Source organism: Parachlamydia sp. (assembly GCF_050255895.1).
Classification (GTDB): domain Bacteria; phylum Chlamydiota; class Chlamydiia; order Chlamydiales; family Parachlamydiaceae; genus Parachlamydia; species Parachlamydia acanthamoebae.
This window is the reverse complement of sequence record NZ_JBFWIR010000024.1, coordinates 1-41,992: the sequence shown is the minus strand read 5'-3', so window position 1 is coordinate 41,992 and position 41,992 is coordinate 1. Positions and strand designations below refer to the sequence as shown.

General features: G+C 39.0%; 38 protein-coding genes. 26 read left to right on the top strand and 12 right to left on the bottom strand.

From position 1 onward, the window contains the following. Positions 1-141: 141 nt before the first annotated feature. The 3 genes from AB7E63_RS05835 to AB7E63_RS05825 form a co-directional block, all read right to left on the bottom strand. Positions 142-408, bottom strand: coding sequence for an FIST N-terminal domain-containing protein (locus tag AB7E63_RS05835; RefSeq protein ID WP_036746648.1), 267 nt, complete (start codon positions 406-408; stop codon positions 142-144). 758 nt (positions 409-1,166) lie between these two features. Beyond that, positions 1,167-2,360, bottom strand: coding sequence for an FIST signal transduction protein (locus tag AB7E63_RS05830; RefSeq protein ID WP_013924139.1), 1,194 nt, complete (start codon positions 2,358-2,360; stop codon positions 1,167-1,169). 395 nt (positions 2,361-2,755) lie between these two features. Continuing rightward, positions 2,756-4,009 carry a CinA family nicotinamide mononucleotide deamidase-related protein gene (locus AB7E63_RS05825; protein ID WP_006341534.1) on the bottom strand — a complete coding sequence of 418 codons (1,254 nt, stop codon included), beginning with the start codon at positions 4,007-4,009 and terminating at the stop codon, positions 2,756-2,758. 423 nt (positions 4,010-4,432) lie between these two features. On the opposite strand from AB7E63_RS05825, the gene AB7E63_RS05820 reads away from it, so the two are divergent. The 3 genes from AB7E63_RS05820 to murI are packed head-to-tail and all read left to right on the top strand — an operon-like array spanning position 4,433 to position 6,673. Next, positions 4,433-5,149: an OmpA family protein gene (locus AB7E63_RS05820; protein WP_006341532.1), complete on the top strand. Its 717-nt coding sequence runs from the start codon at positions 4,433-4,435 to the stop codon at positions 5,147-5,149. Between the two features lie 8 nt (positions 5,150-5,157). After that, entirely contained in the window at positions 5,158-5,826 is a 669-nt protein-coding gene (locus AB7E63_RS05815) for a LysM peptidoglycan-binding domain-containing protein (protein ID WP_006341531.1), read from the top strand. 4 nt (positions 5,827-5,830) lie between these two features. After that, positions 5,831-6,673 (top strand): glutamate racemase, encoded by an 843-nt coding sequence (gene murI / locus AB7E63_RS05810; protein ID WP_006341530.1) that lies wholly within the window; start codon positions 5,831-5,833, stop codon positions 6,671-6,673. Here murI and AB7E63_RS05805 read toward each other — a convergent pair. Both AB7E63_RS05805 and AB7E63_RS05800 read right to left on the bottom strand, forming a co-directional pair. Next, positions 6,649-7,839: a RhoGAP domain-containing protein gene (locus tag AB7E63_RS05805; RefSeq protein ID WP_100067518.1), complete on the bottom strand. Its 1,191-nt coding sequence runs from the start codon at positions 7,837-7,839 to the stop codon at positions 6,649-6,651. The genes murI and AB7E63_RS05805 overlap by 25 nt on opposite strands. A 157-nt stretch (positions 7,840-7,996) precedes the next feature. Beyond that, complete coding sequence (locus tag AB7E63_RS05800; protein ID WP_013924143.1) at positions 7,997-9,451, bottom strand: NADP-dependent isocitrate dehydrogenase; 1,455 nt, start codon at positions 9,449-9,451, stop codon at positions 7,997-7,999. A 171-nt stretch (positions 9,452-9,622) separates the two neighbouring features. Between AB7E63_RS05800 and AB7E63_RS05795 the strand changes: the two genes are divergently transcribed. The 7 genes from AB7E63_RS05795 (at position 9,623) to AB7E63_RS05765 (ending at position 18,954) form a co-directional block, all read left to right on the top strand. Next, the gene (locus AB7E63_RS05795) at positions 9,623-10,582 is read left to right on the top strand and encodes a KpsF/GutQ family sugar-phosphate isomerase (protein ID WP_006341527.1); all 960 of its coding nucleotides are present in this window, start codon (positions 9,623-9,625) and stop codon (positions 10,580-10,582) included. 135 nt (positions 10,583-10,717) lie between these two features. Next, positions 10,718-13,789 carry a preprotein translocase subunit SecA gene (secA, locus tag AB7E63_RS05790; protein WP_036746274.1) on the top strand — a complete coding sequence of 1,024 codons (3,072 nt, stop codon included), beginning with the start codon at positions 10,718-10,720 and terminating at the stop codon, positions 13,787-13,789. 2 nt (positions 13,790-13,791) lie between these two features. Then, positions 13,792-14,985, top strand: coding sequence for an aromatic amino acid transaminase (locus AB7E63_RS05785; RefSeq protein ID WP_006341525.1), 1,194 nt, complete (start codon positions 13,792-13,794; stop codon positions 14,983-14,985). A gap of 65 nt (positions 14,986-15,050) precedes the next feature. Next, positions 15,051-16,121: a rod shape-determining protein MreC gene (locus tag AB7E63_RS05780; protein WP_162181359.1), complete on the top strand. Its 1,071-nt coding sequence runs from the start codon at positions 15,051-15,053 to the stop codon at positions 16,119-16,121. Positions 16,122-16,135: 14 nt separating this feature from the next. Next, positions 16,136-16,540 (top strand): ester cyclase, encoded by a 405-nt coding sequence (locus tag AB7E63_RS05775; protein ID WP_006341523.1) that lies wholly within the window; start codon positions 16,136-16,138, stop codon positions 16,538-16,540. A 1-nt stretch (position 16,541) separates the two neighbouring features. Next, the gene (locus AB7E63_RS05770; protein ID WP_006341522.1) at positions 16,542-17,339 is read left to right on the top strand and encodes an aminoglycoside 6-adenylyltransferase; all 798 of its coding nucleotides are present in this window, start codon (positions 16,542-16,544) and stop codon (positions 17,337-17,339) included. A gap of 67 nt (positions 17,340-17,406) precedes the next feature. Beyond that, entirely contained in the window at positions 17,407-18,954 is a 1,548-nt protein-coding gene (locus AB7E63_RS05765) for a putative Na+/H+ antiporter (RefSeq protein WP_006341521.1), read from the top strand. On the opposite strand, the gene AB7E63_RS05760 is transcribed toward AB7E63_RS05765, so the two are convergent. The 5 genes from AB7E63_RS05760 to AB7E63_RS05740 form a co-directional block, all read right to left on the bottom strand. Then, on the bottom strand, positions 18,951-20,204 hold the full coding sequence (locus AB7E63_RS05760) for an RsmB/NOP family class I SAM-dependent RNA methyltransferase (protein ID WP_006341520.1): 1,254 nt from the start codon (positions 20,202-20,204) through the stop codon (positions 18,951-18,953). The two genes, AB7E63_RS05765 and AB7E63_RS05760, sit on opposite strands and share 4 nt — an antisense overlap. A 30-nt stretch (positions 20,205-20,234) precedes the next feature. Further along, positions 20,235-21,125 carry an HvfC/BufC family peptide modification chaperone gene (locus tag AB7E63_RS05755; protein WP_006341519.1) on the bottom strand — a complete coding sequence of 297 codons (891 nt, stop codon included), beginning with the start codon at positions 21,123-21,125 and terminating at the stop codon, positions 20,235-20,237. Continuing rightward, entirely contained in the window at positions 21,122-21,970 is an 849-nt protein-coding gene (locus AB7E63_RS05750; RefSeq protein WP_006341518.1) for an MNIO family bufferin maturase, read from the bottom strand. The genes AB7E63_RS05755 and AB7E63_RS05750 overlap by 4 nt, the downstream gene beginning before the upstream one ends. A gap of 50 nt (positions 21,971-22,020) precedes the next feature. Then, positions 22,021-22,485, bottom strand: coding sequence for a hypothetical protein (locus AB7E63_RS05745; RefSeq protein WP_006341517.1), 465 nt, complete (start codon positions 22,483-22,485; stop codon positions 22,021-22,023). A gap of 99 nt (positions 22,486-22,584) precedes the next feature. Further along, positions 22,585-23,349, bottom strand: coding sequence for a hypothetical protein (locus AB7E63_RS05740; protein WP_006341516.1), 765 nt, complete (start codon positions 23,347-23,349; stop codon positions 22,585-22,587). A gap of 438 nt (positions 23,350-23,787) precedes the next feature. Here AB7E63_RS05740 and AB7E63_RS05735 point away from each other — a divergent pair, with 438 nt between their 5' ends. The 11 genes from AB7E63_RS05735 to dusB all read left to right on the top strand — a co-directional run bounded on the left by AB7E63_RS05735 (position 23,788) and on the right by dusB (position 36,147). Then, the gene (locus tag AB7E63_RS05735) at positions 23,788-24,348 is read left to right on the top strand and encodes a hypothetical protein (protein WP_006341515.1); all 561 of its coding nucleotides are present in this window, start codon (positions 23,788-23,790) and stop codon (positions 24,346-24,348) included. A gap of 206 nt (positions 24,349-24,554) precedes the next feature. Continuing rightward, positions 24,555-25,019, top strand: coding sequence for a Panacea domain-containing protein (locus AB7E63_RS05730; protein ID WP_006341514.1), 465 nt, complete (start codon positions 24,555-24,557; stop codon positions 25,017-25,019). A gap of 392 nt (positions 25,020-25,411) precedes the next feature. Beyond that, a complete protein-coding gene (gene prfB, locus AB7E63_RS05725) occupies positions 25,412-26,479 on the top strand; it encodes a peptide chain release factor 2 (RefSeq protein ID WP_100067517.1) in 1,068 nt (355 codons plus the stop codon). Continuing rightward, positions 26,476-26,982, top strand: coding sequence for a GNAT family N-acetyltransferase (locus tag AB7E63_RS05720; protein ID WP_006341511.1), 507 nt, complete (start codon positions 26,476-26,478; stop codon positions 26,980-26,982). Before prfB ends, AB7E63_RS05720 begins: the two co-directional genes overlap by 4 nt. Before the next feature lie 24 nt (positions 26,983-27,006). Next, entirely contained in the window at positions 27,007-27,675 is a 669-nt protein-coding gene (locus AB7E63_RS05715; protein WP_013924152.1) for a hypothetical protein, read from the top strand. 15 nt (positions 27,676-27,690) lie between these two features. Further along, on the top strand, positions 27,691-28,428 hold the full coding sequence (locus AB7E63_RS05710; protein ID WP_006341509.1) for a YebC/PmpR family DNA-binding transcriptional regulator: 738 nt from the start codon (positions 27,691-27,693) through the stop codon (positions 28,426-28,428). Continuing rightward, complete coding sequence (locus AB7E63_RS05705) at positions 28,421-29,842, top strand: anthranilate synthase component I family protein (protein WP_006341508.1); 1,422 nt, start codon at positions 28,421-28,423, stop codon at positions 29,840-29,842. Before AB7E63_RS05710 ends, AB7E63_RS05705 begins: the two co-directional genes overlap by 8 nt. A 143-nt stretch (positions 29,843-29,985) precedes the next feature. Beyond that, positions 29,986-33,813, top strand: coding sequence for a hypothetical protein (locus tag AB7E63_RS05700; RefSeq protein WP_428418935.1), 3,828 nt, complete (start codon positions 29,986-29,988; stop codon positions 33,811-33,813). After that, positions 33,810-34,778 carry an NAD-dependent epimerase/dehydratase family protein gene (locus tag AB7E63_RS05695; RefSeq protein ID WP_006341506.1) on the top strand — a complete coding sequence of 323 codons (969 nt, stop codon included), beginning with the start codon at positions 33,810-33,812 and terminating at the stop codon, positions 34,776-34,778. Before AB7E63_RS05700 ends, AB7E63_RS05695 begins: the two co-directional genes overlap by 4 nt. Before the next feature lie 77 nt (positions 34,779-34,855). Continuing rightward, a complete protein-coding gene (locus tag AB7E63_RS05690; protein ID WP_006341505.1) occupies positions 34,856-35,113 on the top strand; it encodes a YggT family protein in 258 nt (85 codons plus the stop codon). A 5-nt stretch (positions 35,114-35,118) separates the two neighbouring features. Beyond that, positions 35,119-36,147 (top strand): tRNA dihydrouridine synthase DusB, encoded by a 1,029-nt coding sequence (gene dusB / locus AB7E63_RS05685; protein ID WP_006341504.1) that lies wholly within the window; start codon positions 35,119-35,121, stop codon positions 36,145-36,147. 1 nt (position 36,148) lies between these two features. Here dusB and AB7E63_RS05680 read toward each other — a convergent pair whose 3' ends face one another. Both AB7E63_RS05680 and AB7E63_RS05675 read right to left on the bottom strand, forming a co-directional pair. Continuing rightward, the gene (locus AB7E63_RS05680) at positions 36,149-36,394 is read right to left on the bottom strand and encodes a hypothetical protein (protein ID WP_006341503.1); all 246 of its coding nucleotides are present in this window, start codon (positions 36,392-36,394) and stop codon (positions 36,149-36,151) included. A 25-nt stretch (positions 36,395-36,419) separates the two neighbouring features. Beyond that, positions 36,420-37,970 (bottom strand): hypothetical protein, encoded by a 1,551-nt coding sequence (locus AB7E63_RS05675; protein WP_006341502.1) that lies wholly within the window; start codon positions 37,968-37,970, stop codon positions 36,420-36,422. A gap of 255 nt (positions 37,971-38,225) precedes the next feature. Here AB7E63_RS05675 and sctJ point away from each other — a divergent pair, with 255 nt between their 5' ends. The 5 genes from sctJ to sctS form a co-directional block, all read left to right on the top strand. Beyond that, entirely contained in the window at positions 38,226-39,191 is a 966-nt protein-coding gene (gene sctJ / locus AB7E63_RS05670) for a type III secretion system inner membrane ring lipoprotein SctJ (RefSeq protein WP_428418932.1), read from the top strand. A gap of 24 nt (positions 39,192-39,215) precedes the next feature. After that, the gene (locus tag AB7E63_RS05665; protein WP_013924157.1) at positions 39,216-40,088 is read left to right on the top strand and encodes a hypothetical protein; all 873 of its coding nucleotides are present in this window, start codon (positions 39,216-39,218) and stop codon (positions 40,086-40,088) included. Further along, positions 40,078-40,758 (top strand): HrpE/YscL family type III secretion apparatus protein, encoded by a 681-nt coding sequence (locus AB7E63_RS05660; protein ID WP_006341499.1) that lies wholly within the window; start codon positions 40,078-40,080, stop codon positions 40,756-40,758. Before AB7E63_RS05665 ends, AB7E63_RS05660 begins: the two co-directional genes overlap by 11 nt. Before the next feature lie 40 nt (positions 40,759-40,798). After that, on the top strand, positions 40,799-41,749 hold the full coding sequence (sctR, locus tag AB7E63_RS05655) for a type III secretion system export apparatus subunit SctR (protein ID WP_226987523.1): 951 nt from the start codon (positions 40,799-40,801) through the stop codon (positions 41,747-41,749). Between the two features lie 20 nt (positions 41,750-41,769). Continuing rightward, the coding region (sctS, locus tag AB7E63_RS05650; RefSeq protein ID WP_428418929.1) for a type III secretion system export apparatus subunit SctS at positions 41,770-41,992 on the top strand (223 nt) is incomplete at its 3' end.

Genomic DNA, 41,992 nt, shown 5'->3' with positions numbered 1-41,992 from the left:
CGCAAAAGCGATGGCGAAAATTAAAAGGTCATGAGTTGATTAACAAACTGATTTTGGGTGTGCAGTTTAAAGATGGGGAAGAAGTCTTTAACATGAAATACACAGCTTAATTTTTAAAAAATTGGATGCGCTATTAGATGCTCAAAACACAACATTTGACAATATCTCTTGTGACATTTCTTTCTCGGTAAATTCTCCCGCTGAAGTGCATCCAATGATTTGAATTTCACCGATGATTTTAAAAAACGACTCAAAAACTTTTTTATAATCGTAATCGGGTGAGCCAAAAATGATTGCGAGATCTGGTTTTTGCGTAGGCATTTTTTTGAGTGCCTCTAGACCAAGAGTTTCACCGGCGGCATGGCTATCTTTTTCTTTAACAATACTTGTTGTGAATATTGTGCTCATGATTTCTCCTGTAATCTCCTCAACATAAGTTGCCCTTATTTTGCGAGAACTCCATATCGTTTTTTTGAAAGATTGGGTTTGAATTTTAACCGTATATTCCAATTCTGAACAGTCTATTTGCAAACCACATAAATACCTAACTTTGAGATATAATATTCTATAAATAAAAGCGATTCATACGAATTTTAATATCAGGGATAATTCTTTGATTATGCAACATTATTTTTAGAATTCGATATTAATTTATCTATATTAAGGATAAGAAAACCTAGATGATATCACCATCTAATTGTTGAGGACAAATCATCAAAGAGTGAAAAAAATGCCTTAAAAATGTATTTTGCTTGTTTTGATTAACGTATCTAACGGAAAAAGGGTGGGATTTTTCTGTTACGATGTGACTTATCAATATTAAATGACGCAAATTTTAGACGATCAAAGATATCAAATTCGGTATACGTGGCACATGGGAATTTCGATCAATAAGGTTGCTACCCATAGTGGCAATGCCTCGAAGATTGTGACCATTTTTCGTTTAACATTTCAGAAGATGGGGATTTTGCTTGGAGAGATGCTTTACGTGTTCTTGGAGACAAGTTTAATTCAGACTTTCAAGATTTCATGATTTCTACACCAATCAATTTTTTGAATAAACATAATTTTTATTCAAAAATACGCCGAATGCTTGGCATGGTGTGAAGGTATTGAAATCTTCTCCGGGTAAGTATCGGTATCTTTTTAATTCGAGTAAGCTTCTTTTATTCGGGGATGAGCATGATTACGATTGAGGCATTGTGAAATCCCCCTGCAGGTTCATCCGGATCTAACAAAATTTCTCCATAGGTTTCTACCCCAATCATGGGAGTATCAGGAAAGATATCTTTGATCATTTCTACAGCAACGGAAAAACGTTCTTTTAATATCATGCCTCGACAAGCACAGTCAAAAACCACTATGCCAGCGATCTTTTCATTTTTGGCTCGTGTCAGGGCTTCTTTAGCAGCTTCTAGTGCTGATGTAATTTGATCAGAGGGGCGAGCACTCATGATTTTGATTAAGGAATTTTTTTCAATGGTACAAATAAAGTTTAAAGAACCATCCGGATTACATGAAATCGGAAAGCGGATTTTGTAAGAATCGCCTGTAATCACTCCTGCCTCGTGTTTCAGTAATAGTTTAGATAAAAACTCTGAATCGTGATTAATGAGATGTTGCCAATCCTGCTCTTGAACTTCATCCTGTAAGTATTCTTTCCATACATCTAATGCGATCTTTCCTTCGATTTCATAAAGAATATTGTCTTTAGCTTTCGTCACGCAAAGAGCGGGAGAAATCGGGTGGTGACCATGCTTTACGCTACAAATAATTGGTTTTTTGGAAGCAATGAGACATGTGCTCACGGCATCGGAGAGGGCTAACCCTGAACCAAACACACGTGTTTTTTTAAAGCGGAGATTGTCTCCGGCGGCTCCTCCAAATAATTTGACCTGACCACCTAACATTTGAGAAGTCGCTTGCACGGCTTCTTCGCCTTTTCCTGTTAATCCATCGACGAATAGCATAGCAGATTGTAATGGGAAGTTGGGAACAGATTTTGGGAAGTTTGTTAGAGCAACATCGATGGCCTCATTTTGCTTGTTTTGCAGTCCAATACCGATCCCAGTATAAAAGTGATGCGTGTCCGACGTGATAAATGCACACGCAATCCCTCCTTGAGAGACTTCTTTCTCGGTAAATTCTCCTGCTGAAGTGCATCCAATGATTTGAATTTCACCGATGACCTTAAAAAGTGATTCAAAAACTTTTTTATAGTCGTAATCGGGTGAACCAAAAATGATTGCGAGATCTGGTTTTTGCGAAGGCATTTTTTTGAGAGCCTCTAGACCGAGAGCTTCACCGGCGGCATGGCTATCTTTTTCTTTAACAATGCTTGTTGTGAATACTGTGCTCATGATTTCTCCTGTAATCGTCTCAACATAAGTTGCCCTTATTTTGTGAGAACGCTATACCAATTTTTTTGAAAGATTGCGTTTAAAATTTAACTGCATACTCCAATTCTGAACATCCTATTTGCAAGCCCCATAAATCCAGCGAAGAGATTAAATTTAGTAAAGCTTATATCAAACGTAGAGATATAATATTCTATAAATAAGGCGTTTCATACGAATTTTAGCCTTTGTTTTTAATATCTGGCGGTAATTCCTTGAGTTTGCAACATTATTTTTAGGATTCGACATTAATTTATCCATATTAAAAGGATAAGGAAGAAAACCCATATGATAGATTAAGTGGTGAGCGTTAATGCAAGTGGATTGGAGGAAGGGGTTTTCATTATTTTTTAAAGATTTTATTTTTCTCCTAGTCGTTGATGGCAAATCTTCAAGAGTTGCCCTAAAATGGTGTTTATGGTCTTTTTTATGATGAGTTGTCGATTGCCTTTAGCTAAAAACTCCCATACAAAAGGGGGACGTCCGCGCTGAGCAATAGCCGCCCAAATTGTACCAACGGGTTTTTCGGTTGTTCCCCCATCCGGTCCTGCAATACCGGAAACAGCAAGGCTATAATCGCTATTTGCCAGTGTGAGCATATTTTCAGCCATTTGTGAAACGACGCGGGCGCTGACAGCCCCATCTTCCTCAATACTCTTTGGTGTGACCCCTAAAATGTGGATTTTTTGAGTGTTTGAATAGGGGACAATACCTCCTAGAAAATATTCTGAGGATCCTGGAAAATAGGTTAAAGCGCTAGCCAATTGGCCACCTGTGCACGATTCCGCACAGCTCAAAGTCCAGTTATGTTGGCAGAATAAATTATGTATGGCTTCTTCAATTGTATTAGAGGGGGTGTCAAAAAAATGCCCGGAAAATGTATTTTTGATTGTTTGGATTAATGTATCTAATAGAAGAAGGGTTGGATCTTTCTGTTCTGATTTTTTAGTCACTTGTACGGTCAGCACACCTTGACTCGAATAAATGCCAAATTCTACTTCAGGGTAATTAGATTGTAATTGTTTTAAAAACACGTCGACAGTAGATTCTGTGAGTCCAAAAAAGTTACATTTGCGTGTGAATGTTTTGACACCATCTAAAAAATGGCTTTTTAAATAATCCAGCACCTGACCGAGCATTACTTTCATTTCTTCGGGAATCCCAGGAAGTAAAATGACAGTTGTTTGATTTTTCTGAACAATAAATCCTGGTGCCGTTCCGATGGTATTTTTCAAAATGATAGCGGGATGCAAAACAGTTGCTTGATCTTTAAGACTCATGAGATTGGCCCCATAACGTTGGGCAAGTTCTGCTGCAATCTCTTCGTCAAAACGAAAGGAGCATCCTAATAATTGAGCAACAATTTGACGTGTATTATCATCACAGGTTGGACCGAGGCCTCCTGTTACAATAACTAAAGATGCCCGAGCAACGATTTCCGTCAAAATAGCCTTTAAACGTTCTCCAGCATCAGGCGCGACGATTTGTCTGGAAACTTCAAGATTGATATCCATTAAGTGTTTAGCAATGTAGGCCGCATTTGTATTAACAGTATGTCCTGTTAAAATTTCCGTGCCAATTGCTAGAATTTCAATGTTTTCTTTCTTATCCATGGTCACACCTTTTTTGGTGAAATCGACTTATACGGATTGAAGGATTAAATTGCTATTTTATTTATAAAAAACTGAATATTTCGATTTTTCTAATAACAGATCATCTTTACGTTTACAGTCATCCTCTGGAAGGGATTTATTTGGAACTAAGAAAAATGCTTTCAAATTGAGGCATGATTCAGACATTTTTGCGCCACAATTAACTAAAAGTAAATATGTTGAAATTAGTTTGTAAAGACTTCTTCAAACAATCTAGTCCTAAAAAATCATAGTTTCGTTGTATTTTTTTGCTCCCATTGTGATAAGATCCAATTCTTAATCGAATCCCTTGCAAAATCGGGGAAAGATTGTGAGAATGCTTCTCTATAATTGTATGTATGGGAACTAACTCAACCAAGATGATTCAATTCTTTTAGAGGTTTTATGAAGACAAAACTCCTGATTTCAATCCAGTTGATTTTAGCTGTTATTTTTTGCTTTGGATGTATGCGAACGAAAGATGATGTGTGGGATGACACTAAATCTGCCGGACGCCATGTGCAAAGAGGCTTTCGCTCTTTAGCAGGAAAACATGGGGATTCTCGCCAGGTACGTTGCCGAGAAGAGTTTTCCGTGTATGATGAAGAATACAGTTTTTCTCCTGAAGAATGTGACTACGTTCCTCTCCAGGATTTAAATAATGACAATTTGATTGCGATGGCTGACGTATCTCGTCACCCAAAATATTCTCCAGGAGATCCCGGTAGTGCGATTCCTGGAATTGATGCTTTTTATGATCCCGCTACATATCCTGAATTAGCAGGAATTTTTGAAAGTGTGCGCTTTCCGTATAATAGCAACTTAATCAAGGGTGAAGAAAACCTACTTGCACTTCGCAAAGTTGCCAATTATTTAAAAAAGCACGATCGTGTGTATGTATTCATTGAAGGACATTGCGATGAAAGAGGGGCAGAGGCCTATAATCTAGCTCTAGGCTCTAGAAGAAGCAATGCTGTGCGTGAAATTTTGATCAAAGAGGGAGTTAATCCAGAGAATTTGTTCACCATTTCTTACGGAAAAGAACGTCCTTTGTTTCTGGATCATAATGAAGAATCGTGGGGACAAAACCGTCGCGCAGAATTTAAAATTTACCAGCGTTGAGGCTAACGATGGCTGGATCTATATTGATAAGAAAGGGAATGATTCCCTTTCTTTTTGTGTTGGTAAATCTATTTCAGCTTGAGGCCGCTAATCCTCCAAGGACTCAAAATCAACGGGTATTGCTTGAGCAAGAGATGAAGGCTTCGTTAAATATCCTTCGACATGAATTTAATAATCATGAGAAAGAAATTACCCTTTTAGAGCAAAAATGTGAAAGCTTGCAGGAAACGCTCCACGTTTTAAGTAAGCAGATGATGGATAATCAGGATAAACAAAAAGAGTTTGTGAAGTCAAACACGAGCAGTCAAGAGACACGTTTAAGCGAGCTTGAGTCAACCTCAAAAAAAATTGTGCAAGACTTAAAAAATCTGCAAACACATCTCAATGAATCCACCACGGTTATTTCAAAGCTGGATCAAAAGCTTAGCCAGCTGACTCAGGCATCTGAGCTTCAACATAAAAATATGGAAAACATGCAAATAGCCCTCGCGGCTCTTATGGATGTTTTACAACCTCCACAAGATGTGGCACAGGAGTTTAAATTGTATGAAGTCAAAGATGGAGATAGCTTAGGTAAAATTGCCCAAGTGCATAAAACAAGCATCAAGGTTTTGAAGGAACTGAATGGTTTGAGTCAAGACAAGATCCGTAAAGGACAAAAACTTAAACTTCCTTAGTGATATGTTTCAAAAAGAAAAAATATGGAATAACAACCCGATTGGGATGTTCGATTCAGGAATAGGGGGATTGACCGTAATGCGGGCTGTCATGCAGTTATTGCCCTATGAATCTGTTTTGTATTTTGGAGACACCGCGCATTTTCCTTACGGGAATAATGCCGCCGAAACCATTATTCAGTATTCGCTTGCCAATGCTCATTTCTTGATGGAGCAAGACATTAAATTGCTGGTGATTGCTTGTAATACGGCATCTGCCTTTGCTTTTTCAACTTTGCAGGATCAATTTCTCATTCCCATTATTGACGTGATTTCTCCCAGTATCGAAGCGGCAATTGCACAAACTCAAAGCGGTTCCATTGCTGTTTTGGGGACTAAAGGGACGATCCGATCAGGTGTGTATAAGCAGAAAATACTCGATCTTATGCCACAAGCACGCGTGGTTTCGCTAGCGTGTCCTTTATTGGCACCGCTGGTAGAGGAACAGTGGTTAGAGCATCCAGCAACGCGTTTAATTGTGCAGGAATACCTACAACCATTAAAAAAGAGTGACGTGGATACTCTCATTTTGGGCTGTACCCATTATCCTTTACTCAAATCTTTGATAGAAGAAGAAATGGAGGGGCAGGTTAAAATTATTGATTCCGCTTCTGCTTGCGCCCTTAAAGTTGAAGAGATATTAGGCAACCAACAATTGCAGTCTTTAAAAGAAAAAACTCCCCATTTCCGTTATTACGTTTCGGATGATCCGGAACGTTTTCAACAGGCAGGGGAGCAATTTTTACGAAGTCCAATCACGCATGTTCAAAGCCATCAAGACACTCAAATTTCAGTTTTTTCTGTTTGAAAGATCTTTTCTCGATTATTGACTAAAAATTCAACATAACCCAAATTTACAGTTTTTTGAGTGCCCATACTTGCAAAAAGAGCATCTGCAAGACTTTCATGAGAAAAAACATTTGTGAGAGAGGGGGTTCCTTGCAAATAGGCTGTAAAAGGATCTTTATCTCCAGGCGCTTGTTCCTTTGGCCAAGACTTCTGATAAGTCAGATCGATCATTTTTAAGTAATCTTTTAAAAAGTTTCTCTCTTCAGAGCCTAGTTTGAAAATTGCTCCTTGGATATTTTGTATAATTTCTTCTTCTGATTTTTTTTGATCAACCGCTTCAGCATGTACTGCAGGAATATTTAAATCTTTAATTTTTTGCATGGGAGGAGCTTTTTGTGACATCACTGTGTTTTTAATCATAGAGGTGGCATCATGCCAATCGCTTGGAAGATCTTGATGCCCTTCGGTCTCTTTAAAATCTGTAACCGCTTTTTCGACAGTAGTTTTACTTCCACTCACTCGAAATAATCCAAGTGGAATGGAACCTTTTTTTTCGCCTTGTTCAAGTCTATTAATCATTTGTTTAACTAGATTATGATAAGGTTCAATATTGGAAGGTAGAGATTTTTCAACCTCCTTTGTTTCTTCAACAACAGCTTTTTTTGTTCGTGTTATACGTGCTAAGGGATTATGAGATTTAACAAACTTAATAATACCTTGTATGAATGATTTGATTCCGGAACTTTTTTTCTTTGTTTCCTGAGCTTCCGGGGTTGCCATTTTTTTGATTGCTTCTGAGGAAACTTTGTTTTCATCATGGAATGCTGCATTCGTTTGCCATTTCATTTCGGTCATTTCTGTTTCAAAAGAATCTTGTTCGGTTTTTTGTTTTTTAGAGCGTTTGCCTATATGAGTAAAAAACTGAAGGAATTTACTTAGATTGCTTTGAGTGGCTTTATTTTGATTTCTTTCCTTAACGCTATCTGCATTATCGGATAAAGGACGAGTGGGAATAGATTTGCGCTCGGAAGCTGATTTATTTAAGACCTTATCAGCAGCTTGCTCAACACTTGCATCGATTTCATTTGTTTGAACAGTTTTATTTGCTGAAGCTATTTCGCCAAGATTAGCAGCTTCAACTTTATATTCGCCTGATGAACGTGGTGAATTAACTGGACTGCTCATAAATAAAACCCCCGATAATATTTTTGTATAACTCATTATAGCATTATTTTTATTTGCTATTAAAGTAATATTTAAATATTGATTGTTTTTATAATTAAAAAGATGAGTCTTAGAAAGAAAAACAAAGGACTTGATCAAGTCCTTTGTAGAAAAGTATTTATTGTTCGTCTTGTGCTAAAGTGTAGCCCGGTGAACCATCGAATGAGCACAGATGTTCCGTTTTGACAAAATCGATTTGTGCATCTGCAAATTTTTGCAAGAGGCGAGCAATTTGATGATGGGAAAGATTGGAACCTTTTTTTGACGCGATATAGCGGCAACGCCAGCTGTCAGAGCAAGCTGTCTCTGGCATTTTAACCGGCCAAACGCGTACGCCTCGATTGCTGATCATTGATAGCTTAAAGTCTGGATCTTGAACTTTAGTGAGTTTTTTCTCTAACTCTTCTACCTCTTGATTAGAATCGACAAAGATGTCAATTCCTTGCGTTGTCTTGTGGATGCCGGTTTGTTTAGATTCATGTTTTTGTGTGAGAATTGCATTAAATTCTCCATAGCTTGCTTCTTTAAGAATTTTAGGCTTTTGGCCAATTCTTTGAGCTACCGCTTCTGCAAATTCTTTAGTTCCAACGAGTTGCTTACTGATGTTTTCTTTGTAAATGTCATAGGTATGGATCCCTTGTTCGAGAGTAGTTAACCACGCATTGTGCACAAGAGTGGCAAAGTCAGGTAAACCTACATGCACAAGCATTAAAATTGCTCCCATTAGTAAACCTGATGGATTGGCCATGTTTTTTCCTGCGCGGCGTGGTGCAGACCCATGAATGGCTTCAAACATGGCCGCATGCTCGCCAATATTGGCAGAACCCGCAAGACCGACAGAGCCAGCGATTTGTGCCGCAACATCAGATAAAATGTCTCCATATAAATTTGGCATGACGATTACGTCAAATGCTTCAGGGGTATCGGCCATTTTAGCTGCACCAATATCAATAATCCAATGTTCATTTTCAATAGAAGGGTATTCTTGTGCAATTTCTTCGAAAACTTTGTGAAATAGACCATCGGTGAGTTTTAAGATGTTATCTTTAGTAAAGCATGTCACTTTTTTCCGCTTATTTGCCAGGGCATATTCGAATGCATACCGAATGATTTTTTCGCAACCTGGCCGCGTGATAATTTTTAATGCATGGTATGTATCGAGTGTTTGACGATATTCAATCCCTGTATAAAGATCCTCTTCGTTTTCTCGCACGATCACCACATCCATTTTGGGATGTTTGGTTTGGACAAAGGGGGAGTAAGAAACGCAAGGACGGACGTTGGCATAAAGCCCAAGTGATGTTCGTACTGTGACATTTAAGCTTTTAAATCCCCCCCCCTGCGGAGTCGTAATAGGAGCTTTAAGGAATGCTTTTGTTTTGCGAATAATATCCCAGGTTTCTGGGCTGATTCCTGTTTTTTCCCCTTTTTGATAAACTTTTTCCCCTATTTCCACTGTTGTGATATCTAGAGGCGCTTTGGCTGCTGAAAGAATGTGCAAGACAGCTTGCATGATTTCAGGTCCAATGCCGTCACCTTCGGCAACTGTAATCGGAATTAGTTTTTGTCCCATTTTCACTCCTATTTTAATCCCTTTACGGGAATCGTCCTTTCCCAAGAAAAACAATCTTGAGCCTAATACTTTTTTAATTTAATATCCAATGTCTACTGAAGAAAGAAAAATTCTCCACAAAGTTTTTCTCTGTCTATTTTTAAAATTTTAATATCCCATCTAAGGAAATCCATGCTGAAAGATCTCTTTGCACATGCAAAAAATTACCTCGATTATTTTTTCAGCCACCTAGACATGCAAAAGTCTGAGAAAGTTCTTGAAATTTGTCAGAATTGCAAGGGAGTTTTAATTTTTACGGGAGTAGGGAAAAGCGGTTATGTGGCCAAAAAAGTGGCGGCGACCATGACTTCTACAGGAACTCGCGCACTTTTTCTTTCGCCAACCGATGCTTTGCACGGAGATATTGGAATTGTCACCTCTGACGATGTTTTTTTAATTCTAAGCAAAAGTGGAGAAACCGATGAATTGTTGAATTTAATGCCATGCTTGCGGAATAAAGGTGCCACAATTATCGGGATTGTTTCCAATGCAAAAAGTCGTTTGGCAAAAGCTTGCGATATTTTTATTGAGTTACCGCTTCAAAAAGAGCTATGTCCTTTTGATTTGGTTCCGACAACTTCTACAACTATCCAAATGATTTTTGGGGATGTTTTGGCGGTGGAGCTCATGACGCATAAGAATTTTAGCAAAGATCAATACGGATTAAATCATCCGGCTGGGACAATAGGGAAGCGTGTCAATGTCAAAGTCAAAGACCTCATGTTAACGGGATCGGCCATTCCCATTTGCTATCCAGAAAACAAATTGGTCGACATTTTGGTTGAATTGTCTAATAAAAAATGTGGATGTGTTTTAATTGTAGATAATCAATTTATTTTGAAAGGAATTTTCACGGACGGAGATTTGCGACGTGCCCTCCAAAAAAATGGTGTACAGGTTTTGGAAACCCCTATCGGTCAAATTATGTCGCAAAAACCGCAGTTGATTACCCCTGATGTTTTAGCCTTCGAAGCTATGCGTCAAATGGAATCCGATCAGAAACATCCCATTACCGTGCTACCTGTTGTGGATGATAATCACAAGGTCGTAGGGCTGATTAAAATGCACGATCTTGTCCAATCAGGCATTTAACTCCTTTTTTTTATTTCCTTCCTGCGTTAAAAACAAGAGGGACCGCTTGAATAAAAAAGGGCGCTAACGTAAAATTTATCCTTAATAATATAGGAGAATTTTTTCATAAAATTCTCAATTACAATGGGAAGAGATATGTTCGGAATCCTCAAGAAAATTTTCGGCACAGCACAAGATCGTCTTGTGAGAAAATACTTTAAAAGTGTGGCATTAGTTAACGAATGGGATGCGAAATTTACTTCGCTTAGCGATGAGGCCCTGCGTGCTAAGACAAATGAATTTAAGCAACGGTTAGCTAACGGGGAAACTTTAGAACAGATCCTCCCAGAAGCTTATGCAGTCGTGAAAAATACATGCAGACGCCTTTGCGGAACAGAAGTTCACGTTTCAGGCTATGATCAGAAATGGGATATGGTCCCTTATGATGTGCAAATTGTAGGTGCGATAGCTCTCCATCATGGATGCATTGCAGAGATGATGACCGGGGAAGGAAAAACCTTAACCGCTTCGATGCCGCTTTATTTAAACGCTTTAACAGGCGAATCCGTGCACTTGGTCACCGTTAACGATTATTTGGCTAAACGGGACTGTGAATGGATTGGAACAATATTCCGCTGGTTGGGACTAACAACAGCTTCCATTACCAATGATACCTCGACAGAGGAAAGAAAGAAACTTTATGAAGCGGATATTGTTTATGGCACAGCTTCCGAATTTGGTTTCGACTATCTGCGCGATAACTCAATGGCTTCTCGGAAAGAAGAGCAAGTACAACGTGGGTATTATTTTGCGATTATCGACGAAGTCGACTCCATTTTAATCGATGAAGCGCGTACACCTTTGATTATTTCCGGTCCAGTGCCTGTGAGTCGCCAAATGTACGATGAGTTGAAAACAGGAGCCGCTGATTTAGTCCGAATGCAAAGAGATTTGTGCAATCGTCTGGCAAGTGAAGCGCGCAAGAGTTTAGAAAGTTTAGTTGATGCGGAAGGCAAAATCCGCGATAAGCGCGATAAAAAAGAGGAAGAAATCTACCAGGAAGCGCTCAGAAAATTTTGGTTAGTCGGGAAAGGAACCCCGCATAACAAAATTTTAAAACGTGTGAAAGAGGACCCCGATCTGCGCGCAGCGATTGATAAATGGGATCTTTATTACTATGGGGACACCAACAAAGAAGAAAAGGCCCGCGCGCTTTCTGAGCTTTTCATGGTTGTCGATGAAAAAAGTAGTGAATACGAATTAACAGACAAGGGGATTGCTGCATGGCAGAACGTGGCAAAAGAAGGGTCTGCAGATGATTTCGTCATGCTCGACATCAGCCACGAATATTTGCTCATCGACGAAGATCCAAATTTAGATACCAATGCTAAAATGGAACGGAAGTTGGCCGTTCAGGAAGAAGATGCGAAGCGTAAAGAACGCGCTCATAATCTCAGACAGCTTTTGAGAGCCCATCTGCTTATGGAACGAGATGTTGATTATATCGTTCAAGATGGAAAAATTGTCATTATCGATGAGCACACAGGGCGTCCACAACCTGGTCGACGTTTCTCGGATGGCTTGCACCAAGCCATTGAAGCGAAAGAGGCTGTTTCCATCCAGAAAGAAACGCAGACTTATGCGACTGTTACTCTGCAAAACTTCTTTAGGATGTATAAAAAACTTGCAGGCATGACGGGCACGGCAACGACTGAAGCGGGAGAATTCAAGCAAATCTATAAATTAGAAGTCTTGGAAATTCCGACACATAGAACATGCGTACGTAAGGATTTCAATGATGAAATCTACATGACCGAGCGTGAGAAATACAATGCGATTTTGAAAGAAGTTCGTGAAGTGCATGAGCAAGGGCGTCCGATTCTAATTGGTACAGAATCTGTGGAAGTCTCTGAAAAATTATCCAGAATTTTTAAACAAAATAAGCTTCCTCATACTGTTTTGAATGCAAAACAAAATGATAAAGAAGCGGAAATTGTCGCACATGCTGGAACGCGGGGTGCGATCACTATTGCAACAAACATGGCCGGCCGAGGAACTGATATTAAATTAGCTCCTGGTGTAGCGGAATTAGGTGGATTATACGTGATGGGCACGACACGACACCAATCTCGCCGTATTGACAGACAGTTGCGTGGTCGTTGTGCGCGTCAGGGGGATCCTGGAACATCAAAGTTCTATGTGTCGTTTGAAGATGCTTTATTGCGTCTTTTTGCCTCTCCTCGTTTGACAGGAATTTTGCAGAAATTTAGACCCCCAGAAGGAGAGCCTATTTCTGCATCTATTCTGAATAAGTCAATCGAAACGGCTCAAAAAAGAGTGGAACAGCGCAATTACACCATTCGAAAGCATACGCTTGAATATGACGATGTGATGAATAAACAACGCCAGGAAGTTTATGCCTTTAGAAATGAGATCATTCATACAGAACATCCGGAAGTGATTGCTGTAGATATTTTAAATACTGTTTGTCAGACTGCTGCTGATAAGTATTTCAAAAATCATTCAGAAGAAGGTGCTTGGGATCCTGAAGGCTATCGTCAATGGCTCATTCAGCATTTTCCTGTGAGTTTTGAGGAGGGTTATTTCGATAATGACCATCTCGAGATTGAAGATTTAGAAAAAATGGCTTCTGAAAAAGTGATTGCAGCTTTTGAAGAAAAGTTAAAACGAGAAAATCAAAAGGTTGTCTCTGCAGAAAATTCTTCATTGAGTCCTGCAAAGCCTGCTCATGAAGCGATTCGCAATATGATGATTCGAAAAAATGACCGGCTATGGCAAGAGCATTTGCTAACAATGGACCATTTGCGTTCTGAAGTTGGCTTAAGAGCAGTTGGACAACGAGATCCTTTGATGGAATTTAAACAAGAGGCATTCACTAGTTTTGATGAATTTGGACAAAATCTGCGTAGTGAAGTGGCGCATGACTTATTCCGCTTTGAGATCATTACAAGACAAGTCTCGATTCAAGATTTACTAGCTGGGCTTCAGCTTGAAACAAACCGTTCTCTTTTTGCAGGATTAGAGGTGCGCCCTCCTCAAGAGGGGCCTGGAGCACCTGTCCAGCAGATTGAAGGGCCGTCTGACATGGTAGAGCAACCTGTCATGGTACAAGGACCGCGTGTAGGTCGGAATGATACATGTCCATGCGGAAGCGGTAAAAAGTATAAAAAATGCTGTGGTCTTCATAAGGATGACGATGAGAATTAAACATGTTTAATCAAATCGATTTACTTCCTGATGATCCCATTTTTGGTTTGAATATTCTCTTTTCTCAGGACACACGTCCTGAGAAAGTGAATTTAGGGATTGGGGCCTATAAAGATGAATGGGGAAATCCCGTTGTTTTATCTTCTGTACGAAAAGCTGAACAGCTCCTCCTCGAACAAAAATTGGATAAGGAATACCCTCCGATGGAGGGCGTTGTCGATTTTATTCAAACCTCTCTTAAGCTTGTTTTTGGCTCCAATCACTTTCTTTTAAAAGATAAACGGATTGCTGCGATTCAATCGGTTGGTGGCACAGGAGCATTAAGAATCGGAGCGGAATTTTATAAAGAAATAGCTTCAGGTCCAGTTTTCCTTTCGACGCCCACGTGGCCAAATCATCTGCAAATTTTCAGATATGCTGGCATGCAGGTGAACTTTTATCCTTACTATTCTGAAGAAACGCATGGCTTTGATTTCGATCGTATGTGTGCGGCTATTCGAACGATGCCACCTAAAAGCCTGATTATTCTGCATGCGTGCTGCCATAATCCCACGGGTGTCGATCCTACTTTTGAGCAATGGAAAATTCTTTCGGAATTAATTAAAGAGCATCAACTAGTTCCCTTTTTTGATTTCGCCTATCAAGGCTTTGGTGCTAACTTGGAGCAAGATGCTCAAGCAATTCGCCTTTTTGCAGAAGAGGGACATGAAATGTTCGTGGCTAGTTCTTACTCGAAAAACTTTGGACTTTACGGAGAGCGTGTCGGGACTTTAGCTATCGTGACTCCAGATGCATCAACAGCTTTGAAAGTTAAAAGCCATCTCAAACAACGGATTCGTAGCAGTTATTCCATGCCTCCCTTGCATGGAGCGCGTATTGTATCCACAATTGTTCAATCTTTGTCCCTTCAGCAGGAATGGCTGCAAGAATTAGAAAAAATGCGTTCAAGAATTAGAAATATTCGAAAAGCCTTTGTAAATAGGCTTTCAGAGGCTTATTGTGCTTTGGATTTTAGTTTTATGAATGAACAGCTTGGCATGTTTTCTTTTTCCGGGCTTGATGAGAAACAGGTTTTAGCTTTAAGAGATCAATACGGCATTTACACCCCCTTAAATGGTCGTATCAATGTGGCTGGACTTAATTCAAGTAACTTAGATTATGTTGTACAAGCGGTTAGCCAAATTGTAAAATCATGAGACGTAAACAATCCCAACCCTATCTTTTCATCTTCTGTTTCCTATTTTTATTGATGAGCATCCCTTTGCAAACTGCCGAGAAAATGAAAGGAAGTGTTGCTGCTTTGCTGGGCCCTTCCTGGGAAAGCCTGGCTAATACTAAATTGCGTTTGGCTTCATTTTTATCATTTACGACAAAAGGGGCGGACTCTCACGATCAATCGGAAGAAAGGCTTAAGGAGCTGGAGCTTGAAAATACGCTTTTAATGACAGAAAATGAACGACTTCGTTTAATGGCGGAGCATGACTTACGCTTGAATTCATGGAAAGAAGAGGACTCTGCTTCTGAGAAGAAGGAATTAGAAGGGCGAGGAATTCCAGCAAAAGTCATTTTTCGTTCTCCTTCATCCTGGAATAGCTCATTATGGCTGAATGTAGGAGCTAACAAAAATGAAGATTTAGGTTGTTCTTATATTTGCAAAAATAGTCCTGTGATGTTAGGAAAATCCGTGATTGGCGTGATTGATTATGTGGGAAAAAAACAAGCAAGAGTCAAATTAATTACAGATTCTGGCTTGACACTTTCCGTGCGTGTCCATCGAGGTAGTGACCAAAAAACGATTCTTTTAGAAAAAGTAGATTTACTTCTCAAGTCTATGTCCGCATCTTCTGTGCAAGATGAAGAGGTAAAAAACCTATTGAATAGTTTTAAAGAGAAGCTAAAAAAGGAAACCGTACCGAGATTATTGCTGGCAAAAGGCGAGTTAAATGGCTGTAGCAAGTCTTCCTGGCGTTCTCAAGCTCCGTGTTTGCGTGGAATTGGCTTTAATTATGATTTTGCTGATCAAGAAGGGCCTGCAAGAGATTTGAGAACTGGCATTCCCGAAGATATTCCTCTTTCACAACGAGCTACATACCAAGCTCCCCCTTTAGTGAGGGTGGATGATCTCCTCGTGACGACTGGAATGGATGGTATTTTTCCCGAAGGATTACATGTTGCTAAAGTGGTGAATATTCATCCTCTGAAAGAGGGCGATTATTTTTATGAACTCGATGCTGAACCCACCGCAGGTGATATGAATGATCTATCCGTTGTATTCATTCTTCCTCCGCTTGGCTTCAATCCTTTAGATTTGCCCCCACCCATTAACAGATAACGCAAGAGCATAAAATGGATAATCTACCCCATTTGAAGTTGATTGGCGAAGAATTCCAAGAAAGAATTTGGAATAAAAAGGATCTAAGTGCCATTGATGATCTGCTTCATCCCGATGCCATTATTCATAGTCTGCTTGGGAATTTTCAAGGTAGAGAATTGATGAAAAATGTTGTCAAAACATGGTTGAAGGCCTTTCCTAATCTTAGTGTAAAAAACATATTTGTAGTGTGTGAAAGAGACGTTGTTGTCACTAACTGGCGATGCTCAGCTAATCATCAAGGGGAATTTAAGAATAAAAAACCCACAGGAAGACCTATTTCTTTTAGTGGGGTCTCGATGTACCGGATAAAAAATGATAAGATCATTGAATATTGGTCTTATTTTGATGTTCAACATATTCTGAACCAGATTGGTTGATGTGAGTTCATCGATTGTAACCAAGATTGTAGAGTGGGCTAAGCAAGAGCAAACCGTTAAAGCCGTGATTTTGCAAGGATCCCATGCCACAAATCAAGCTGATAGATACTCAGACTATGATCTATCTCTTTTTTGCACAGAAATCGAAACCTTTACCTATAACGACACTTGGCTATCAGCATTTGGAAATGTCTGGATTTGTGTGCATGAAAAGCTATGTCTTGCACAACAGATCGTTCCTACTCGCCTTGTCATTTTCGAAGATGGAATAAAAGTGGATTTTACCCTCTTTTCTCCAGACATTTTGCGAACTGTTCATTGTTTGCCCCCATTCAAGATTTTAGTCGATAAAGAGAATATGTTAAAAAATGTGGAAAATGAAGCGTATGAAAGGGATAATCCTAGCCTTCAGCAATTTGTCCGCTGCATCAAAGAGTTTTGGTTTGAAGCGTATCATGTTGCGATTGCTCTAAAACGAGAAGATTTATGGAATGCCAAATTTCGCTTTGAAGCGATTGATGCATTTTTGCTTCAAATGATCGAATGGCATGCCTCCGCGTTAAATGAAGGACAACAGATTTTACATGGTGGCAAGTGGATGCGATCATGGGTAACACCTTGCTGTTGGGAATACATTCAAAAAATTTCCTCTTTACCATCCGTTAGCTGGGAACGGCTGGATGAAACAATGCAGCTCTTTCGCTTACTGGCTACGGAAACGGCTTTCAAATGGCATTATCTTGATGCTTTGGACCTTGATTTTAATATCTCTCACTATATTTCCTCTCTTAAATTGTAGAAAAATACTTTTACATTTAAAAAATCTTCTGAAATGCTGATTTTAGAGAAATACGCAGTGAGATAAAATGTCTGACGATAGATCCCTTTTAGAATTACCATCCAAAAAATTATTTCAGCATATTTCTGTTAAAGGATTTTGGTTAGGATTAGCCTATTGTTTAATCTCTTTAGGAGCCGCTGAGGTCACGTATTTTTTATATAATGGTGCCTTCTATTTTGAATCATCAAATCCATTGATCTTATCCTTATCAGAATATGACGATGCCTCTTTAGGAAGTATCCTGGAACAACTACTCTTTCGCATTCAGATTCAACCCTTTAACTTGCTTTCTTTTGCTATTTTTATTTGTGCCATTACGCATACGTTTTTTACACATAAGTTTACTGAGATGTCAAATCGTCTTAAAGCCTCGCAAAGCGATTTAACCATACAAAACCCCCTTAATAATTTTAAAATTGAAGTTTTTCATTTTTTAGGGGAAGTCGAAGTTGCCTTTGGTGTGTGGGTGATCCCTTTAATTCTTTGTATGGGATATATCTACAATTGGAATACGGTCATTCACTACTTAAATGGGATCAGTTACATCGAACCTCTTTTTGTTGTTGTAATTATGGGGATTACTTCCACAAAGCCCATTATTCATCTAGCAGAAAAGAGTCTAAAGTGGGTAGCAAGGTTAGGGGGAGAGTCTGTTAAATCTTGGTGGTGGGCTCTTTTAACAGTGGGGCCGTTAGCTGGATCATTTATCACAGAGCCTGGCGCTATGACAATTTGTGCCATGCTTTTGGCTAAGCAGTTCTATCACTTAAAGCCTTCTCCTCTTCTTGCCTATGCGACTTTAGGACTCTTGTTTACCAACATTTCGATTGGAGGTATTTTAACAACTTTTGCTGCTCCTCCTGTCTTAATGGTTAGCAAAGTTTGGGATTGGAATACGCCAAACATGTTAATGCAATTTGGATGGAAAGCCATTTGTGGGATTTTAATTGCAAATTTTTTGTATTACCGTTTTTTTCAAAAAGAGTTTGTCCAATTAGAAAAACAAAGGCAGCAATTTAGAGAAACAGAAGAGGAATCGGAATCGATTCCCGTGTGGATTTGTCTGGCTCATGTGTTTTTTTTGACATGGATTGTGGTTCATTCTCACTATCCCGTCGTCTTCATTGGGTCTTTTTTGTTATTTATTGGATTTTATCGGGCAACGCTTCCTTTTCAATGGGAGTTGGAGCTTAAAACGCCTATTTTAGTAGGGTTTTTTTTGGCTGGCCTAGTCATTCATGGAACCCTGCAAGCTTGGTGGATTGCTCCATTGTTAGGGCATGCTTCAAATGAGATTTTGATTGGTCTTTCGATTATTTTAACTGCGTTCAATGACAATGCAGAAATTACCTTTTTAGCGACATTGATTCCCACATTTACAGACCAGATGAAATATGCCGTTGTTGCAGGAGCTGTAACGGGAGGAGGCTTGACAGTGATTGCCAATGCACCAAATCCCTTAGGTCAGGCCATTTTAAATAAGTATTTTGCGGATGGTATTTCAACATTATACCTATTTTTGGGGGCCCTTATTCCAACCCTTATCATGGCGAGTATGTTCTATTTTTTTTAATAAGGACGCAAGGCACAGGCAAAGCCGCCATCTAAGCCCAAAGCATTCGGCAGAATGGTTTGGCTTGTTCGCATAAAAAGACCGCTTTTTTGACTAATTTTCTGAGCAAGCTTTTCATTTTCCTGACTTAAAATGCTACAAGTCAAATACCAAATTTCCCCTTTATCTGAAAGGAGTGTTCGCGCATGAGCTAGCAATTGCAATTGAGTCTCTTCTAGCTGTTTAAGTGACTCAGGGGAAAATCTCCAACGCGCTTCTGGTCGTTTATTTAGGACACCCGTGTTGCTGCATGGGGCATCGACAATGATTAAGTCAAAACGTCGATCGGAAGCAAAAAATTCCCCTTTTGAACAGCTGAGGGAGACGTTTAATTGATATTTATGACAGTTTTCTTGAAGTGTTTTAAGTTTGCGCTCGGAAACATCGTTGGCAAATAAGGTCGCCGAAGGATAAAAATCATGGGCTAGCAATAATTTTCCACCTGGAGAGGCACAAAGATCCAAAATGGTTTGAGGATTTTCAGCGCTTTGGCGTAGATGTTCCATCAATAGGTAAGGTGTACCGTTTTGAATGTAAGTGTGGGGAGACTGAGAAAAAATGGACAGAGTACCTGTTTCTTTGATGCATGCTAGATGAGGAGAAAGCTCAGGTATGCACGTTAGTTTTTCTTTTTCATCTTCAGTAAGAGATACATGGGGGCGAATTCTCACCATAGTAGGAGCCGGATGGTTGCCAAGCTCTAACATTTGTTTGCATTTTTCTAATCCAAAGTCATCCAAAAAAGCTTCAACCAAGGGAAGAGGATACGAATAACGAATGCTTAGATCTTGCAGGGAATTTCCTTCTGGTAGCGGAGGAATTCCGCTTCCTAATTTTCTCAATAAGGCATTTAAAAAAGAGCTGAATGTGGGATGGCAGTATTTTTTGGCGAGATTGCCACTCTCTTGACCAATCGCATAAAGAGGTGTGGACCGCTGAAAGGCTGCTTGATAAATGGCCGTTCGGAGAAGAGATCTTTCTTTTACTTTGAGAGATAACGATTGCCTTTCAGCTGTTGATTTTGCGATATAATCCAATGCGAGAGCCATTCTAACTGATCCGTAGGCAATATCTTGAGCAAAAGAAAAATCTAAAGAAGAAGGGGATTCTTTTTGCTTCCAGTTCTCTAGAGATTCTGAAAGAAACTTTCCTTCTTTTAAAAAAGAATAAACAGCCAAAAAGGCTGCTTCGCGCGCATGGATTTGAGGCATACATTTGACCAGAGTAAATTCGGATCTAGCTTACTCAATTGATGATTTTGTATCTAGAGTTAACCATTGTTCTAGGAACCATTTATGAAACCATTTTTGTAAGTTTTCGGCGCTATTTTCAAAGATCGGGTCTGTTTGTTCGTCTAGCCATTCACAGGCTTGATCGATCGAGCAACCCGAGCGGAAAAGAGAAAGAAAATGGTATTCATCTGGATCGAGTGGTGTCGTCACGACTTGATTGAAATCATTCCGGAAAACGGCGCAAAAAGTGGGTACGTGCTTCAGTTCGGGAAAGTCATGTTCCAGCCAATAATCGGGATTTTGCTTTAAAAAAGCTTGGCGAAATTCCACTAAATCGTATTTGAATGCAAACACTTGCATATGGGGCTGCAGAACTAGACTTTTTGCTAAAACAGCTTCTGAATCTCCTAACATCATCTCTTGAAGATTTGTGGGAATATGGGCTGAATAAAATGCTTGGTTAAAAGCGCAGTCTAATTGGGTGGCATCGTAAACGAGCTGAAAATCATCCGCCCGGTAATATTTCTGGACGAAAAGAGGTAGGCGATCTCCGATGGCTTGCAAGAACCAATGAGCGGGTGGGTATTTCACTAAAAAGGGAAACCCAAGGACTTGATTAAACTCTCGATAGCCAAACAAGCATGTGACGAAGGGAAAGACTTCATGCAAAACATTTAATAAACGCCACCAATATTGTTGGTTGTATAACTCAATTCTTTGCGCAGGTCGTAACGTTGGACTTGGCGCAATATAATGAGCCGCTTCCTTTTCCATGGAGTGCCCACATGGTGAAACGGGATTCATGCGATTGTCAAAATCAATCGGGCGAGCGATGATACTACCAAACCATTCTTGAATATATTGGAGGACTGGAGGCGCGAGTGTCTGTTCTGTGATCATGCCTGCTCTCCGCAACTAACTAAAGACTGTTGAAATTGCTTCGCTTTTAAGGCTTCATTCCACGTATCTTGAAAGCTCAGGAAGTTGTCATCCCATTCTAGCAATGTAGAGACGCCACCCGTCTTCGGATAGACCTCGGCATAAATTTGCCAGACTTCATCGACCACGTGATGGTCATGTGTGTCGAGAATATAGGCACCGTAGTCGGAATGGCCTGCTAAGTGAATTTGAAGAACCCGATCTAAGGGAAGGTTTTCCCAATAAGTTCGCGGAGTAAATCCGTGATTGCGGCTAGAGACATAGATATTATTCACATCCAACATCATATAGATATCCGCTTTTTCTACGACAGCCGTGTAAAATTCCCATTCTGGCATTTCATCTGCGTTATAGGCCACATAGGAAGAAAGGTTTTCTAGAGCGAAAGGAAGCTCAAGGTAATCTTGCACAATGCGTGCGCGTTCTGCAACGTAATCAATCACTTCTTGGGTATAGGGGAGAGGAAGTAAATCATGATAATGTGCACCCGGAAGTCTTCCCCAGCATAAATGGTCGGAGACCCAAGGTGTTTTCGTGAGTTTTGTCAGATTTTTTAATTTTTTTAAGTAATCAAAATCCAAAGGATCTGGGCTGCCGATTGCTAAGGAAACACCATGTTGAACAACAGGGTAGCGTTCCAAAATCCGTTCAAGATTTTGTAAGGGGAGGCCGCCCTCTACCATGAAATTTTCGCTAATAATTTCAAACCAGTCAATATCAGGTTGATCGCGAAAAATTTCATTGTAGTGTGGGACTCTTAAGCCAATACCAATCCCTAAATTGGGAATATTAGAATTTTTTTTCATAGGTAAATTTCGAGTCTTGTGTATCTATTAGTGTTTAACAGATAACAGGGTTATTTTTTGTTTTGTGTGCCTTCAGTGGCTTCTTTTCTCTTATCAGCCATCTTATCTACAACGAGCTTAACGGCTAGGTTTTTGTCTGCAAGGGCACACTTTCCTTTTCCTTTGCAGCTACCTTTTCCTGCACAAGCATTTTTATCTGTTTGACAAGCATTTAAACCTTTGCATGCATTTGAACCCATGCAACGTTGACTTGCCACGTAACGAGCCAATTCTTTACCTTTTGAATCCAAAGAATTATAAAGAGATACCCCCTGAGGACTTAATTCAAGGAGAAGTTCATCTTCTGTCATTAAGTGGTAACCCATGTTGCCACGTTCGCTGGTTTGCTTGGAAACCCCATATTTTTGGATGGTTTCATTATCGAGCTCAGTTCCGGCATAGGCCACAGTGTTAGCAGTAACAAAAGCGCTTAAAATTCCTCGCAAAGCGAGTTGTTTAGCAGTATTTTTTTTCATATTTAAGCTCTTATTTTAAAGAATGAACGCTTAGTCAAATTTAAATAAATAGCTTATGCATTGCGAGAATGCATAAGCTATGGGCTCTATTAAAAGAGATTAACGAGACTCGTGGCCCCATCCTTGGTTTTGAGGCGCATAGCGATTAGCATCTGGTTTACCAGCTTGGTTCGGCTGGTTCACTGGATTTGCTGATGGCGCGGATGGGTTAGATGGGTTGTAGTAGTTGAGTGGTTGTTGTCCACCACAGCTACTCGAACCACCGCAGCTTGAGCCGTGTGTTTGTGGGTGCGCTTGTCCTGCACATCCTTGAGAGCTAGCAGCACAGCCTGTTGAAATTGTCTGCTGTCCATTCCAAGATGAGGCTTGAGGATGGTGTGGTTGCGCTTCCCATGGTTGAGATCCACCATAGTTTGAAACAGGAGCTTGAGGATGAGCTTGTCCGCCACATGATGATCCACCAGCACCGCAGCTTGAGCCACCATGTTGAGGTATATGTTGAGGCGCATTCTGAGGTATTGCTTGTCCACCACATGCTGAACCACCGGCACCACAGCTGGAACCGGAAGATTGAGGGATTGCTTGTCCACCGCATGCTGAACCACCTGAGCCACAGCTTGAAGAAGCTCCACCCCATGAACTTTCGCCTGAGCCTGAATTGCAGCATCCACGGTTTTTGCTATAAGCATAGTTTCCGCGACGGATGTAGTTTCCGGAATAGCTGTAGTTATAGTTGGAAGCTAAGTGATTTTCAATCGAAGTTTCAGGTTGAACAGGAACTTCTGCTTGTCCTTGGGATGCCATCATAACACCGCTGGTGATTCCCAATAGGGCTAATTTTTTCAGGTGATTTTTTTTCTTCATAAATCCACTCCTTAAAGTTGATGGAACAGTATCTCATTATGGTTTGCGTCATCATTTTTTAGGGGTGATGCGCTCACCTAGATAAAAATAGCCTCTAGGTAGTTTATAAAGGCACTTACCCCTTTCTCTTTAATTTGTTTGTAGCATTAATCATTTCATCATGCAAGGTTTTTTTTGAGTGGTTCGCATCGTTTGCTTATCCACTTGAAAATCTTTCGGTTAATTTCATCCAAAGAAAGAAGGATATTGTGTATTTGGAGCTCTCATCATGCGAATCATGCCTTAATGGATTTAAATTCAATGCTATCTGCAGGGGAAAGTTTGTTGATATGTTAGTTTTAATTTTCATAAAAATTTATTAATTATATTTAATAAGTGTTTTTTATTATTTGATAACATAAAATTTTGACTTTTATAAATTTTAACCAAAGAAAAACGATGGGACCTGATACGATTTGTGTTTATCAAAAAAATTGGGCATATGCCACACCTGATTCTCCAAAACCTATTCTGACAACCGGTAACTTCGGCCCTTGTTATGTGGTCACGCTCATTTCAGAAAAGTGTACGGCAATGGCTCATGTGGATGATACGACTCAGGTTGAATCAATTAAGCAAATTTTTGCAGAATTTTCTAAACGATCAATTCAATTTAAAGATGTTCAAGTGGTTATTTTGGGTGGGTGGAAAGAACATGGGGAGTCTAAAGAATGGGGCGATAAAATTTTTAGATACCTTTGTTCTGCTGGTTTTTCATCAATCAATCTTAAATATATGTTTTCAAAAAAAATGCCTGAAAAGCCTGGTGACCAGCAAATATTCGCTGATCATTTTTATGGAGCCGCTCGAGTGGATGCGCGTAGTGGAAAGATGCAGATAAGTGCTACCCCCGATGGAAATATAGCCAGAGAACAAGCGAGGCAGATGTTACAAAATTTGCGCGATCATGGATCTGCTTATACCACTATTGAGCATCCTTTGACTCAAGTAGAGTTCTAAATAGGGGATTAAAAAGGGAATGATTAAGATAGCAGGTAGATTGACAATTTTATCAAAGAGGCTTGAGGAAATAGGGATCAAATATAAAAAAGCCCATTTTGATTTTTGAAAGCCTTCTAGGCTTGACCTTTTTCGCTATGGCCTATATATCCTTGTTCGATTTATACTCTGTCATTTTATCAAAATTTCTAAAGCAGTGGGCATCAATGAAGAAAAGAAGACAAAGTCAACCTGTGAGTGCGCTTGATATAGCAGCATATATTCTAGCTAATCATACGCGAAATACGCCCATTGCAGCATGGAAAATGCATATCCTTGTTTATTACTGTCAAGTTTACCAGCTTATCAGTGAAGGGATTCCTTTTTTTAATGAAAAAATAATGGCTACCCAGAAGGGAATTATGATTCATGAGCTTTGTGCTCTTCATTATAATCAGCTGTATATCGGGGATAGCTCCAAAGGGAATTTAAATCATTTGTCTTTAAAGCAGATCGATATTATCGGCGAGGTAATGAAAAAATATGGCAACAAAACATTGGAAGAATTGGGTCAATTGATTCAATTAGAAGCTCCTTGGAAAAAGGCTAGACAGGAAACGACGGATCTTAGAGTTTCGGTTGAAATCATTCCTATTTCTATTCTCGAGCTTTATAACCAAGGTAATCTTTAGGTAGCCTAAACAGTTCTACATCTCACGTAAATTATATAGCTAAGTATGTACATAGGTCGATAATCTTATCAGAACAATTAAAGAAATTAGAATTGGAATCAAATAAAAAAAGCCAATTTTGATTTTCCTTTCAAATTTTTGACCTATTTCGTTTAGAAAACCGAAGATGGAAAAAGTAAACACAGCCGCATCTGTTCCTCCATAAAGGTTTAAAATTTTACCGGCTAGTTTTGCCAAATATTTTTTCAAAAGTCAAACTTGAAATCTCTAAACATAATCCGTTTCATTTATTCCCTATTTTTGTTAAAATGGAGGCTCGTTCTGGCCCTTTTATCTAAAAAAGCTGTTTCAGGAGAGCTTCATGAATAACGATGTTCAACTACGATTAAAAAATCTGGAAGATCGAATCCTTCATATGTGGAGGTATCTTTGACTTGGCTTCAAAGGAAGCAAAAGTTAAAGCATTAGAAACAGAAATGGAAGCCCCCACATTTTGGGATGACAACGATGCGGCTCAAAAAGTGATCGCAGAATGTAATGCCTTGAAAGCTTGGACAATTCCCTACCACGATCTTAAAGAACGCTATTCTAATGTCAGTGAATTATTGCAAGAAGCCTTTGATTTAGGTGAGGAAAGCCTCATTCAAGAGTTGGTGGAAGAATTAGATTCTATCGAAGCAAGCTTGAAAGAGCTTGAAATCAGAAAAATGCTTGCAGGTGAGCTTGATAGTAAAAATGCTTTTTTGAGTATCAATGCGGGCGCAGGAGGAACTGAAGCTTGTGACTGGGTGCTGATGCTATCCCGGATGTATCAAAGATGGGCGGCTAAAAAAAATTGGAAAGTGGAAGTGATCGATACGGTCGACGGAGATGTGGCCGGGATAAAGAGCATTACTTATAAATTTACGGGGCCTTTTGCGTATGGCTATGCCAAGGCAGAAAAAGGGGTTCATCGATTAGTCCGCATTTCCCCTTTTGACAGCAATGCCAAGAGACATACCAGCTTTGCTTCGGTCGATATTACGCCAGAAATTACGGATGACATTCAAATCGAAATCAGGCCGGAAGATTTGCGCGTTGACACATTTAGAGCCTCGGGGGCCGGTGGGCAACACGTTAATCGAACAGATTCTGCTGTCAGATTGACGCACTTGCCTACAGGGATCGTGGTCTCCTGTCAAGCACAACGTAGCCAGCTTCAAAACAAAGAAACTTGTTACAAAATGCTTCGTTCTAAATTATATGAAATGGAAGTCACAGCCCGTGAAAATGCACTGAAGGCTATGGGTGGCGAGAAAAAAGAAATTGCCTGGGGCAGCCAGATTCGTAATTATGTTTTTCAACCCTATACTTTAGTGAAAGATACGCGTACAAAAGTAGAGTGTGGAAATATTCAAGCTGTCATGGATGGAGAGCTTGATGATTTTGTTAATGCTTATTTAATGGAGTTTGGGGGATGACGGCCCAGAATCAATCAGATATTGAAATTCGATATACAGAGCCTGGTGATGCAATTTATCTAAAAGAGTGGCTGATGGATAAAAGTGTTTCTCGCTGGTTTCCGATGTGTGATGAAGCTGAAATCAACGATGCTGTGAATCGTTGGATTGGCTTTTATCGCTATAAATGTAGCTTAACGGCTGTTAAAGATGGAGTTCCTTGTGGACTCGCTACCCTTTATTTACAGCCTTATCGCAAGCTTGCACATCAATGTGAATTTGGAATTATTGTGGGCGCTGATTACAGAAATCATGGAGTTGGAACAGAACTTCTCAATAATTTAATGTATTTAGCCAAAGAGACATTTCGCATCGAACTGCTCCATTTGCAAGTATATGCTGAAAATCCGGCTATCCGTCTTTACGAGCGTTTTGGATTTAAAGAGTTCGGCAGGCAGAATCAATGGATTAAAGAAGACGATCGCTATGTTGGGCGGGTATTTATGGAGCGTTTCTTAACTTGATTTAATACGAATAGATGAGTCTATATGTCAATTATGCTTTTTCGGGAAAAGCTTGAAACCACTTCGGGGAAAAAGCTGATCCTGCGTTTTAATAATAATCGTTCGACCATGCTAAGTGTCAAATGGGGCGAGCCTGATTGTGTTGTTTCCTTGCATTCCTTTTTTTTGGGAGCTCCTCAAAATGTGATGGATGCCTTAGCTTGCTATATCAAGCAAGAGCATAAAAGGATTGCTCCAACGATTAAGATTTTCATTGAAGACAATCTTAAAAAATTAGATTACTCCAATCAAATCGATTCGTCAAAATTGTCTGCGCAAGGTAATATTTATAATTTGCAAGCGATTTATGATGAATTAAATGCAGAGTACTTTGGTGGAGAAGTCAAAGCCGCGATTACTTGGTATGGAAGACACTCGCAAAGAAATTACTCACGCGTGACATTTGGGCTCTATCATCATCTTTTGCGTTTAATCAAAATCAATCGGATTTTGGATGTCCCACATGTTCCGGAATATCTTGTATCTTTTGTCGTTTATCATGAGATGCTGCACGAAGCATGCCCGTCTTATGTAGATGAAAAAGGAATTAATCGTATTCACAGTAAAGAATTTAGAGAGCGAGAAGTTCTTTTTCGAGATTACTACAAAGCTAAAAAATGGATTGATCAATATCTCGGAGAGATGTTCGCATAAAACAAAGGAATTTTTATGGCAGGTCATAGTAAATGGGCGAATATTAAGCATCGCAAAGGACGCGCGGATGCTAAGAAAGGAAAAGTTTTTTCAAGAATTGCAAAGGAAATTATCAGTGCTGTCAAACTGGGTGGTCCTGATGCAAAAGCTAATCCTCGTTTGCGTATTGTTTTACAAAAGGCTCGCGAAGCTAACGTTCCTAATGATATTATCGATCGAAACATCAAAAAGGCCTCAAGTGCTGATCAAGCGGATTATATTGAGATGACTTATGAGCTCTATGGTCATGGCGGCGTTGGGATCATTATCGATGTGATGACCGACAACAAAAATCGGATTTCCTCAGATATGCGCATTGCGACCAATAAACGGGGAGGGAGCATTGCCACTCCTGGAGCGGTTGCTTTCAATTTTGATCGCAAGGGTGTCATCCAAATTTCGAAAAAGCATGGAGTTGAAGAAGAATTATTTAACGCGGCGATTGAAGCAGGGGCTGAAGATTTTGAAGTAGCGGATGAATTCTTCATGATCACGACTGATCCGGTCGATTTGTTTCACGTGAAAGATGCTGTGAATCATCTAGGTTTTCAAGCAGATGAAGCGACTTTAGAAATGATTCCAAAGTCTTACGTTGAATGTGATGAAGAAACAGCTAAGGCTAATTTAGCATTGATCGATTGGTTGGAAGCATTAGAAGATGTGGATGCTGTTTATCATAATATGAAAGTTCCAGATCAATTGGTGGATGAGTAATTTTTTCAGTGAGCTTGATCTAAGCTCCATCATTCGTCATTCCGATGATCTATTGCAGATTGCACGTTTTTTTTCTCAGGAAAAAGGAACGTGCTTTCTTTATTCCGGTGGAAAGTTCCCTCTTTCGCAAAAGTCTTTTTTATGTGTATTTCCATTTGCGTCTATTTCGATAGAAGCTGCCCTCCAACGAAAATACTGGCAGGGCGATATTTTATCCCCTCTTGAATTGCAACTGGATAACCCATGGGATGCTCTTAAACAATTCTTAGAAGAACCAAGTTCCGATGAGCCTATTCCTCGATGGGTGGGTTATTTGGGATATGAAATGGGGGCCTATAGCGATCCCGATATTCAATTAGATTATGTGCAACCTGTTATTCCCTTGGCGTTTTTTCAACAGTTTGCTTGTACACTTATCTTCGATCATCAGTTGGAAAAATGTGATCTATGGATTGATGAAAACTCTTTTTCTTTTCTGAATTCATCTCAACAATCTAAAGTTTTAGAGTTAAATAATATTTCAAATTGGTTGTCGATAAAGGATCAAGCCTATTCCTTCGTTCCGAAACGTAAAGTGGCTCCGCTGAAATATAAAAATCAGCCGAAGAGATCAGAAGCTTATATGGATCACGTTCAAAAAGCCCAAGAATTGATTGAAAACGGGGAGATCTATCAAATCAATTTATCACAGTCTTTTGCTTTCCAAGGAAAACGAGATGGCTTTGAGCTTTTTTATCAGTTAGCCAAGCAAAATCCTGCACCTTACTCAGGCTATTGGGACCTCCCTTTTTGTTCGATTGTTTCCTCTTCGCCTGAAAAATTTTTAAAAAAACAATCTCAGACGCTTTCAACAGAGCCAATTAAAGGCACAGCTCCACGAGGAACAACAGCAATTGAAGATTTTCACAATCGAGAAAAACTACTATCTTCAGAAAAAGAAAATGCTGAATTGTTAATGATTACAGATCTTATGCGTCATGACTTAGGAAAAGTCAGCCTTCCAGGTAGTATCAAGGTAAATCCTGATTGGAATTGCTATGCCTACCAAAATGTTTTTCATTTAAGTTCTACAATTGAATCTATTCCTTTTTCATCCATGCACGATTTGGATATTGTGCGGACATGTTTTCCTGGAGGGTCTATTACGGGTTGTCCAAAAATTCGTGCGATGCAGCATATTTATGATTTTGAAAAAAGAGCTAGGGGTATTTATACAGGGTCTTTGGGGTATTTTTCTCACAATGGAGATTTCGATTTTAACATTGCCATTCGCTCTATCGTTTTGACTGATCTAGGCATCGAAACAGCACTTGGAGCAGGCATTGTAGCAGATTCTAATGCTTTGCATGAATACCAGGAAATTCTGTGTAAGGGAAAGTCAATTTTTGAAATTTTGGATATTTCGATCTCTTAAACTAGTCTAAGCTATTCAGTACTAATATTTTTCAATAAAACGTCGTATTTTGCTAGCTGAAAAGTAAAAAAAATTTATGAATGTATCATCTTTTTTGTTAAACAAAAAAATAATTGTTAACACTATTGACAAAGGAGATGACGATGAATTTCGGATCGACCACAGCAACTCCCTCAACACCTCCACCCGCAACTTCGACACCATTGGAATCTCCTAGAAGTAAAATTGGAAGCCCAAAAGCTGAACCAGTTAAAAATACGCCTCGCCTGAGCATAAGCTCAACATTTGCATCTAGAATTGCTCAATTGAAACACAAGCTTTCCCCTGGCTCTGGATCGCAGATTGGCCATTCAGATAAAGCAATGAGTGGACGAATTTCTCCTATAAGTAAAGGAGGATCACAAATTGCAGGGCATTCGCATGCTTATGAAACGTTTAGCAGCGAAGAAGACGAGAAAGACGTGGTAGTCAAAAAAGGCTCTCAAATTTCTTCTCGACAGGGGAAGAAGTCACATGGTTATAAAGCATTCTACACAAAAAAAGAAGAGGAAGAATTTATAGCCGAAAAAAGATCTCAAATTTCTTCTAAGGGTTTAGGGGGAACTTTAGAAAATTATATGTTCGAGTCATCTGAAGAAAAGAAAGGCACTTTTGGGTTCTGGGAAATCAATACTCAAACCTCTTCCAGGGGTGGAGAAGTTGAAGTTGTGCGACCTGCTGAAGATTGGATGACTCCCATTGTCGAAGACCGAGAAACAGATGACGAACATTCATTGAGTTTTAAGCATGATTCTGCAGAAGGCAGCGAGGCAGAAGTAGGGCCCTCTTCTTTAAGAGAGCCCAATGCTGATAAAGTGAAAAAAAATCGGATTGTATTAGGCTCGCATGACGAGTTGAGCTCAGATGAATCCTCTACATCTGAAGAAAGCTTATCAGAAGTAGATGATGAATTATTTCATTCTGTTGACATGGGAACAGGAAAGGAAAAAGATTTTGAAGAACTCTATAGTGCAGAAACAGTGCCTGATTTTTCGGAGCCATTTGAGGTCTTAAAACGACCCAACTGGGATCGATCTGAAATTAGAATGCGGGAGTGCCTAACCCCAAAAAATGCTCAAAAAACGAATCAAGAAGCAAAAAATGCAATCTTGGAGGAAGATCTTGTTCTCTACGATGCTGCTACATTAAATGTCAAAATATTGGATTATTTAAAAGTCCATGCTGAGGAAATTCTTAGAAAAAAGAAATGGGGGAATATCCCTGCTAAACAATTAGAGCGGATGGCATCGCCTCGATCTCTTAATCTTTATAAAAAAATTCATCGCAGTCGTTCTATTTTGCGTCATATCATTAATAATTTAATTGTCATCGAAAAATGTTTATATGATTTTGTAGAAAGGACTAAAGCGAACACAAAATGGATGAAAAATTTTCGAAAACAACTCGATGTTTTAATTAAATCTAATTTTAAGTCTTTTGTTGATTACTTTGAAAACAGTCTTTCTATAGAAGATAAAAAGCTTGTCTTACTTGCATTAGGAAACGATGCCGCTGCCAATTTAGAAGTTTTAAAGATGTGGGTCAATCGCAGTAATCAGGATATGGTCAAAAAATATTTGTTAGATCGTGAGCTTTTTTATTTAGGTGTCGAAAATCTTCGCGAAAAGAAGATGGATGTTTCCCAGGATATTTTTTCAGACTCGAATGTTTTTTGTATTTCTCGAAGTGATATTGTGCGTGGACTTACTGCAAAAAAAGTCTGGGACATACCCCATTTTGTTAATGGGCAGCAAGTGATTTGTCATTTGGAAAATGAAAGAGACGAATCTAAGTTGGAAAATTTTTTAAATAAAATCCTAAATGCTAGCGATAATCGCCCTTTAGAGGAAACTGCTTTTGCTGGATATGTAGAGGATTTTTTAAGATTTAATTTAACCGATTTTGATTACTTATACAGGCTTTTATATCTTGGGCATTATAGAATGGCTCTAGCGATCCATTTTATTTTTAATTCGAATGCTAAAAGTGCAGATATTAAAACGAAAATGTGTAAAGTTCAATTTAATAATTGCAAAAATTTTGAACTTCAATTTCAAATCTGTTGCACATTGGAAGATAAAGCAAAAGTGACATTTACTTTGGACATTCGGCCCTCAAAAAAAACCGTGAATTCTTTCAAAGCTATTCTAAAAGTTTTGCATTATGAATTTAATCCCAAGATTTTAGATTACAAGAAAAATGAAATTTTAGAACATCTGGTCAATTATTCTAACGCTATTCGTTCACATAAAACGCTGCCACGTGGAATGTCCTATTACACCTCTCCTGGAAGCAAAAATCTGGACAGGGAATTTAAAAATAAGCTTGAACAAGAAATTACAAATTGTAACAGCGAACATCCTTATTTGGGTGTATTCAAATTAAAAGATGGGTATCGCAAAGAATGTCGCGGGGCAATTGTTAAGAATCGAGGGATTTTTTCAAATGAACTCATAGAGGAATTGCAGCAAAAATTGATTGTCAATGAAGCTTTTTTTGAATCGATTATTCCAAGAATTTCTTATCTCGCAAAGGAATTGCAGAACTATTCCGAAAGGAAAAATCGTCAAAGTATTTTTTATGAAGAAATCATGAAAATTTTCAAAAATATCAATGAGGCTTCCGAATATATTGTAAGGTCATCTGGTATAACAAATAATACGAACGTTGAAAGGTTTCTTGAAATCTTTAATGAAATCACAGATTCAGAAATCTGTGATTGGTTTTTAAAGGCAATAGGGGGAACGGCAGAAAATGGGAAAAAACTCATTGATTTTCTGAAAAAAACAGTCAATCCAAAAAAAATTACCAAACAAATCGAGAAAATGGCTGAAGAATATCATAAATATAGCCATGAAATGTTTTCTTCTAAGTGTTACCATGTAACTATTCCAAAAAAATTACAAAAGGCTTTTTTTACGGTTTTCCCTGAAGATATCTTCAGGAGCTATAAACCTCAAGAAAGTTCTGGCTGTATTTTTAATTCCATTAGAATCAACGAACATTTGCTTTTTAACTCGGAAGACGATTTTAATTTATCTCTTTTTTTAAAAAAAATATACGCCCACTTTGAAGAAGAACGTCAAGAAGAAAGGACGGATTTTGAGACGGAAGCTTTTGAAAAAATATTAAATACGAGCTGGAAAGAGATTCTTCCGTATTTTTTTTATAAAAAGAAAGGTGTTGAAGGCGATTTTCATAAACGAAAGGAAATCGATTTGAAGAAATTGCGGAAAATTTTTGATTTTCCTGCGATCAATCTAAAAAAAATTCAAGATGATTTTAGTGCATTTAAAAAAAAGAAAAAGTACGCGGCAGATGATTTATGCAAAATCATTGCGACGTGGTTTATTGCAGCGACCGTGCCTTGTTATCCCATATTAGTTTTGGGTGCAAATGGAGTCTGGAGCATTGTAGAAACACTTTTACAATCTACTTTTACAGGATTTAATAAACTTCCCTTCGGTTTAAAAGTATTGCCAGGCATTGATTTAGCGGTTCAAATTGAAAGCCCAATTTGTTATAAAGTCAAAGTGACCAAAAGCCTTGGTGTTTGTCCACGTGTAGATCGCTGGAATCCTGCATTAAGTGCAGTGGATAATAAGAGTCCCGTAGCTACGATGTTGGTGGAAAGTACATTTTGCGTAATTAGAAATAGTTTAGAAGCCTTAATCGAAATAAAGCCTCCGATTTTTCATAAAGAAAACATCTATTCTGCCGAGGATCCTTATCGCATTATTAAAGTATTTGATCGCGCCATTCTTCTGCACCCACTGGTGTATGGCATTCACTCCGAATCAAAAAAAGGCAGGAAAGCTTGGAATTTAAAGGTGAAGGACAGTTCGGATGATAAAGTGGGCGATTCGTCCAATTCTTTTGCTGCAATCAATGAAAGTAGAGAAAATTTAGAAAATGAGTCAACATCCACATGATATCAAAAACAAATAAAAATATTATCGTCACAGGTGCCGCAGGATTTATTGGATTTCACACTACGCTTGCGCTTGCTCAAAGGGGCGACCATGTCATTGGATATGACAATTTCAATGACTATTATTCTCCTCAATTAAAAAGAGACCGTTGCGAATTGTTGAAAAAAGCAGGGATTGAAGTTGTTGAAGGGGATATTTGCGATACTTCTAAGCTTAAACAGTGTGTCAGGGCAAATCAAGCGACACATTTTGTTAATTTAGCTGCTCAGGCAGGTGTGCGTTATTCTCTCACAAATCCTCAGTCTTATGTCAAATCGAATCTAGAAGGGTTTGTCTCTGTTTTGGAAATCTGTAAAGATCACCCAGGAATAAGTTTGGTTTATGCTTCTTCCTCTTCTGTATATGGATTGAACCGTAAAATTCCGTTTTCAATCGAAGATCGTACAGACCAGCAAGCCAGTCTATATGGCGCGACGAAAAAAGCGAATGAATTATTTGCGCAGACCTATCACCATTTGTATCGGATTCCAGTAACAGGATTGCGTTTTTTTACTGTGTATGGTCCCTGGGGAAGACCTGATATGGCCTATTCACTTTTTACGAAAGCCATTTTGTCGGGAGAACCTATCGAAATTTATAACTACGGGAAGATGCAGCGGGATTTTACTTATGTCGATGATATTGTTAGTGGAATTTTGGCCGCGATCGACCGAGAAGCCCAGTGTGACCTCTTTAATTTAGGCCATCACGAACCCGTTGAATTATTGGAGTTTATTCGCACTTTGGAAGAATACCTAGGAAGAACAGCAACGAAGATATTTAAAGAGCTGCAGCCGGGGGATGTGCCCGAAACTTTTGCCGATATTCGAGAAAGTACACGTCATTTGAATTTTGTTCCAAAGGTGGGAATGCGAGAAGGGCTAGCTAAATTTTTGGATTGGTATAGAGATTATTATCATGTTTGAATTTTAGTTAATTAAGTATTCCGAGACAGAAAAAAGGAAATCATTTATGATTTCCTTAAGTTTCCAAGGGATAGGCCATGATTTTAGTTAACATCATCAGTCTGATTTTTCAAGTTTATTTTCTCATGCTATTTGCGCGCATTTTAAGCTCGTGGCTACCGGAATTGCATCAATACCGAATCATGCAGTTTATTGCTTTTTACACTGACCCCTACCTGAATTTTTTTCGAGGAGTTATTCCTCCCCTGGGAATGATTGATATAAGCCCCATATTTGCCTTTTTGGCACTGAGCTTTATCGAATATTTCTTAAAAATCTTGCTCATAAATTTGTAATTTTAATGAATACTTTTTCTTCTTTTCAACTCGGGAACCTCACATTGCCTAATCCCGTGTTTTATGCACCTCTAGCAGGGTGTTCCGATTTTCCATTTCGGCAGATGTCTGCGCGGTATTCGCCTGGCTTAATGTATTGTGAAATGGTTAAAATGGACGCATTAGTGCGGCATGATCCCAATACATTCCGGATGTTAGATTTTGATAAGGATATGCATCCGATTGGCGGGCAGCTATGTGGAAGCAAACCTCAGCTAGCAGCTAAGGCTGCCAAAATCATTGAGGATTTAGGTTTTGACGTGGTGGATTTAAACTGTGGGTGTCCGGTTGATAAGGTCACAAAAGACGGTAGCGGTTCAGGACTTTTAAAAAATCCTTTGTTAATTGGAGAAATTTTATCAGAAATGGTCGCTGCTGTTAAAATTCCAGTAACGGTTAAAATTCGAGCGGGTTGGGATGATGAAAATCTATGTGCCGAGGAGATTACACAAATAGCTGAAAAGGCTGGAGCTAAAGCTATTACGATCCATGGCCGGACACGCCAACAAGCTTATCGCGGACCCGCCAACTGGGATCACATTAAAGCCAGTAAACAAGTTGCCAAACATATCAAAGTGATTGGCAATGGAGATGTGATGGATCCTACGTCAGCGAAGCGTATGTTTGAGTATACAGGCTGCGATGCTGTATTAGTCGCGCGCGGAACTATGGGACAGCCGTGGATTGCTCAAGATATTTTGAATTATCTGCAAGGCGGGACAATTCGTGTGCACACACCTGAGGATTGCCGCCAAGCTCTTTATGAGCATTTTTTGTGTACTGAACGTTATTACAATCCTCGCCAAGTTGTGATTGAAATGCGGCGTGTAGGATGCTGGTATATCAAAAGTTCTGGTGGAACTCGAGAATTTCGTGGCTTGATTAGCCGAGCTTCTTCACCTGATCAAGTGAAAGATTTGATTCAAAACTTTTCTTTTGGCAACGATAGTGATTTAGAAAATTCCGTTACCGATCAGGATTGTGAAGCCTGCTAGATTACTTTTTGGGTTTTTTTAGTTCAGAAACATTAGGTTGTGCCATGCGTATTGTGACCCTTTCACTCGCAATTGGATTTCGCTTTGCTTTCTTTTCTCCACGAGAGCTGTGAAAAAAATTTAGGGCACTTTCGATCGTTTCATTCGTTGTTTTCCAGGTTCTACCCTTGTGCTTAGTTTTTTGCACTGCTGGTGTTTGCGGAGGGTGATTAAAAATACGTGCAAATGAGTTAAGATTAATACGCATAGCTTTACCCCGCAAATTTTATCATTTATTTTTGTTCTTTTTTATCTAGTGAAGCTTTTGCTTTCTTTTCTTTATCTGAAATTAATTCGCTATAATTTTCAAGATAAAAATTTAATTTTTTATCTAGTGTACTAATAGTACTTCCAGATTTTTTCTGAACCGATTCATCACTATTAAGTAAGGACTGTAATTGACCTAATTTTTCAGAAAAATCCGCTTTAATCATTTCTTTGATATCATTCGTTCTGTCTTTACCACCTATCGAAATAGGAAACGTAATTTTTGTTGAATCAAGTTTGATTACAAAACTAATAAAGTATTCACGAACTTGTTTTAATTTAACTTTGTCAGGTCTTATTGCCTTTTTAATTGCTAAATACTTATTAAATTCCGCAGGAAAATCTAGTTCTTTTCGGGCTTCGTTCACATCTTGAATCTTGGGCTTAATGTTGATCGAGTCAACAGCTTTTCTGAGTTTATCCTGATTAGGAAGTTTTAGAGATCCTTTGATGGCATCAACTAATATGCCGTAGCGAGGAATTCTTTGAAGTGGATTGGCTGTAGGTTCGAAATCATAAGTGTCTTTAAATTGTTTATTTGGCATCGAGTGATCTAGAAAATCCTCAATCTTAGCCTTGTTTCTTCCAATAAAGTCTTGCATGGGGAATGCGTTATAAACAAGAGAAGTCTGCAGCTTAACGTTTTGATTAAAGATGCTTCCATTGTCATTTACCAAATCGGCAAATTCTTTTACCGCCGTTTCAGATTTTTCTAGTGTTAAAGGAGGTTTCAAAGCTGGATCGATAATCTCTTCTATTTTTTCAGAAAGCTTTTTTGCTAGAGGGATATACTTTTCTTGGTATGTTTTTTGCCATTCAGTTAACATTTTTTTGTCGGCTTTATTTAAACCTTTCATAAACTTTTTGTCTTTTACCATGGCAGACAGAATTTCTGATTGAATTGAAATACCCTTGAAATGTCTTTGCTCAGTCTCTTTCAACTCTTTTAATGGTTTAGAAAATGGAATAAGTTGTTTATGCTCTTCTCCAGCTGAATCCACATGCACTTCATTTTCTGAACTTGAAGATGACACAGGTGTATTCATCACTTTTTTTGAGGCTAGTTCTATTTTTGCAGCAGTTGCACGGCTTGTGCTTTCTGGAGGAACTTCGGTTTTTAAAGCGGTGTCTTTGACTTCATTTGTTGAGTTGCTTGCAAGGGTGGGTTTATCAGATTTTAAAGTATCTGGTTTAATCGAATTATCTTTCTTTGATATCTCGGTTTTTTTAGATTCATCTTCTTTAGGTTTAGTCTTTTTTGTCTCAATTTGGTTTGTTTTTTTTGCAGCGGGAGAAGATAATTGAGAAATATTTCTTTGACTCAACTGTTTATTTGACACTGTGGATTCTTTTTTCCCAAAATTTGGTACAAATTTTTTAAAAAAATTCCCTATACCTCCAAAGATTCGCTTCCAAATCCGTCCTTCGTGTTTGACGCTTGGGGTTTCGGTGGGGGGAGAGTTAGTTGCGCTTTGGCCAATTGTTCTAGCTATTGGTCCAGTTAAAGGAGAAGTCATGATTACTATCCTTTAATTTAAATATAATTATTTATTTTATAATAATTTGCGCTTTAATAATTTTATTATAGCATTTTTAGTTTTTTAATAATTTATGTTTTTTAAAAATTATATATTTTCATTTGCAAAAAATAAAATATATTGACGATTTCCTACACGAAATAAGCCCTGTTAGGAAAAACATTACTGTGGTAGGATGAGGCCAATTCAATAAAGGTTTAAAATTGTCAAAATTTTATAGACGGAAAATCAATCATGTCGGGAACTAAGATCTTGAGCAAGCTAGTAGGTACTGTTTTTTTGCTTTGCATGGCTTTTCTACTAACGAGTTGTGAATCGCGGAAAACGATTGTGAACGGTTTGGACGAAAAAGAAGCAAACGAAATTGTAGTGTTTCTTTCTAGCAAAGGCATCGATGCGATGAAGGTACAAAGCACTGAGGGAGCCGGAGGCGGTGGATCAAAAATTGTGTTGTGGGATATTAGTGTTTCCGCTGATAAGGCGACGCAAGCCATGTCGATCCTCAATCAGAGTGGGTTACCTCGTAGAAAACCACAAAGCCTGCTAGGCATCTTTTCAAATGTTGGGCTTGTTCCCTCAGAGTTGCAAGAAAGGATACGCTATCAAGCGGGTCTTGCCGAGCAAATTGCGAGTACGATTCGGAAAATTGACGGAGTTTTAGATGCAGAAGTACAGATCTCTTTCCCTGAAGAAGATCCCTTGAATCCAACTGGTGAAAAGAAAGGCAAAATTGTTGCTTCTGTTTACGTCAAGCACTCAGGCGTATTAGATGACCCGAATTCTCACTTAGTCACGAAAATCAAACGACTGGTTGCAGCTAGCGTGACAGGGCTAGACTATGATAATGTGACTGTCATTGGAGATCGAGCACGTTTTAGTGAAATGCCCATTGGATTAAAATCGGGTGGAGATGAAAAGCAATTTGTCAGCATTTGGTCAATCATTGTGGCTAAAGAATCTGCTTCTCGTTTTCGTGTCATCTTCTTTGCATTCAGTTTGCTTCTCTTGCTTTTGACGCTCTTAATGATCTGGACCGGGTGGAAGCTCTATCCACTTTTAAAAAGTCACGGAGGCATTAAGCAGCTTTTCAATTTACATCCTATCTCTGCAGAACCTCCTAAAGAGGAAGAGAAAGAGACTCCAAAGGAAGAAGAGAAAGCGAGTGAAGGGGATAATGATCAGGATAAAGGTGTAACCTAAAGCTCTTCTGCCAGGATTGGAAAAATGATGAATACTAAAAGTCTGATGATGCTCAAGGTTTTGTTGAACCGTTATCATGAGAAAAAAATGAAGGAATTTATCGATTGCTTGCCTTCAGAAAATGTTCAGGCTATTCTGAGTACACAAACGGAAGCATCAGCTCCAGAGGCCGTTTTGTGGGCTTATGAAAATAAAATTGGCCAAGTGCATTATTCTTGGCTGGTCCCCATTTTAAAAAAGATTCCTATTGAAGAAGCCGCGTGGATAATGAGTGCGTTGCCTGTGGCGATTGTTTCTAAATTAAAAAAAGTGTGTCATATCTCCCCGCTTGAAGTGGAATTATCGGCTCCAGCAAAAGAATTTGCTTTGCATTATCTTTGGAAGCAGATTGAGCAGCCGGATGTGATGCCTATAGAGTTTTTGCCGCAAACCTCTCTATCCTTTCTCTTGCAAACCTCAAGAGAGGATTTGTTAGAAATAATAGATCTTCTGAGTATATACGATTTGGCTGACAAAGTACGTCAAATTGTTGATAAAAACCGTTTAAAGAATATTTACGGAAGTCTAAAGCCCATCGAGCTTCAATTTTTGCGTTTTTGTTTGAATAAACAAGAAAAACTAGCCATTTCTCCTCTAAATCTCGCTGATTGGAATGGAGATAGCCAACAATTACGGCAAAAGTTACATAGGCGGGGGCTGAGTCGATTGGGGCATGCTTTAGTAGGGGAATCCGCTGATTTTAAATGGCACTTTTTGCGCAAATTTGATGTTGCTAGAGCTGCTGTTCTACAGCATTGTTCCGAGAAGCAAGACACCTCCAAAGTGACAGCTATCTTAATTCAACAACTTTTAGGTTTGGTGAATTTTAGAAATAAAAAGGATAATCGTGAGCAATAAAAAATTATTATCTTTAATTTATGGAAAAGAAGACGCGATTCATCTAGCGCCTAGCTCTAAGGTCGTTTCTGCCGATGTATTTTCGAAACTATTAGAAGGGCAAGATATTCTTGCTAGGGTGAAAGAAGATGCTGAACGGTATCGAAAAGAAGTTGTTGCTGAATGTGAAAAACTGAAAGAAGCCGCTCAAAAAGAAGGCTTTGAAGCAGGTTTTAAGCAATGGGTTGAATATGTTGCGGACTTAGAAAAAGAAATCAAAGAAGTACGCGGAGAATTTGAGAAAATTGTTTTGCCTGTCGCTTTGAAAGCCGCCAAAAAAATCGTCGGCAAGGAATTAGAGGTTTCAAAAACGGCTATCTTAGATATTGTGACTTCCACACTCAAAGCGGTAGCTCAACATAAAAAAGTTGCGATTTATGTGAATAAGGAAGATTTAGAAGTCTTGAATGAAAATCGACAGAAAATCAAAGATGTGTTTGAGAATCTGGAAACCCTGTCGCTAGGAGTGCGTGATGATATTGCGCCTGGGGGTTGTATTATTGAGACCGAGAGAGGAATTATTAATGCCCAGATTGAGAGTCGATGGAAGTTGTTAGAAGAAGTCTTTGAATCGATGGCAAAGCCTTCCTTAAAAAAAGTAGAAAATGAAGAAGCCACAAAAAGCTCTTAAGCGTTACACAAGATAAAAAGAAGGCAAATCAATGGTTTTTATGGAATGTTCTTTTTATAAAATCTTTCTCCCGTTTCTTGCTTTCCTGCTGCTTGTGGGTGGATCATCGGGTTTTGCTTCGCAAGACCTTCTATTGGCGCAAACAACTCCTGCACCAACTTCAGGAGCTATTCCTAGACAACCCACTATTCCAGCTCCTTCCGCAACACCAGCAGTGCCTCGAGCATCTTCTACTTCGAATCCTTCAACAAGGAATTTACCTAAAAAGCAAAGCGTGACAGAACAGCTTTTGAATAATCAGGGTGGAATGGATGACATCAAGCGTCCATCGCTTATCACTCAGGCGATTGTTTTGACTATTCTGTCGTTATTGCCTTTTATTATCATGATTTTGACCTCCTTCCTTAAAATTGTGATTGTGCTTTCCCTTTTACGAAGTGCTCTGGGAGTTCAACAAGCGCCACCAAACCAGATTATCAATGGTGTGGCCTTTATGCTTAGCTTGTTTATTATGTATCCCACTGTATTAAAGATGTACGATGCAGCACAAAGTGTGATTGAATCAACGCGAGCTCCAGATTCGTTAGTTTCAGTCGAATCTTCTAAGTACATTGTGGATGTAGCAGATGCTTCTAAGGAGCCTTTAAGAATGTTTTTAAAGCGGAATTCAAGTGTTAAGCACCAAGCTTTGTTCTATCGGATGGCTTATCGAATTCTGCCGGAAAATTATCGAGCAACCTTGAAGCCGGATGATTTTATGATTGTGGTCCCAGCCTATATTACTAGCCAGCTGAAAGATGCATTTGAAATCGGGGTATTGATCTACATTCCATTCTTTGTGATTGACCTTGTGACCTCTAACATTTTGCTCGCCATGGGGATGATGATGCTTTCTCCCGTGACCATTTCAATGCCACTCAAACTTTTTCTTCTTGTCATGTTAGATGGTTGGACTTTGCTCATTGATGGATTGGTCAATACTTTCCGCTAAAAACGAAGGAGTACTTTAAAATGCATGCAACGCAGGTCATTCAATTAGCTTATCAAGGCTTGTTGCTGATTTTAATTTTATCAGCTCCTCCAATCTTGGTGAGTATGTTTTTTGGAATTTTGGTCGCGATTTTCCAGGCTGCGACGCAGATTCAAGAGCAGACCCTTTCCTTTACAGTCAAGTTATGCGCTGTGACACTGACATTGATGTTCTTAGGTGGGTGGTTGGGAGCTCAAATTATGA

What these genes read in the sequence shown, in the direction of transcription:
- AB7E63_RS05745 (WP_006341517.1), bottom strand. Translation starts at nt 22,485, where the DNA reads ATGAAAAAAAATACTGCTAAACAACTCGCTTTGCGAGGAATTTTAAGC.
- AB7E63_RS05755 (WP_006341519.1), bottom strand. Translation starts at nt 21,125, where the DNA reads ATGATCACAGAACAGACACTCGCGCCTCCAGTCCTCCAATATATTCAA.
- AB7E63_RS05785 (WP_006341525.1), top strand. Translation starts at nt 13,792, where the DNA reads ATGTTTAATCAAATCGATTTACTTCCTGATGATCCCATTTTTGGTTTG.
- AB7E63_RS05775 (WP_006341523.1), top strand. Translation starts at nt 16,136, where the DNA reads ATGGATAATCTACCCCATTTGAAGTTGATTGGCGAAGAATTCCAAGAA.
- secA (WP_036746274.1), top strand. Translation starts at nt 10,718, where the DNA reads ATGTTCGGAATCCTCAAGAAAATTTTCGGCACAGCACAAGATCGTCTT.
- AB7E63_RS05690 (WP_006341505.1), top strand. Translation starts at nt 34,856, where the DNA reads ATGATTTTAGTTAACATCATCAGTCTGATTTTTCAAGTTTATTTTCTC.
- AB7E63_RS05695 (WP_006341506.1), top strand. Translation starts at nt 33,810, where the DNA reads ATGATATCAAAAACAAATAAAAATATTATCGTCACAGGTGCCGCAGGA.
- AB7E63_RS05700 (WP_428418935.1), top strand. Translation starts at nt 29,986, where the DNA reads ATGAATTTCGGATCGACCACAGCAACTCCCTCAACACCTCCACCCGCA.
- dusB (WP_006341504.1), top strand. Translation starts at nt 35,119, where the DNA reads ATGAATACTTTTTCTTCTTTTCAACTCGGGAACCTCACATTGCCTAAT.
- AB7E63_RS05730 (WP_006341514.1), top strand. Translation starts at nt 24,555, where the DNA reads ATGAAGAAAAGAAGACAAAGTCAACCTGTGAGTGCGCTTGATATAGCA.
- AB7E63_RS05705 (WP_006341508.1), top strand. Translation starts at nt 28,421, where the DNA reads ATGAGTAATTTTTTCAGTGAGCTTGATCTAAGCTCCATCATTCGTCAT.
- AB7E63_RS05760 (WP_006341520.1), bottom strand. Translation starts at nt 20,204, where the DNA reads ATGCCTCAAATCCATGCGCGCGAAGCAGCCTTTTTGGCTGTTTATTCT.
- AB7E63_RS05750 (WP_006341518.1), bottom strand. Translation starts at nt 21,970, where the DNA reads ATGAAAAAAAATTCTAATATTCCCAATTTAGGGATTGGTATTGGCTTA.
- AB7E63_RS05765 (WP_006341521.1), top strand. Translation starts at nt 17,407, where the DNA reads ATGTCTGACGATAGATCCCTTTTAGAATTACCATCCAAAAAATTATTT.
- AB7E63_RS05665 (WP_013924157.1), top strand. Translation starts at nt 39,216, where the DNA reads ATGATGAATACTAAAAGTCTGATGATGCTCAAGGTTTTGTTGAACCGT.
- sctR (WP_226987523.1), top strand. Translation starts at nt 40,799, where the DNA reads ATGGAATGTTCTTTTTATAAAATCTTTCTCCCGTTTCTTGCTTTCCTG.
- AB7E63_RS05835 (WP_036746648.1), bottom strand. Translation starts at nt 408, where the DNA reads ATGAGCACAATATTCACAACAAGTATTGTTAAAGAAAAAGATAGCCAT.
- murI (WP_006341530.1), top strand. Translation starts at nt 5,831, where the DNA reads ATGTTTCAAAAAGAAAAAATATGGAATAACAACCCGATTGGGATGTTC.
- AB7E63_RS05800 (WP_013924143.1), bottom strand. Translation starts at nt 9,451, where the DNA reads ATGGGACAAAAACTAATTCCGATTACAGTTGCCGAAGGTGACGGCATT.
- AB7E63_RS05680 (WP_006341503.1), bottom strand. Translation starts at nt 36,394, where the DNA reads ATGCGTATTAATCTTAACTCATTTGCACGTATTTTTAATCACCCTCCG.
- AB7E63_RS05710 (WP_006341509.1), top strand. Translation starts at nt 27,691, where the DNA reads ATGGCAGGTCATAGTAAATGGGCGAATATTAAGCATCGCAAAGGACGC.
- AB7E63_RS05715 (WP_013924152.1), top strand. Translation starts at nt 27,007, where the DNA reads ATGTCAATTATGCTTTTTCGGGAAAAGCTTGAAACCACTTCGGGGAAA.
- AB7E63_RS05825 (WP_006341534.1), bottom strand. Translation starts at nt 4,009, where the DNA reads ATGGATAAGAAAGAAAACATTGAAATTCTAGCAATTGGCACGGAAATT.
- AB7E63_RS05805 (WP_100067518.1), bottom strand. Translation starts at nt 7,839, where the DNA reads ATGAGCAGTCCAGTTAATTCACCACGTTCATCAGGCGAATATAAAGTT.
- AB7E63_RS05720 (WP_006341511.1), top strand. Translation starts at nt 26,476, where the DNA reads ATGACGGCCCAGAATCAATCAGATATTGAAATTCGATATACAGAGCCT.
- AB7E63_RS05735 (WP_006341515.1), top strand. Translation starts at nt 23,788, where the DNA reads ATGGGACCTGATACGATTTGTGTTTATCAAAAAAATTGGGCATATGCC.
- sctJ (WP_428418932.1), top strand. Translation starts at nt 38,226, where the DNA reads ATGTCGGGAACTAAGATCTTGAGCAAGCTAGTAGGTACTGTTTTTTTG.
- AB7E63_RS05820 (WP_006341532.1), top strand. Translation starts at nt 4,433, where the DNA reads ATGAAGACAAAACTCCTGATTTCAATCCAGTTGATTTTAGCTGTTATT.
- AB7E63_RS05830 (WP_013924139.1), bottom strand. Translation starts at nt 2,360, where the DNA reads ATGAGCACAGTATTCACAACAAGCATTGTTAAAGAAAAAGATAGCCAT.
- AB7E63_RS05795 (WP_006341527.1), top strand. Translation starts at nt 9,623, where the DNA reads ATGCTGAAAGATCTCTTTGCACATGCAAAAAATTACCTCGATTATTTT.
- AB7E63_RS05740 (WP_006341516.1), bottom strand. Translation starts at nt 23,349, where the DNA reads ATGAAGAAAAAAAATCACCTGAAAAAATTAGCCCTATTGGGAATCACC.
- AB7E63_RS05675 (WP_006341502.1), bottom strand. Translation starts at nt 37,970, where the DNA reads ATGACTTCTCCTTTAACTGGACCAATAGCTAGAACAATTGGCCAAAGC.
- AB7E63_RS05815 (WP_006341531.1), top strand. Translation starts at nt 5,158, where the DNA reads ATGGCTGGATCTATATTGATAAGAAAGGGAATGATTCCCTTTCTTTTT.